The organism is Arthrobacter ginsengisoli (genome assembly GCF_031456935.1).
Taxonomy (GTDB): domain Bacteria; phylum Actinomycetota; class Actinomycetes; order Actinomycetales; family Micrococcaceae; genus Arthrobacter; species Arthrobacter ginsengisoli.
The window spans coordinates 1-51,386 of sequence record NZ_JAVDVQ010000024.1; the positions used below are offsets into that span (position 1 = coordinate 1).

The window sequence follows — 51,386 nt, forward strand, 5'->3', positions numbered from 1 at the left end:
ACTCCCATCTTCATGACCACCGGAGGCTCCATGTCGCCTCCGGACACCCACACGCTGGCCCCGACCACAGGCAGGTCATCTCATTTTCGGACTAGACGGCGGTGTGCAGCTTCGGAAGCGCGTCCACCAGCGGCGCCAGTTCCGGCACTTCCTGCGCCTCGGCCAGCGCCCGCTCCAGCGTGGCGTCGTGGCTGGGACGGGCCTCCTCCAGCAGCTTGATTCCGGCCGGGGTGAGTTCGGTGTAGATTCCGCGGCGGTCATCGGCACATAGGATCCGGGTGAGCAGGCCCCGGTCTTCGAGCCGGTTGACCAGGCGCGTGGTGGCGCTGGCGCTCAATGCGGTGGCGCGGGCCAGCTGCTGCATCCGCATATGCCAGCCGTCCTGGCGGCTCAGTGCATCCAGCACGGTGTACTCGACGACGGACAGCTGCGCCGCCGTCTGCAGCGAGCGCTCCAGCTCAGCCTCGATCAGTGCGTGCAAGGCTGCCAGGGTCCGCCAGCCTTGCGCCCGGACCTCAACTGCGTCGTCCTTGATGCCCATCAGTTCTTCCCTTCGGATCGGCCTGCCCGGCCGGAATTGACCCCGGATTGAGGCGGACCACAATTTAGTTGCTTGCGCGGCATAGTTGCTTGTGCAACAATAAATAACGCGTCTGCAACTACTAGCTTACGCTTCGCATTTCTTTCCGTACAGTTTTGAAGGAGCTCCTCCATGCCTATTGGCCTGATAGCACTCGCCCTCGGCGGGTTCGGGATCGGACTCACCGAGTTCGTCATCATGGGCCTGCTGCCCGAAGTGGCCGCCGACTTCCAGGTCAGCGAGGCCACGGCGGGCTGGCTTATCTCCGGCTACGCGCTCGCCGTTGTTGTCGGGGCGCTGCTCTTGACCGCGGCCGTGACGCGTTTCGAGCGCAGGCCGGTGCTGGCCGTGCTGATGGTGCTGTTCATCGCCGGCAATCTCGTCTCCGCCCTGGCGCCCGACTACTGGCTGATGATGCTCGGCCGCATCATCGCGGCGCTGGCGCACGGTGCCTTCTTCGGCATCGGTGCGGTGGTCGCGGCAAGCATGGTCGCCCCCACCAAAAAAGCCGGTGCGATCGCCATCATGTTTACCGGGCTCACGGCGGCCAATGTGCTGGGTGTGCCCTTTGGCACGATGCTGGGCCAGGCTGCGGGCTGGCGGTCCACTTTTTGGGCGATTACGGGCATAGGCGTCCTGGCGCTCGTAGGGATCCTGGCGCTGGTACCCAGGACGGGTGCGGGCGAGGCGGCCCCGGGAGGCTTGCGTGGGGAACTCCGGGCCTTCCGCTCCCGTCAGGTCTGGCTCTCGATCCTGGTCACCATCCTGGGCTACGGAGGCATGTTCGGCGCCTTTACCTACATCGCCTTTACCCTGACCGAGGTCACGGGGTTCTCTGCCTCCACCGTTCCGTGGCTGCTCATCCTGTTCGGTGTGGGCCTCTTTGTCGGCAACACCGTCGGCGGCAGGGCGGCTGACCGGAACGTGGACCGGACCCTGCTCGTGGCGCTCTCGGCGCTGGTGGTCGTACTCGTGGTCTTCGCCCTCACTGCCGGCAGCCAGCCGATGACCATTGCCTCCATGGTGCTGCTGGGCGGCTTCGGGTTCGCCACGGTCCCCGGGCTGCAGATGCGCGTCATGAAATACGCCACGACTGCCCCCACGCTGGCGTCGGGTGCCAATATCGGCGCCTTCAATGTGGGTAACGCCCTTGGTGCCTGGATGGGCGGCGTGACCATCACCGCCGGGCTCGGCTACACCTCGCCCATCTGGGCCGGCGCCGGAATTACCCTGCTGGGACTGGCGGTGATGGTGTTCGCGTCGGCTGCCGCTGCGAAAAGGCGCGACGGCGGCGCCTCCGCGGCGATTGCCCGCGGCGCGGACAGCGAACAGGAGAACGTGGAACCCCAACGGGCCTAGCCGCCGGCCACCAACCTGGGTCCGGGGCCGGATTTACGTGTTTACATCCTAATGTCAGGACAAACTATTGACATGAGTGAGGTAAATCACCATGATCGAGGTAGGCATTATTCCGGCGGCTGCACCGTAGCAGCCCGGAGCTGAGATCAAAGGAGATTCACGGTGGCTAAATTTTCCTGGCGCAAGGCAACCCTGGTGGCAGCGGTTGTGCCGATGCTGGCGATGAGCGCCTGTTCAAGCACCGGCGGCAGGCCCGCAGACTCAGGCAATGCGGCCGGCGGCGGCCAGGTTGCCACAACGGAACGGATCAAGATCGCCTTGATCACCCACGCTCCCGCCGGCGATACCTTCTGGGACACCGTCCGCAAGGGTGCCGAGGAAGCGGCGGCGAAGGACAATGTGGAACTGCTGTACACCGGCGATCCGGAAGCCGGCCGGCAGGCCCAGCTGATCCAGCAGGCCATCGACCAAAAGGTGGACGGCATCGCCGTGACCCTGGCCACCCCGGACGCCCTCAAGGATTCGCTGCAGAAGGCCACGGCCGCGGGCATCCCGATTGTCAGCCTGAACGCCGGTGAATCGGTCTCCTCCCAGCTCGGAGCATTCACCCACTTCGGATCCAACGAACAGCTCGCCGGACAGGCCGTGGGTACAAAGCTCGCCGACGACGGGTACAAGCACCCGGTCTGTGTGATCCAGGCACAGGGGCACGTGGGACTCGAAGCCCGGTGTGCCGGTGTGAAGGCCAAGGTGCCCGGGACCGAGATCTTGTACGTGAACGGCGCGGACATGACCTCGGTCGAGTCGACGGCGACCGCAAAGCTTCAGGCCTCCAAAGATGCTGATGTCATCATCGGCCTCGGCGCTCCCATCACCCTGACGCTCCTGAAGTCCGTGGCGACCGCCGGAAGTTCGGCGAAGGTTGCCAGCTTCGACCTGAACAAGGAACTGGCCCAGAAGATCGACGACGGCAGCGTGCTGTTTACGGTGGACCAGCAGCCATGGCTGCAGGGCTACGGAGCCGTCGACGCCATCTGGCAGAACAAGCGCGGCGGCTTCAAGATCGGCGGCGGCCAGCCCGTCCTGACCGGACCCGCGATCGTCGACAAATCAAATGCAGCCGATGTCCTGAAGTTCGCCCAGCAGGGCGTCCGCTAACAGCCCGCTGGCCGGGCCGGCTGCGGCCGGCCCGGCAGCAAGGAGAATTATCATGACCACCACCCAGACAAAAACAACCACTCCGTCAGCGGCGGCCGATGAGCGCGTCGCCAAGCGCAGTCCGTTCCAGAAGCTCCTTGGCCGGCCCGAGGTCGGTGCCCTGGTCGGCGCGATCGTCCTCTTCGTCTTCTTCGCGTTAGTGTCACCGACCTTTACCCAGCCCGGTGCCCTGGCGACCATTCTGTACGGCAGCTCCACGATCGGGATCATGGCGGTGGGTGTGTCCTTGCTGATGATCGGCGGGGAGTTCGACCTTTCCACCGGTGTCGCGGTGATCACCTCGGCGCTGACGGCGTCGATGTTCAGCTGGTACTTCACCACGAACGTCTGGGTCGGCGTCGGACTGGCGCTGGTGGTGTCCTTGTCCATCGGCTTCATCAACGGCTGGATCCTGATCAAGACCAAGCTGCCCAGCTTCATCGTCACCCTGGCCACGTTCCTGATGCTGACCGGCCTGAACCTGGGCCTGACCCGCCTGATCGGCGGCTCCGTGTCCTCACCCTCGATCTCCAACATGGACGGCTTCGCCTCCGCCCGGGCCGTGTTCGCTTCCTCGGTCAGCATCGGCGGCGTCGATGTGAAGATCACGGTGTTCATCTGGATCGCGCTTGTCGCCGTAGCCACCTGGGTGCTGATGCGGACCCGGGTGGGCAACTGGATCTTCGCCGTCGGCGGCGACGCGAACGCCGCCCGCGCCGTGGGTGTCCCGGTCAGGGCCACCAAGATCGGCCTGTTCATGGCCGTAGGGTTCTGCGCCTGGATCCTGGGCATGCACAACCTCTTCGCCTTCGACACCGTGCAGTCCGGTGAGGGCGTGGGCAACGAATTCCTCTACATCATCGCCGCGGTCATCGGCGGCTGCCTCCTCACCGGTGGCTACGGTTCGGCGATCGGCGGTGCGATTGGCGCGTTCATCTTCGGCATGGCCAACAAGGGCATCGTCTACGCGCAGTGGAACCCGGACTGGTTCAAGTTCTTCCTGGGCCTGATGCTGCTGCTGGCCACTATCGTCAACCTCATCGTCAAGCGCCGCGCGGAACTCAAGTAAAGGGGCTAAGAGAAATGAATGCCAAAGAGATCGACCAGCAAACGCTGCTCCAGAACGAAACAGACACCCTGACCCACACCCCCGTCCATCTCCTGTCCCTCGAGGGAGTCGGCAAGCACTACGGCAACATCATCGCCCTGAGCGACGTCACGATGGCGGTGGACAACGGCCGCGTCACCTGCGTCCTCGGCGACAACGGCGCCGGCAAGTCCACGCTGATCAAGATCATCGCCGGCCTGCACCAGCATGACGCCGGGGTGTTGAACATCATGGGTGAGGAACGGAAGTTCGATTCGCCCCGGGACGCCCTGGACGCCGGCATCGCCACCGTCTATCAGGACCTCGCCGTGGTGCCCCTGATGCCGATCTGGCGCAACTTCTTCCTCGGCTCGGAGCTGACCAGCGGCTTCGGCCCGTTCAAAAGCATGGACGTCCAGAAAATGAAGGACATCACGCTCAAGGAACTCGCCGCGATGGGCATCGACCTCCGCGACGTCGAGCAGCCCATCGGCCAGCTCTCCGGCGGTGAACGCCAGTGTGTCGCGATTGCCCGTGCCGTGTACTTCGGCGCGAAGGTCCTGATCCTGGACGAGCCCACCGCCGCCCTGGGAGTGAAGCAGTCCGGCGTCGTGCTCCGTTATATCCTGCAGGCCCGCGACCGCGGCCTCGGCGTCATCTTCATCACGCACAACCCGCACCACGCCTTCCCCGTCGGCGACCGGTTCCTGCTGCTCAAACGCGGCAAGTCGATCGGCTACTACGACAAGAAGGACATCACCCTGGACGAGCTCACCGCCCAGATGGCCGGCGGCGCCGAACTCGCCGAACTCGCGCACGAACTCGAACAACTCGGCGGCCACGGCGACGTGGTCAAGGAAGTCCAGAGCGAAGTCGCCGACGTGGCCCAGACGACCGGCAAGACGTACCAGTAACTGCCGTCCCAATTCCGAAAGGACAAGCCTTTGGCTTACCTGACTCACAATCCCTCAGAAGTCTCCCGGCCCGTGCTCATCGGGCTGATCGGCTCCGGCTGGATGGGCGCTTTCCATGCCGAAAGCATCGCCCGCCGCGTCCCGGGCGCCGAGCTCGCGGCCATCGCTGATCCCAATGTGGAGTCCGCCGCGGCGCTGGCATCCGCCCTCGGCGCCCGCAAGGTGACGGCCGACGCCGCCGACATCCTGGCCGACCCGGAGATCGACGCCGTGATCATCGCCAGCCCGGCCCGCTTCCACTCCGCCCTGATCGGCCAGGCGGCCGCCGCCGGCAAGCACGTGTTCTGCGAGAAGCCGGCCGGACTGGGCCTGGCGGAGCTCGACGCCGCGCTGGCCGTTGTGGAGTCAGCCGGAGTGCACTTCCAGGTCGGCTTCAACCGGCGGTATGCGGCGGACTTCCAGGCCGCCAAAAAGGACCTCGCCGCCGGAACCGTCGGGACGCCGCAACTGCTGCGCTCGCTGACCCGGGATCCGGGCACGGGAAGCATTCCACACGCGGCCAGGGTCCCGGCCTGGACCGTCTTCCTGGAAACCCTGATCCACGACTTCGACACGCTGAACTGGTTCAACGAGGGCGCCGAGCCGGTGGAGGTCTACGCGGTCGCCGATGCACTCGTGGAACCCGGACTCCGCGACCAGGGCTTCCTGGACACAGCGGTCGTAACCATCCGCTACGGCAATGGGGCCATCGCGGTGGCCGAAGCGAACTTCAGCGCCCTCTACGGCTACGACGTCCGCGGCGAAGTTTTCGGCTCCCGGGGCATGGTGCAGGCCGGGCGGGCCACGGAAACCGATGCCCGCCGGTACACCGCCGACGGGGTGTCCGCGGACACGCCGCGGCTGAACGTCGAGCTCTTCCGCCAGGCCTACACGGATGAACTGGCCGACTTTGCCGACGCCGTGCGCGCACGGCGGGACGGCACGGCGCCGCCGTCGACCGCCTACTCGCTCCGGCCCGGGGCAGGGGACGCCCGGCGGGCGCTGGCCATGGCGCTGGCCTGCATCGAGTCGGTCAAGCGCGGCACCCCGGTGGCCGTCCACGAGTCGGCAGTTCTCTGATGCGCCTGGCGGTCTGCGCGGAGATGGTCTTCACCGAGCTCCCGTTCACCGAGCGGGTGCGCCGGATCCACGAGGCCGGTTTCGACGTCGAACTCTGGGACTCCCGGTCCAAGGACATCGCTGCGCTGAAAGCCACCGGAGCGGTGTTCTCCTCCATGACGGGATACACCGCCGGCAGCCTGGTGGACCCCGACACGGCGGACGACGTGGTGCGGACGGCGGAGTCGCTGATCCCGACCGCCCTGGAGCTCGGGGTGAGCCGGATGGTGGTGCACCCGGCTGAACTCATCGACGGCCAGGCGGCGCGCCCGGTCTACCGGTCCAGCGGCCGGATGTGGACCACCGGGGCCCGGACCCTGGAACGGCTCGGCAGGCTCGGCGAGAAGTACGGGGTGACGTTCTGCCTCGAGAATCTCAACACCGTCCTCGACCACCCCGGCATTCCTCTCGCCCGCGCCAAGGACACCCTGGCGCTTGTGCAGGCTGCCGGCCACCCGAACGCCCGGCTCATGCTGGACCTGTACCACGCCCAACTGGGCGAGGGAAACCTGATCGAGCTGGTCCGGGCCGCGTTGCCCTATCTCGGTGAGATCCAGGTGGCAGACGTTCCGGGCCGCTGTGAACCCGGGACCGGTGAGATCAACTACGCGGCTGTCGCCAGGGCACTCGCGGCGGCAGGCTATGACGGAACGGTGGGTATGGAAGCCTGGGCCAGCGGCGACAGCCATGCCGCGCTGGAGGGCTTCCGGGCAGCCTTTACCGTGCCCGCACTACAGGCGGGAGTAAACGCATGAAAGACGTAATCCTCGGACTGGTCGGGGTGGGGCGGATCGGCGTTATGCACGCCAACAACATCACGGCGCTCAACGACGTCCTGAATCCGCAGGGCCTGAACGTCCGGCTCCGGCTCACCGACGTCGCGGAGGACCACGCCCGGACCGTCGCCACGGGGCTCGGCGCCGAGTTCCTGCCCTCCGTGGCGGCGCTCCTCGCGTCCGGGCTGGACGGACTCGTCATCGCCACGGGAACCGGGACCCATCCTGAGCTGATCAGGGCCGGAGTGGATGCCGGCATCCCGGTCTTCTGCGAGAAGCCCGTGGCCCTGAACGTGGCCGACGCCCTGCCCGTGCTCGACTACATCCGTTACCGGCACGGGGTGGTCCAGATCGGCCACCAGCGCCGCTTCGACGCCGGCTACCAGGAGGCCCGGCGCGCCTACCAGGCCGGGGAACTGGGCTGGATCCATTCGCTGCGCGCCGTCACCTGCGATATGGCACCGCCGCCGGTCGAGTTCTTGGCCAGCTCCGGCGGGCTGTTCCGGGACTGCTCGGTGCACGATTTCGACATCCTGCGCTGGCTGACCGGCCGCGAAATCGTCGAGGTGTATGCCCGGGGCTCCAACAATGGGGACCCGGCCATCGGCGCGGCCGGCGATGTGGACACTGCCCTTGCGCTGGTGACGTTCGACGACGGCACCGTGGGGACGGTATCTGCCACGCGCTACAACGGGGCGGGCCACGACGTGCGGCTGGAAATCCAGGGCTCCCGCGGTTCGCTGATGGTCGGGCTGGACGACAAGTCGGCGCTGGCCTCGGCCGAAGCCGGGATCCCGTTCCCGGCCGGCGAGCCGCACCGGACCTTCGCCGAGCGGTTCGACCAGGCCTACCGCTCCGAGATGGCGGCCTTCGTCGAGATGATCCTGGGCCGCCGGGACAATCCCTGCACCCCGGAGGATGCCGTGGCTGCCTCCCGGGTCGCGGACGCCGCCCAGGAATCCCTCGCCACCGGCGTGCCGGTCCGGGTGGTCCAGACCGTGGCCCGCTAAACAGACGCTGCACCCCGGTTCCGCCGCCGGGCAGCGCGCAAAGAACCCCCGGGGCCAGTTCAAAGGGGCCCCGGGGGTTCATTTGTGGCTAAATCTCGCCCGGCCAGACCAGGCCCGGGTCCTGGGCCCGGTTCAGGCGCCGAAAGGCAGCCGCGGGTCGAGCTCCTGGCCTTCCCAGGTCTGGCGGATCCAGCCGTGGTGCGGGTCGTCGCTGATGAGCCAATCGCGGACCGGGCCGGGGCCGGCCATCACATTGAGGTAGTACAGGTCGTAGCCGGGGGCTGCCATGGCGGGGCCGTGCCAGCCGTACGGCACCAGGACGACGTCGCCGGTCCGCACCTCCGCGGCGACATCGATGGGCCGTAAGTCCGAGGCATACACCCGCTGGTAGCCAATCGCGTCGTCCGCTCCGGGCCGTGCCGGGGCGCCGGGCGCCACCCGGGTCTCAAAATAGTAGATTTCCTCGAGGCTGGTTTCGCCGTCCTTTTCCTCGTCGTGCTTGTGCGGGGGATAGGAGGACCAGTTACCGGCCGGCGTAAGGACCTCGCAGACGATGAATCGGTCCGCCTCCAGCGCAGCGGGCGTGCCAAAATTGTGGACCTGGCGGGAGCAGTTGCCGGCCCCGCGCAGTTCAACCGGCGTCTCCGCGGCCGTGATCAGGCGGGTCGGGTAGGAGGCCCTGGCCGGGGCAGTGGCGACGGCGACGCGTCCGCCGTCGGGCGAACTGATGGTCACGGCCTTCCCGGTTCCCGTGTAGAGGACGTCGCTGGGCCCGCCGAAGACGCTCTCCCGGCCGGCCAGCCGGTACTCCCCGCCGTCGACAGCCACCGTGAAGGAACCGTTGAGCGGGACCACGATGCGTTCCTCGTCAGCGGCGGGAAGCTCGACGGCGGCCCCGGCTCCCAGCGTGGCGACCTTCAGCCCGGTGTGGGCCCAGCCCTCCACCTCCACGGCGGAATCGGAGGTTCCCAGCGAGACGTCCCAGCTGCCATGGGCGGCGGTGCCGAGCGGATAGACCCAGTTGGCCATGAGTTCTGCCTTTCGTTGGCGCTGACGCTTATCGTTGGACGAGGGTCATTTCGAAGCTGTAGGAATCCGCGCGGTAGACGTGGTGGCCGGTCTCGACCTGGCGCCCGGTATCGTCCACCGCGGTGCGCTCCATGGTGACCAGGGCGGAGCCAGGGGTGGTTTCCAGCATGGTCGCCTGGTAATCGTTGGCGATCATCGCGCCGATCCGCTGTGAGGCGAGCCGGAAGTTCACGCCGCCGTTGCGGAGGATCCCGTAGAGGCCCTGTGAGCCCAGGAGCGCTTCGTCGATGGTGGTGATGTCATCGCGCACCCAGTTCTCCATCAGCGCCAACGGTTTGCCGCCGACCTTCCGGAGCCGGGTGAAGTGGTAGACCTTGGCGCCGGCGGGCAGCTGCAGTGCCGCCCGGGTGGCGGCGTCGGCCTCATCGTGGGAGAAGCTCAGGACCTCGGTGGTGGGCTTGCTGCCGTTGTTGCTGAGATCGTCGAAGAGGCTGGAGAGTTCGAGGGGGCGCCGGACCTGGCTGGAGACCACCTGGGTGCCGACGCCACGCTTTCGCACCAGGAGGCCGGAGCGGACCAGCTCGTCCATGGCCTTGCGCATGGTGGGGCGGGAGAGGTTCAGCTGGGCGGCCAGGTCGATCTCGTTGTCGAGGCGGCTGCCCGGCGGAAGCACGCCGCCATGGATCGCGGCTTCGATGCCCTGGACCACCTGGTGGTAGAGCGGCACCGGGGAGGACCGGTCGATGGTGAGATTGAGGTGATTAGCCACTTTTTGAATAGCCACTGTTGAAGCGCTCCCTTGTGCCCCGGACCGGAACCCCGGTGGGGCCGCCAGTCATCTTTCCCGGCGTATGTTCTCTTGATAGGACATACTGCCTAAGTTGATAGTAGCAGGGGGCGGCCGGGGATGTCAGGACGCGATCGTCCGGTACTCGCGGCAGATTTCAACGAAGGCGCGGAACGGGGCCAGCCGTTCTTCGGCCGGGAGTTCCCGGGCTTCGGGGTGCCACTGCACGGAGGCAACCCAGCGCCCCGGATCCTCCAGCGCCTCCACCGTCCCGTCCGAAGCCACGGCCGTCACCACGAGCCCGTCGGCGACCCGGCCCACGGCCTGGTGGTGGCCGGAGGCAATCTTGACCGTGACACCCGCGGTGCCGGCGCCGTACAGTCCGGCAACCTTGCTTCCGCCCTGCACCTCGACCTCGTGCCAGGCCCAGGGCCCGGCGCCGTTCACCGGCGCGGGTTCCCGGTGGGCGACGGTCCCCGGATCCATGTCCTGGATCAGCGTTCCGCCATAGAGGACATTCAGGAGTTGGTGTCCCCGGCAGACGCCGAGCACGGGCAGGCCGGCATCGATCGACCACCGCGCAACGGCCAGATCAAGTTCATCCTGGGCGGGGCTGACGTCGTAGCAGGCCTCCCCGGGCAGCTCGCCATAGCTTCGGGGGTCCAGGTCGCCGCCGCCCGGCAGGACGACGCCGTCCAGCGCCTCGAGCGGCTCTGCCGGCGCGGCCAGCAGCACCGGTTCGCCGCCGCCGTCGCGCACCAGTTCGACGATGTAGTCAAAGAGTTCGTTGGCCTCCGCCACCCGCGGATCCGGGTCGGTCGAGCTGCTGAGCCGGACGGGAATGCCGATGCGGGGCCGGCTGCTGCGGGGGAGGGGCGGAGTCTGCATGATTTATTCTGCAACAGATCCGCCGGGACTAGGATTGCCGGATGACCAACAGATATCTCGTGTCCCGCAGCCGCTTCATTGCGGCCGCTCCGGAAGCCATCTTCGAGGTGCTCGCCACGCCCGCGCTGCACAGCGTGATCGATGGCTCGGACACCGTGAAGGGTGCCCAGCCGCGCGGCCCCGAACGGCTCGCGCTGGGTGCGAAGTTCGGCATGGACATGAAGCTGTTGCTGGACTACAAGATCCTCAACACGGTGTGCGAGTTCGAGGAGGGCCGGCGGATCGCCTGGCGGCACTTCGGCGGCCACGTCTGGCGGTACCTGCTGGAGCCCGCCAACGACTCCGCGGGTAACCCGGGAACCCTCGTCACCGAACAGTGGGATGCGCGGGACGTGCGCGCCAGGATGCTCCTGCGCCTGGCCGGCTACGTCCGCCGTCACCCGGCCAGCATCGAGCAGACCCTCGCCAAGCTTGACCTTCATGTCACCTCGGACGCCGCGTCCGGCACGGCCGGCACCGCCGCGGACCACCAGCACTAGCGACGCCGGATGAGTGCTGCCCGCAGCCTGCACCCGAGTCCGCGCACGCTGGAGGTCGACAGCCTGGACAGCTTCGACCGGCTGGTGGCGGCCGGGGCCAGGACCATGCAGGGCTGGCACGCCCAGTCGCTGGACCTGCGCGGACGGACGGCGCCGCTTGCGGCCATGAACGCGCAGGGCGCGATCTTCCTCGGCTGCACCTTCGACGCCGGTGTGGAGGACTCGCTGCGCGGCCGCGGTGCCCTCATTTTCCCCCGGCTCGAGGCGGTACCGTTCAACCCCTACCGCGCGCGGCTCTACACCCCGCAGGAGCTCTACCGGGGGATCTCCGATTCACGCTACGAGGAAACGCCGGACGCCAGGGTCTACCAGTGGAGCATCCGGCCGGGACAGCGCCATCGCCTGGACGCGACCCTGGCCGCGGCGCTGCATGACCACTCAATCGGCGATGCCCTCGACGAACTGACCCGCTCGGAACTCTGCGTCGGCCGGACCATGGTGGGTGTGATGGGCGGGCATGCCGCGCACCGCGGTTCCGGCGTCTTCGAGGAGGCCGCGCTGCTCGGGCGGCTGCTGGCCCGGGACGGCCGGGTGGTGGCTACCGGCGGCGGCCCCGGCACCATGGAGGCCGCCAACCTTGGCGCCTACCTCAGCGCCGCCACGGGGCAGGAGTTCCGGCGGGCACTGGACGACCTCGCCGCGGTTCCCGGGTTCCGGCCCTCCGTGTCAGCGTGGGCGCGTTCCGCCGCCGCCGTCGTCGAACGCCATCCGGAGGGCACGCCGTCGCTGGGGATCCCCACCTGGTTCTACGGGCACGAGCCGCCGAACTACTTCGCCACCCACATTGCCAAGTACTTCGCGAACGCAATCCGCGAGGCCGTCCTGCTGGAACTCTGCAACGGCGGCATTGTTTTCCTGCCCGGCTCCGGTGGCACGGTGCAGGAGATTTTCCAGGATGCCTGCGAGAACTACTACGGCACCGCGGAAACCATCATGCCGATGGTGCTGGTGGGGCAGGAACACTGGCTCCGGCGCTACCCGGCCTGGCCGCTGCTGCAGAGCCTCGCCGCGGGACGGCGGATGGAGAGCCGGATTTTCCTGGTCGACACCGTGGAGGAAGCGCTCGCCGTCCTGGACCGCTGAGTGCTCAGAGGTCCTTGCGGCACTGGGCTTTGCCCAGCTCGTACAGGCCGTTCCGGTCGCCGGCGGCCAGCCCGTCCGGCGCGCCGATCTCGGGGTACATCAGCTGCACGGGGTCGTCCACATGCTCCAGCCCCATGACATGGCCGAGTTCGTGCAGGATCACCGCTGTGGCGTACGCGGCGCCGTCCTTCCTGCTCAGGTCCTCGGCGATCTGCGGGGCATCGAGTTCCAGGCTGCCGGTGACGAAGCTCTTGGGTCCGGCGCCGAAGCTGAAGTGGGTGCTGCCCCCGGTGCCGATCACCGGGCCCTTGAGCTGCGGGGCCTGGTCCGGGGTGGTCCACGCGATCAGCAGCGGAGCCCAGCGTTCCCCGTAGACCGCGGGCTGATACGGGATGCGGGACTGGGAGGGCGCCTCGGCGGTTGCCCCGTCGTCGACGAACGTGATGCCGGTCGCCCGCGAAATCGTCCCGATCGCGTCCTCCACCAGGCGGGCGGCGCCCTCCGGGGCAAGCGCCGCATTGACCACGAAGTGCAGCGGCCGGCACGGCGAATAGCCCACCGGGGTGCCGTCGTCATTCATGGCCAGGAACCGGTACGAGCTGCTGGCGGCGGCCGGCTTCTGCGGGCGCCCGAGCGGCTCGTCCTGCTCTTCGAAGCCAGCCGGGGGAGTGTCGGTGCGCACGGCCTGGGCGGATGCCGGACGCCCGGGCTCGCTGGGGACCGCTGTGCCCGCCCCGGCCCCGCGGCTGACTTCGAAGAGACCGGCGAAACGTGGGTCCCCGTAGATGTAACCGGCCGCCAGGAACGCGGCACCGGCAATCACCGCGGCGGCGGCGAGGCCGCGGGTAACCCGCCACGTGGTGCGGGCGCTGCTGTGGCGCGGTGTCCGGTCCCGGAACTCAGGACCGTCCATTACTCGATCACGGCGCCGAAGGCCAGGCCCAGCAGATAGGTCACGCCGGCGGCGCCGATCCCGATCGCCAGTTGGCGGAGGCCACGGCTGGTCGGGGACGTACCGGACAGGAGCCCGACGACGCCGCCGGTCAGCAGCAGCGCCAGGCCCACCAGGACGGCGGACAGCACGAGGGCCGCGACGCCGGTCATGCCCAGGATGAAGGGCAGGATCGGCACCACGGCGCCGGACGCGAAGAAGCAGAAGCTCGACGCCGCCGCGCTCCAGGCGGTGCCGACGGCTTCGTGTGCGTCAGGCGTTTCCGGCAGCTCCGGGTGCAGCGAGAGGCTGGGATCGCAGTCGCAGTCAAGCAGGCCCATCCGTTCCGCGACGCGGTGTTCGGCAGCCTCCCGCGACATCCCGCGGGCCAGGTAGACCAGCAGGAGTTCGTTGTGTTCGATGTCCAGTAGGGGTGCGGCCGCCAGCGTGATCTGGGTGGGGCGGGTCGCGGCCAGGAGTTCGCGCTGGGAGCGCACGGAAATGAACTCGCCTGCCCCCATCGACAGCGCACCGGCGAGCAGCCCGGCGATCCCGCTGAGCAGGACCACGGAACTGCCCACGCCGGAGGCGGCCATGCCCATGACCAGGGAAAGGTTGCTGACCAGCCCGTCATTGGCGCCGAAGACGGCGGCGCGGAAGGTGCCGGCCATCCGGTTGCGCCCGCGGGTGGCGAGGCCCCGAACGACTTCCTCGTGGATCTGTTCGTCGGCGACCATGGCCTGGGTGGCGGAGGGGTCGGTGGAGTACGGTGAACGGCTTTCGGCCCGCTGCGCGAGGGCCAGGACGAACACGGAGCCGAAATGGCGGGCGAGGAAACCCAGGAACTGGCTGCGGAGCGAGGCCTGGCGGGGGCGGCCGGCGTGGCCGCCGAGCAGTTTGAGCCAATGCGCCTCATGGCGGCCTTCGGCTTCAGCCAGTGCGAGCAGGATCTCGCGCTCCTCGCCTTGGCGGTTCTGGGCCAGTTCTCGGTAGACGGCGGCTTCGGCCCGTTCGTCGGCGAGGTACTGCCGCCACCGCTTGATGTCCGCGGCGCTCGGTGGAGCCGGTTCCGGGGCGGCCGGGGTGGGCGCAGCCGGTGATGCGGCCGGTGACGCGGCAGTTGTCCCGGGGGCGGGTTCGCGGTGGGGGTCCGGGTTGAAGGGGTCAGATGTGGCGTGCTGGGACACGGAAGCTCCTGGGCTCGAAAAGGGCATGGTTCGGCCCCATTGCGTATCCAGAGTACCCCGTATTTCCGCGGATTTTCGGCTGGCGATCCTCAGTGCAGAGTTTAGGCCAACCGTAATAAATGCCAGGCCGCGCGGCCGTACCGGGCCGTTGGGTTGCGGCCTGCTGGGAGCTCTTGACCGTCCGGGTTCCCGGTGTTCGAATGAAAGCCAGGGCGGGCTCCCCGGGGACTTCGCCGCCACCCCAGCGACACGGAGGTTGCATCATGGACAATATCGGCTCAGGTCCAAGTCAGCCGGCGCGGGATTCCCTCGAGTCCGACCCCGCCTACGACTATGCCGAGGACGCGCCCGTGAGTGATGCCGCGGAGACTGAGGAAGAAGGGCTGCTGGAGGAGGCGGATCGGCTCGTTCCGCTCGGCGAGGAGGACTTCCTGGGGGACGAGACGCCGGTGGTGCCCCTGGAAGGGGAAGAATTCCTTGAGCCGGAGGAAAATGAGTGATTCTCCCAACCTTCTGAGTTTGTTAAAGGTCGACGGTGGCGCCCCCGGTGAGGGGAGCGCCGCCGTCGACCTTTAGCCCGCGGTCACGACCCTGGGGTCACGAGCCGACCGCGTCGGGAACCTCAGTGGGTCAGGACGGGAACCTGTTCGTCCTCGGCGGCGCCGCCGGCGACCCGCCGGCGCCAGTTGGCCATGACGGCTGGATCGGTCGGTGCGGTCAGCAGCGACACCGCGATGTAGACCACCGCGGAGGCCAGCAAGCCGTAGTAGATCGGTTCGTTGGCGTAGATTCCGTCCAGCGGCACCTCGGCGTTGATCTCCAGGATGATCATGGTGCCGAGCGTGATGACCGAGCCCACGGCCATGGAGGCGGCCGCGGCGGCTCCGGTGCCGCGCTTCCAGATCAGGCCGCCGAGGATGGCGACGAGGAGACCGCCAACGAGGATGTCGTAGGCGATGGTGAGTGCCGCGACAACGTCCTTCGTGACGATGGCGATGACGATCGCCACCACGCCGAGGCCCAGGACCCACATGCGGTTGGCCCTAACGTCGTGCTCCGGGTTGTCCGTGTCGTCCGTGTTGATGTTCTTGCCGAACCAGCTGGCGACGAACGGCAGGACATCGGCGCGGGCCACGGTGGCGGCGGCGATCAGGGCGCCGGAAGCGGTGGACATCATGGCGGCGACGGCCGCGGCGAGCACCAGGCCGCCGATGCCGATCGGCAGCAGGTTGGTGGCGACCTCGGCGTAGACCACGTCCTTGCCGAGGGCCTTGACGTCGATGTCCGGCAGGGCAACACGGGCGCCGAGGCCGATCAGGGCGCCGGCCGCACCGTACAGGATGCAGTAGATGCCGGCGGTCGCGCCGCCCCAGCGGGCGACCGTGGGGGTCTTGGCGGTGAAAACGCGCTGCCAGATGTCCTGGCCGATGAGCAGGCCCAGGGTGTAGACGACAAAGTAGGTGATGATCGTCTGGAGGCCGATCCCGTCGACCTGAAAGAAGCTGGCATCGACGCGGGCACGGATGCCCTCCAGGCCGCCGGCGGCGTTGAGTGTGAACGGCAGCATCAGGACGAAGATACCGACCGTCTTGATAACGAACTGGACCTGGTCGGCCAGGGTGATGGACCACATGCCGCCGATGGTCGAGTAGACCAGGACAATCGCGCCGCCAATGGCGATGGCGAGGGCACGGTCCCAGCCGAAAAGCACCACGAAGATGGTCGCGTAGGCGCCGGTGGATGTGGCGCAGAGCATCAATGTGTAGGCGAGCATCACGATGCCGGAGGTCTGGGTGGCGTGGCTGCCGTAGCGCAGGCTCAGCATCTGGGAAACGGTGTAGATCTTCAGTTTCTGGATGGTGCTGGCAAAGAGCAGGCTGAGCAGCAGCACGCCGGCGCCGATCGCGACCACGAGCCACATGCCGGAGATGCCGAACTTGTAGCCCAGGCCGACGCCGCCGACGGTGGAAGCGCCGCCGAGCACGACGGCGGCCATGGTTCCGGTGTAAAGAAACGGGCCGAGGCGGCGCCCGGCCACCAGGAAGTCGCTGTTGTTCTTGGTGCGGGACTTACCCCACCACCCAAACGCCAGCATGGCGGCCAGGTACACCACCACAATGGCGATGTTGACGAAACTTGCGTCCATTAGGGGCTCCTCGGAGCTGTTCGGAGCAGGGCTGAACCCGCCGGCACGCAACAGAGTGTCGGGGATCAGGTGCTTCTTGACGGGTATGGTGACGCGTATCCGGATGGAGTGGCCCTCAGATCGGGCCACACCCCGGCCGCAGCAATTGCCTAATAGGCAACCTTTGTTGCCAAAGCCTATGATGTGATCCGGGTAACAGTCAAGACGTATTACGCGTCGCGGGTGGATCCGGCCTCCGGGGGATGCGGTCCCGCTAGTATTGCTCCAATGATGGGGCCGAGCGGCCGGCCGTGAAAGGTTCCTAAATGAAGGCTCTACCAGTTGAACCGAGCAACGTTCCGGTTGCTATCGGTTCGCGGATCCGTGCCGCACGGCAGTCGCAGCGGCTCACCATCGAGCAGGTTGCCGACGCCACCGGGCTGACCAAGGGTTTCCTCAGCCGGGTCGAGCGCGACCTCACCTCACCCTCGGTCGCGTCCTTGGTGACCCTGTGCCAGGTGCTCTCCATCTCCATCGGCGACCTCTTCGCCGCCCCGGAAACGCATCTCACGAAAAAGAACGAGGGTCCGCGGATTTCGCTGGGCGGCGAGGGGATCGTGGAGCGGCTGCTGACCGCGCGCTCGGAGCGCCGGGTGCAGATCATCCAGGCCGTGATCGAGCCCCGCGGCCGTGGCGAATCGGAACTTTACGCGGTGGACTGCGATGTCGACGTGCTGCACGTTATCCAGGGCAGCATCCGGCTGATCCTCACGAACGAGGAATTCGAACTGCACTCGGGGGACACCGTGACCTTCCCCGGCCGCGAGCCGCACACCTGGGTGAATCCGACCGACGAGGCCGTCGAGGTCCTCTGGGTGCTGGTCCCCGCCGCGAGCCGCTAGGTTCCCCGCCGCGAGCCGCAACCCCTACCGGCCCGGCCCGGCCCGGCCCGGCGTTCCTGCCCAGTTACTGGGCCCGCGCCGGCTGCCGTCAGATGGCGAACCCCGGAATTCCGTGGGTGCCGCCGGGCGGGCGCCGGAGCAACTGGGAGGGAGCGTCAGTGGACGGCGGCTCCGGCCCGCGGGCGGCGGCCCAGCACGGCACGGACCTCAGCCAGAACGCGCTGCGGCTCAAACCAGATGTGTTCGGGCATATACCGGAGCACGGCAAAACCGCTGAGTGTCGAGGCGTTGTTCCGGCCCAGGTCCCGGCGCAGAGCCTCGCGGTTGGAGTGGAAGGCAAAGCCGTCCACCTCCACAATCAGGAATCCCTCGAGCAGGAAGTCGACCCGGCCAATTCCGGGCAGATGGACCTGGGCGTCGTAGCCAATTCCGTTGGTGCGGAACAGGTGCTGGGCGTCCACCTCCACAATGGACTCGGCCCGCAGATCCAGAAGACGCAGCGCCTTCAATGCCGGCCCGGATCTGTCACCAAGGAGCTGGTCCTTGAGCAATTCCAAGGGCACGCCATGCAGGCGCATCGCCGAGGTAGCGATCGCCGTTGATGCCGGAGGTGCGAGGCAGCTCATGGCATGAAGCACGACGTCCTCGACCGCGGCCAGGGGCAGCGACGGATGGCCGTCAAAGCGAACCGTCCGGTGCCGGACGAAGCCATCTCCATGTCCGTGGGTGCAGGCCAGATGGTGCTGCGCTGGCGCCTCCCGCAGCCACAGCCCGTAGTGTCCGGCCGCGCTGGCGCAGCTGACCCGGGCATTGTGCCGTACTGCGGCCATGAGCTCGGGTCTGCAGTCGGGAAGGGCGAACACCCCCCGCCGCAGGTGCCGCGCACCGGCGTCGGCCAAGTGGGCGATGTCTGTCCGGGAAAAGCCGGCGGCCAGCAATTGCCTGGTCCGGGCGACGCCACCGAGCCGGGCCAAATACTCCAAGGGGTCCATAGAGCCAGTACATGGTGTGGCGAACGGCTGCGGAACCGGGCAGCGGGGCTATCTGGACAACTGGCACCAGGGGAGTCCGCGCTCCTGCCCAGTTACCCGCCGCGGCACCGGACCCTGGCGGCGGTGGAGCCCCGGGTTTCCGCGGTTCCGCGGGGGCGCCGGCCGACAGCGGGGGAAAGCAACTGGGCTGGAACGCAGAGGCCCGCCAGCACTCACGAGCTCAGGTAAACATTTGATGCACAAGAGGCAACTTCGTGTGTATGATGGCTGTCACACCCGTCGGTCAATCCTCGAAGGAGAGGCGTTCTTTTGGAAGAGCTGCGCATCGAGGCCAATGGCAACCTTGGCCCCATCGATTCATCCCGCATTCCGCGCTACGCGGGAGCCGCCACCTACGCGCGCCTGCCGCGGCTGGACCAGGTCGCGAAGGCGGACGTCACCGTTGTCGGCGTGCCCTTCGACTCGGGCGTCTCCTACCGCCCGGGCGCCCGCTTCGGGTCCAACCACATCCGCGAGGCCAGCCGGCTGCTGCGCCCGTACAATCCGGCGTGGGACGTCAGCCCCTTCGAGAACATCCAGGTGGCCGACGCCGGCGATATGGCGGTCAACCCCTTCAACATCCATGAAGCGATCGAGACCATCCAGCAGAATGCGCTGGACCTGACGGCCTCCGGCAGCAAGCTGCTGACGCTCGGCGGTGACCACACCATTGCGCTGCCGCTGCTCCGCGCCGCCGCCGAATGCGCCGGCCAGCCCATCGCCATGCTGCACTTCGATGCGCACCTGGACACCTGGGACACATACTTCGGCGCCGAATACACCCACGGCACCCCGTTCCGCCGCGCCGTCGAGGAAGGCATCCTGGATACCGAGGCCATCAGCCACATCGGCACCCGCGGCCCGCTCTACGGCAAGAAAGACCTCGACGACGACCACCGGTTCGGCTTCGGCATCGTTACCTCCGCCGACGTCTATTACCAGGGTGTGCTGGAAACCGTCGCCAAGGTCCGGGACCGGATCGGGAACCGTCCGCTCTACATCTCCGTGGACATCGACGTGCTGGATCCCGCCCACGCGCCCGGCACGGGAACGCCGGAAGCGGGCGGCATCACCAGCCGCGAGCTGCTGGAAATCATCCGCGGACTCCGCGGGATGAACCTGGTCGGGGCCGACGTGGTCGAGGTCGCACCGGCCTACGACCACGCCGACATCACCGGCGTCGCCGCCAGCCACGTCGCCTATGAACTGGTCACGCTGATGGCGGACCGCGCAATTGACGGCGACCGCTTCGGCGCCGCCACCGGCTACGCCGCCCAGGCCCTCGGGCAGGAATCCCGCCGCCCGGCCGGTTTCGCGGCTCCGACCGCCCCGGCCGCCCAGCGCGTCGAGAGCGGGGTCTCCCAGTGACCGGCGTCCGCAACGGCGGCGACCTCGTCGTCGAGACCCTCGAGGCGCTTGGCGCCAAAACCGTCTTCGGAATCCCGGGCCAGCACGCGCTGGGTCTCTTCGACGCCATGGGCCGCGGAAACCTGCACTTCGTCTCCTCCCGGGTGGAGAACAACTCGGCCTTCGCCGCGGACGGGTACTCCCGCGCCACCGGCGAGGTGGGTGTCCTCTTCCTCTCCACCGGCCCCGGCGCCCTGACCTCGCTGGCCGGGCTGCAGGAGGCCTACGCCACCGGCGTTCCGATGGTGGTCGTCGCCAGCCAGATCCCGCTGGAGGGGCTTGGCGCCCGCCGCAAGGGCATGCTGCACCAGCTCGATGACCAGAAGGCCTCGGCCGCGAACGTCACCAAGAGCCAGCGGCTCATCCAGCATGCCTCCGGCATTCCCTCCGCCATCCAGGACGCCTGGACCGAGGCGATCTCCTCGCCGCAGGGCCCCGTCTGGCTCGAAATCCCGCAGAACGTGCTGCTGGATCCCATCATGGTGCCTCCGGTGGAGGACGCCCTCGCCGAGGCGGCCGACAATCCGCCCCGGGTGGAACTGGTCCGCGAAGCCGTGAAATGGCTCGCGACGGCGGAGCGCCCCGCCATCATCGCCGGCGGTGGCACCCGCCGGGGCCGGGCCGAGAAGTCGCTGCTCTCCATCGCGGAGAAACTGCGGGCCCCGGTCATCTGCACCCCCGGCGGGAACGGCGCGTTCCCGTGGAACCATGAGCTCTCGCTGCAGGCCTGGATTGAGGACCAGTACATGACGGAGCTGCTCGAGGACGCCGACGTGCTGATCGTGGTGGGCTCCTCGCTCGGCGAAGTCACGTCCAACTACTTCACCTTTGCGCCGCGCGGCAGGATCATCCAGATTGACGCCGAACCGCGCGTGCTGGAATCCAACCGCCCCGGCCTTGGGATCCGGGCCGACGCCGGCCAGGCGCTCGCCGCCCTCGACGCGGCCCTGGACGCCGCGCTCACCGACCGGCACGAAGCCCGCGCTGACTGGCACGGCACCCCATCCGAGACCCTGGTCAAGGAAAACCTGGCCAAGGTCAAGGCGCGGCTGGAATCCCAGGACCTCGGCAAGGAGCTGAAGTTCATGGCCGACATCCGCGAGGCCGTGCCCGCCACCATGCAGACGTTCTGGGACATGACCATTTCGGCCTACTGGGCCTGGAGCTGCTGGGATGCCCGCGAAGGCCAGTTCCACTCCGCGCAGGGCGCCGGGGGGCTCGGCTTCGGCTTCCCCGCGGCCATCGGCGGTGCCGTCGGCCTGGAAACCACCGGCAGCCCCGGCGCTTCGGCCCGGGTGCTCGCCGTCTCCGGCGACGGCTCGGCTATGTACTCCATCTCCGAGCTGGCCACGGCCAGGCAGCACAATGTCCCCGTCACCTGGCTGATCGTCGACGACGGCGGCTACGGCATCCTGCGCGAATACATGGTCGGCGCCTTCGGCCAGGCCACGGCCACGGAACTCGCCCGCCCTGACTTCGTTAAGCTGGCCGAGGCCTTCGGCGTTCCGGCCGTCCGGGTCGCGCCGGAGGATGTCGGGGACGCGCTCAAGGCCGGTTTCGCCGCAGACGGGCCGAACGTCGTCGTCGTCGAAACCCTGCTCAAGATGTTCGCCCCCACCCATGTGGGGGCCTGAGCACCCCGCCCAGGCCACGGCGCGGACCGGCAGCACTGCTGCCGGTCCGCGCTTGGCATTTAAGCCCCAAAAAGGGTTAGTTTCCCAAAGTAACTAAATTTCTGATATATTGTTGCCTTAGGCAAACAAAGAGGGGGCCGTTATGGCAGTAGCGCAGGACACCGCAGCCAAACTCGTCCGCCAGATCTTCGATCTGCAGCGCGCCGTCCGTTGTGTCGCCGCGGTCAAGCTCCGCGGGGAAGACACCGGGGTGGCGCTGCAGGGCGTCCTGCGCTTCGTGGGGGAGGGGGAAGCCCGCGCCACCACGCTTGCGGAGCGGCTCGGTGTGAGCGCCCCGGTCCTGAGCCGGCACGTTTGCGAGCTCGAGGAACAGGGCTACGTGGTCCGCCGGCCCGACCCCCTGGACGGGCGGGCACAGCTGATCGCGCTTTCCGCGTCCGGAGCCGCGAAGCTGCGCTCGATCGAGGACCAGCGCGCCGCCACCCTCCTCGGCTTCCTGCAGGACTGGAGCGAGCAGGACGTCGAAGAGACCACGAAGACCTTGCAGAAACTTGCTGAGTCCCTCAGGACCTCAGCCCGGGCAACGACGGCCGGTTCCATTAATACGACCGAAATTGTTTAGGAGACCCGCATGACAGCAAGCACAGAAATGACACCGGCACCAACGGTGGTGATGACCCACCGCCAGATCATGGAAGCCCTGACCGGCCTGCTGGCCGCGTTCTTCACCGCGATCATCAGCAGCACGATCGTCGCGAACGCACTTCCCACGATCATGTCCGAACTCAATGGAACCCAGACGGACTTCGCCTGGGTCATCACCGCGGCCCTGCTGGCCAACGCCGCAACCACCCCGATCTGGGGCAAGCTCGCCGACCTGTTCAACAAGAAGATGCTGGTCCAGCTGAGCATCGTGATCTTCGTGGCCGGCTCCGTCATGGCGGGCCTGTCCGAGACGATCCCGCTGCTGTTGACCGCCCGCGTGATCCAGGGTGTCGCCATGGGCGGGCTCACGGCGCTTGCGATGGCCATCATCGGTTCCATCATCCCGCCGCGGGACCGCGGCAAATACTCCGGCTACATGGGCGCGGTCATGGCGGTGGGCACCGCCGGCGGCCCGCTGCTCGGCGGCTTTATCGTGGACAGCCCGCTGGGCTGGCGCTGGACCTTCTTCGTGTGTGTTCCGCTGGCCATTATTGCGCTCATCCTGCTGCAGATCACCCTGAAGCTGCCGCATGTCCGGCGTCCCGCCAAGATCGACTGGCTCGGTTCCATCCTGCTGACCTCCGGTGTCAGCCTGCTGCTGATCTGGGTGTCGTTCGCCGGCAACCCGGACTACTACGACTGGTGGTCCTGGCAGACCGTGGCCATGGTGGGCGGCGGAATCGCCCTGTTGGCCCTGCTGGTCCTGGTCGAATCCAAGGTGCCGCAGCCGATCATTCCGCTGAAGATCATTTCGCAGCGCACCACCGCCCTCGCCATCCTTGCCTCGGTCGCCGTCGGCGTCGCGATGTTCGGTTCCTCTACGTTCCTGGGCCAGTACTTCCAGGTGGCCCGCGGCGCGTCACCCACCGAAGCGGGGCTCCTGACCCTGCCGATGATCGCCGGCAACCTGATCGGTTCCGTCGTCTCCGGCCAGCTGATCAGCCGGACCGGAAAATGGAAGCGGTACCTGGTCGCGGGTTCGACCCTGCTGATTGGCGGGCTCGGACTGACCGGTACGATCGACCACACCACCGAACTCTGGCTGGCCGGCGTCTACACCGCGATTCTCGGCCTCGGCCTGGGCCTGCTGATGCAGAACCTCGTCCTTGCAGTGCAGAACACCGTGCGGGCCAGGGATATCGGCACTGCCAGCGCCTCGGTCGCGTTTTTCCGGTCGGTCGGCGGCGCCATCGGCGTCTCCGTACTGGGAGCCATCATGGCCAACCGGGTGAAGGAACTCGCCACCGAGGGCCTGGCCGCCGCGGGGATTCCCACCAGCGGCGGGGCCGGCACCAGCATGGACCTCAAGGACATGCCGGAGCCCGTCCGCGAGATCATGCGGGCCGCCTATGGTGACGCAACCGCCCAGATCTTCATGATCTCCGCGATCGTCGGCGTGGTCGCCCTGGTCGCGATCCTCTTCATCAAGGAAGAGCCGCTGCGCCGCACCGTGGACATCGTCGCCCCCTCCGCCAAAGGCGACGACGACGGCGGCGGCCCGGCCGCCCCGGCTGCGTCAACACCGGCTGCGCACACCCCAGTTCTGCCCGCTGCGTCTGCGCCCGCACGGTCATTGCACGCTGCGGCGGCGCACGCACCGTCCGCGCACGCACCGTCCGCGCACGCTGGACCCGCGGCCGGGACCGGAATCGTCGACCTCGACCGGGAGTTTGTCGACGTCCTCAGCCGGCAGCGCGCAAGCCAGCGACGGACCCAATAGGCGGCGCGCCCAGCTGGCGGCGGCGGTATGCGCCGGGGCGGACTTAGGGTCCCGTTGCGGGAGCGGGAGAAGCCACCAGCACAACGTTCTTCCCGAACAGATCCTCCGTGTAGCAACTGATGAGGACCAGCCGGTTGGGAACGACCTGCCAGATTTGATGGTCCTTGAGCGTGGACTTGTCCTCGGTGGAGATCCAGTCCACGCGGTAGCTGATCGTGCCCGCGGTCGTCGTCACCTCGAAGATGTCCCCGGGGGCGGTGGCCGAACTGAGCCGGTTGAACGGTGCATCCCGGTCTTCCCAGCTGTGGCCCATGATGTACGTCGTATTGGTGGATCCCGCACCGGGCGTGCCGAAGGTCGTGACCCAGTAACCATCGAAGGAGACGGGCGGCACGATGGTCTGGGATGCGATGTCGCTTGGGCTGGGATCCAGCGGGTGGACCACGACGTCGATGCCGGCGGCCGGATAAACGATGCGACGGGGTGCCGCCGCCGGTGGCAGCGCGGGCGGCTGTCCGGCTTCCTCTTGTGCGCCGTCCGTGCCGGTAACGACGTTGTCCAGTCCCGCGGCGCCGCCCTCTGGCGCGCTGCGGGTGGGGCTTCCCGCGTCCCCGGGCGCCGTGGCCGCCGGCGGGGCGCCGGCAGGTTCGGATTGGCCGGAGGGTCCCGGGCCGGACAGGAACGTCAGGATGAGGAAGGCGACCAGGCCGCACGCCAGAATCAGCAGATCGCCGCGGTTCCAGGTCCGCGGCTTCGCGCTCGTTGAACCGCGGGCCGGGGAGTGGAGGAAGGGCATGGGAGCTCCTTCGTGAGTTCTGAAAGGAAGGGGCACCGGCCCCTGCGCTCCGGTGCCCTTCCCACGGCAGCCCCTACAGGGTTGTGTCCGCGTCCAGCCCGCGCCCTCGGCGCCGCAGGGCGACCACCGCGCCGGCCGTGAGCAGTGCCGCCAGGCCTCCCACCCATCCCGGAAGTCCGGCATCAGTGCCGCTGGCCACAGCGGTTTGGGCGTTGAATCCCCGGTTGACCGCAACCGCGGCACCGACACCGGACGGAACTACCACCGCTGCGCCGGCAGCGGGCGGAACCGCTTCGCCTTCTCCGGGCGGCTCGACTGCGGGCGGCACGACAGCGGGCGGCACCGTGGTGTCTTCGCCCGGGTTCTCCCCGTGGTGGTCGTCATCGTCGTGGTGGTGATCAGCTTCGTGGCAGCCCTTTGCGGGGACCGGGTAGATGTCGGCGTTGCCGTTGTGCCCGCCCTTGTGGCCGTGGACCCAGGCCTGCTCGGCAATGGTGATGACAACGTACGGGTTCTTCTCGGATCCCGTCGCGTGGCAAATGGTGACCTTCTTCGAATCCGATCCGTGGTCGCCGTCGTCGCCCGCAGGGCAGCCGCTGGCCGGGGCCGGAACAATGTCGCCGTCGTGCGCTCCCCGGGCGTAGTGCCCGTTGAGTCCGTTCTCGCTGATCGTAATTTCGACGTATGGGTTCGACTCGGAGCCGGTCGAATGGCAGATGCTGATTTTATTGTCTGGGTCGGCATTTGCGGGGCCGCTGGCGCCCAGCAGGGCAAGGCCGGCGATGCCGGCCGCTGCGAGGACTTTCTTCATTGTGGTTCTCCATCTGGATCATTGCGGACTGACCAGACTGCGGGAGGTGGCCGCTCGTGGCCGAGCCGACCGCTTATCGCAGGTTCCCAGATAACCTTTGTTTCTCCTGCAGAGTTGTCCAGTAACTGACAGGTCCACGCTAGGCCGAAGGGTACCGGCGGGCACGAGTAATCGCTACCCGGTGGACTACCGGTTCTTTTGGCCCGCACCACTGTGGCCGCAGGTGGCTACTGGGGCCGAAGGTGACTTCGGCCACCCCGGCCTGGGAAATGTACGCCGTATGGATGATTTTCGGCGTCCGATGTTCCGCCCGGGCCGGTCGTTTCGTAGAGTTGGAAGGCTATGGCTGTCGGCCCCCTTTGCTACTAATGGGTACATCCTGTTGATGGACCCCGCCAGATGCTTCTCCAGCCTGATCTATTCATTAATTCCTAAGGACCCGTGGGCATGCTTGTCACTCTCATACGGCGCTATTCGAAGCCGTATCTGCCGTACATTGCGGCAGTCATACTTTTCCAACTGGCCTCCACCATCGCGGCGCTGTATCTTCCCAGCCTGAACGCCCAGATCATTGACGAGGGCGTCTCCCGCGGGGACACGGACTACATCTGGCGCACCGGCGGGGTGATGCTCGGCGTCGCCCTGATCCAGGTCGCCACCGCGATCGCCGGCGTCTACTTTGGGTCCAAGGCCGCCATGGCGTTCGGGCGCGACCTCCGCCGTGGCGTGTTCCGCAAGGTCACGAGCTTCTCCGCAAAGGACGTCAGCGTTTTCGGCGCCCCCACCCTGATCACGCGCGGCACCAATGACGTCCAGCAGGTGCAGATGCTGATGCTGATGGGGCTGAACTTCATGGTGGCCACACCCATCATGTGCATCGGCGGCATTTTCATGGCCGTCCGCGAGGACCTGAACCTGTCCTGGCTGGTCTGGGTGTCCGTTCCGGTGCTCATCGTAGTGGTGGGCTACCTGGTGGTCCGCCTGATGCCGCTTTTCCGCTCCATGCAGAAGAAGATCGACCGGCTCAACGGGATCCTCCGCGAGCAGATCATCGGCATCCGCGTGGTCCGCGCCTTCGTCCGAGAACCGCACGAGGCCGAGCGCTTCGGTGCCGCGAACAAGGAACTCACCGACGTGTCACTGAAGATCGGCGCCCTGTTCGTGCTGATGTTCCCGGCGATCGGCATGATCCTGCACGTCTCCACCGCAGCCGTGCTGTGGTTCGGCGGTCAGCGGGTCGAAGCCGGCGAGATGCAGGTCGGCGCCCTGACGGCGTTCCTGCAGTACCTGCTGCAGATCCTGATGGCGGTCATGATGGGTACCTTCATGGCCATGATGATTCCGCGGGCCTCGGTCTGCGCGGACCGTATCGGCGAGGTGCTCGACGTCGAACCCTCCATCCACGAGGCCCTCGCCCCGGTGACGCCGGTGAAAAAGACCGGCCACGTCGAGTTCCGCAACGTGTCCTTCGCCTACCCCGGCGCCGAAGCGCCGGTACTGAGCGACATCAGCTTCACCGCCGAGCCCGGCCAGACCGTGGCGATCATCGGCTCCACCGGCGCCGGCAAAACCAGCCTCCTGGCCCTGCTGCCCCGTCTCTACGACGCCGCCTCGGGGGAGGTGCTGCTCGACGGTGTTCCCGTCACCAAGCTGGACCGCTCGGAGATCACCCAGCGCGTAGCCATGGTGCCGCAGCGGCCGTACCTGTTCTCCGGGAGCATCGAGCACAACCTGCGCTTCGGCAGGCCCGAGGCCACGGACGAGCAGCTCTGGGACGCCCTGACGGTGGCCCAGGCAGCTGATTTTGTGCGCGAGAAGAAGAACGGACTCGGCTCACGGATTGCCCAGGGCGGCACCAACGTCTCGGGCGGCCAGCGTCAGCGCCTCTGCATCGCCCGTGCCCTCGTCACCGAGCCCAAGGTCTTCCTGTTCGACGACTCCTTCTCCGCCCTCGACGTCGCCACCGACGCACGGCTCCGCCGGGCACTCAAGGCGAAAACCGCCGACGCCACGGTCATCATTGTTGGCCAGCGCGTCTCCACCATCGCCGACGCCGACCAGATCCTGGTGCTCGACAACGGGCGGATCGTGGACCGCGGCACGCATGAGGAACTGCTGGAGACCTCCAGCACCTACCAGGAAATCGTTGAATCCCAGCTGACTGCAGAGGCCGTGGCATGAGCACCAAAGAGAACGTCTCCCCAGAATTCACGAAACGGGGCGCCACGCCGCCGGCCCCACAGTTGGATGCGCAACTCGCGGACCCGCAGCTCGCGACCGTTGACCCGGACGACGATTTCTACGAGGAGGAATATACGCCCGGCGAGGCCGACGGCGGCATGTTCGGCGTGCCCGCGAAGAAAGCCCAGCAATTCTGGCCCTCCGCGAAGCGGCTGATGGGCCTGCTGAAGCCTGAACGGGCCGGCATCATCGCCGTGCTCGCGATGGTGACGGTCGCCGTCGTCCTCAACGTTGTGGCACCCCGGATCCTCGGGCAGGCGATGGACGTGATCTTCGGCGGCGTCGTGGGCAAGCAACTGCCCGCCGGGGGCACGAAGGAACAGTTCATCGAAGGCCTGCGCGCCCAGGGCCAGGACAACTTCGCGGACATGCTCTCCAAGATGGACGTCGTCCCCGGCGTCGGCATCGATTTCCAGCAACTCGCGTTCCTGATCAGCGTGGTGCTGGTGATGTACTTCGTCGCCAACGTCTTCCTCTGGCTGCAGGGTTACGTCCTGAACATCCTGGTCATGCGGGTGGTCCGCCAGTTGCGCGATGACACCGAGAAAAAGCTGAACCGGCTGCCGCTGAACTACTTCGACACCCGCCAGCGCGGCGATATCCTGTCCCGGGTCACGAACGACGTGGACAACATCCAGCAGGCGCTGCAGCAGGCCTTCGCGCAGTTGGTAAACTCGGCGCTGACGGTGATCGGCATCGTCATCATGATGTTCATCGTGTCCTGGCAGCTGGCCCTGATTGCCCTCGTCGCACTGCCGCTCTCGGCCGTGGCCGCCGGCATCATCGGCTCCCGCAGCCAGAAGCTCTTCGCCGCACAGTGGAAGAACACCGGCGAGCTCAACGGCCAGATCGAGGAGTCCTTCTCCGGACACGACCTCGTCCGCGTCTTCGGCCGCGATGCCGACATGCTGGAGCGCTTCGACGAGCGGAACGAGGCCCTCTACAAGGCCAGCTTCGGGGCGCAGTTCGTCTCCGGCATGATCATGCCGGTCATGCAGTTCGTGTCCTACCTCAGCTACGTCGGAATCGCGGTCGTCGGCGGGCTCCGCGTCGCCTCCGGCGGCATGAGCCTGGGCGACGCCACCGCGTTCATCCAGTACTCACGGGAGTTCACCCAGCCGCTGGGCCAGATGGCGGGCATGGCGAACATGCTGCAGTCCGGCGTTGCCTCCGCGGAGCGGGTCTTTGAATTCCTCGACGCCGAGGAACAGGACGCCGAAACCGCCACCGAGAAGCTGCCGGCCAAGACCGACGGACACGTCGAGTTCCGGCACGTCACCTTCAGCTACACCCCGGACAAACCCCTGATCGAGGACCTGTCCTTCACCGCGGAGCCCGGGCACACCGTGGCGATCGTCGGCCCCACCGGCGCCGGCAAGACAACCCTGGTAAACCTCGTGATGCGCTTCTATGAGCTCCAGGACGGCAACATCACGCTGGACGGCGTCGACATCACCCACCTGAGCCGTTCGGAGCTCCGGGCCAAGGTGGGCATGGTGCTGCAGGACGCCTGGCTCTTCGGCGGAACCATCTACGACAACATCCGCTACGGCAAGCTGGACGCCACCGAGGACCAGGTGATGGAGGCGGCGAAGGCCACCTTCGTCGACCGCTTCGTCCGCGCCCTCCCGGAGGGCTACAACACGATCATCGACGAGGAAGGCAACAACGTCAGCGCCGGCGAGAAGCAGCTGATCACCATCGCCCGGGCCTTCGTGGCCAACCCCTCGCTGCTGATCCTGGACGAGGCCACCAGCTCGGTGGACACCCGCACCGAAGTGCTTGTCCAGAAGGCCATGGCCGCCCTGCGGACCGACCGCACGAGCTTCGTGATCGCCCACCGGCTCTCCACCATCCGCGACGCCGACACGATCCTGGTGATGGAGGCCGGCCGGATCGTGGAGCAGGGTGCGCATGCCCAGCTGCTGGACCTCAAGGGCGCGTACTACCGCCTGTACATGTCCCAGTTCGCCGGAGAAGACGCCGAGCAGGTCCTCGAAAACGACCCGACGGCGGTGCACAGCTGAGCGCCGCCAACCGGGCCGACGGCCCCGCCGCTGTCCCGTCCTCCGGCCCGGCCGTCGATTCCCGGCGCATCGAGGTGCAGATCCCGATGCGCTGGGGCGACATGGACGCCTACGGCCACATCAACAACGTCCAAATCGTCCGGATTCTCGAGGAGGCCCGCATTGCAGCCTTCGGGCCGCCGCGCGGTCCCGGGCTGCCCGGCGTCGAGCCCCCGGTGCCGCTCTTCAACGAGGTCCCGGAGGGGACCCTGGCGCTGATCGTGGAGCACAAGATCCGGTACGTCCGGACCCTGGAGTACCGCAACGTCCCGGCCCTGGTGCAGCTGTGGATCGGGGCGGTGAAGGGGGCCAGCTTCGACATCCACTATCTGGTCCAGGACCCCGTCACCGGCGAGGACTGTGTCCGGGCCACCAGCCACCTGGCCTTCGTGGAGGAATCCACCGGGCGGGTGCTCAGGCTCACGCCAGAGCAGAAGGACAAGCTGGATCTCTACACGGCCGTCCGCGCCGCCCCGGCCGCGGATCCGGCCAACCCGGTCCGATAGCCTCTACCTCGGTGCACCGATCGTCCCTAGAATGAACAACCCGCGGGCAGTCAGCCCGGAAGCCAAGGAGCATTCATCATGGTGAACAAACGAGCACAGTTCATGGCAAACAAACGCAGGAGGAACGCCCGGAAGAAGACCTGGAAGGAACTCTCGCCGATGGCGAAGTTCGGAACCATTACCGCCGCCATCGTCCAGCTGTCGCTTCTCTTCGCAGCCCAGCGCGACATCTCACGCCGCCCGGCCGACCAGATCCGCGGCGGCAAAACCTTGTGGCGGCTGGCGACCCTGGTCAATTTCGTCGGTCCCGGCAGCTATTTCACCTTCGGCGTCAAGCGGAGCCTGGCAGCCAAGTAACAGACAGTGAACCACCCGGATTTGTCTACTGTTCAGTAACTTCAGCGGGGGCCGTGATGCGGGCGTCCAGCTTAAGCCTGTAAATTGAAAGCATGACCCCAACCAAAAAGCCTGCCATGCACCGCGCCCTCGGCATCTCCAAGGAGATCGAAGACGCGGCATGGTTTGTCTTGGGGCCAGGGCTGCACGGCAAACCCTCGGCCCTGGACGGGCGCACCAAAACGTGGTCGGTGCAGGCCGCCGCGGAGCTGCTCGATCGGCTCGAACGCGGGGTTCCGGACCCCAAAGCGCCCATGATGACCAACCTGCGGCAAAACCTGCAGGACGCCTCCCGGGGCGCCAAGCAGCTGGCCGTCGAGCTGCTGTTCCTGCAGTCCCTGCCACTGGCACACGAGGTGAAGTCCCTCAAGGTCAAGCGGGCACGCGTGGCCGAAGCCGCGTCCTGGCTGGAACCGCCGCTGCAACTGCCGGACGAGCTGTTCGCGGGAATGACGGACCACGGTGTTATCCGGGACCGCACCGCGGAGTTCAACTGGACCATCTGGGACCACCTGAAATGGCTCTGCCGGTTCGTGCAGCACGTTGCCCAGCGTCCGGCGGGCACCGTCGCTGCCGCCGTCAAGGATCCGCTGGCGTTCCACCGGCTGGTTGCCGGCACGCCCGATGACCAGCCCGCCATCCGCCGCAGCATCGAATTCCTGGTCTGGCCCAGCTACTTCGAACCCGTTGTGGCCGACGTCGAGCGCCAGGAGATCCGCGATGCCTTTGCCTCCCTCGTGGGCGGCGCAAAGGGCGACAGCGACGAGGAGGTTTCCGCCGACATCCACCGCATCCGGCTGCACCTCGACGAACAGGCCGGCCAACGGATCGACTGGTACTCCCGGCAGCTGGTCAGCCAGTGGCGAAAGGTGGGCGACCCCGGGCGGCGGGCCTGGCTGCTGCGCACCCACCACGACCATCCCGAACTGCTCGGCACCTGGCAATCCGAGGAGACGGTGACGCTCGACGTCGAGCACCTCCGCCTGCTGGAGACCGGCGTCACGGCCGGTCTCGTCCAGCATGCAGTGGATGAGGACTACAAGCACCTCGGCTACGTGGAACGCGAAGACACCAAAACCGCGGTCTTCGCCTTCCTGACCGTGATGAAGCCCGGCGACCTGGCCCTCTACCAGAGCTCCGGCACCGTGCGGGTGGGTGTGGTCCTCGGTGAGCCTGAACACCGCGAGGACAACCGCCGGTTGCGCCGGAAGGTGCGTTGGTTCGACGAAACGCACACCATTACCGAGCTACCCCGCCACGTGCAGCGGCAGCTGGCCACCTCCGGCATCGTCGTGGACATCACCCGCGTCATCCAGGCCCTGGAGGCGCTCCTTCCCGCCGAGGCGGAAGCCGAGGAGGGCGACGGCACCGAGCCGGCCGCCGTCGTCGAACCTGCCTGTGAAGGTTTCCGCCCATTGACGCCGGAGTTTGCCGCGTCGCTGCACATGGACCTGGAGCCGCTGCAGGAGATCGCCGAATTGCTGGAGGAGAACCGGCAGTTGGTGCTGTACGGTCCGCCCGGTACCGGCAAGACGTACCTCGCCAAGCATCTGGCCGCTGAGCTCGCCGGCGACACGACGGACGAGCGCGTCAAGCTGGTGCAGTTCCACCCTTCCTACGCCTACGAGGACTTTTTCGAGGGCTTCCGGCCGGACAAGACAGAGGAAGGCCAGGTGTCCTTCAAACTGGTGGCCGGCCCGCTGCGCCGGATCGCCGAAGAGGCTGCCAAACCCGGGAACGAGAGCAAACCGTACTTCCTGATCATCGATGAGATGAACCGCGCGAACCTCGCGAAGGTGTTCGGCGAGCTGTATTTCCTGCTCGAATACCGCGATGACCGGATCTACCTGCAGTACAGCCCCAACGAGCCCTTTACCCTGCCGGACAACCTCTACATCATCGGCACCATGAACACGGCGGACCGGTCGATTGCGATGATGGATGCGGCCATCCGCCGCCGCTTCTCCTTTATCGAGCTCCACCCCAAGACGGAACCGGTGAAGGGATCGCTGCTGCGGTTCCTGCAGGCCCGGGACCTGGACACGACGCCGGCCCTGCTGATGGACGCGCTCAACGACGCCATCGATGAATGGGACCGGGACCTGATGATCGGCCCGTCCTACTTCATGAAGCCGTCGGCTCAGACGCCCAAGGGCCTGCGCCGGATCTGGAAATACGAGCTGATGCCGCTGCTGGAAGAGCACTACCACGGCCAGCTGAACCGCGTGCAGTTGGAGGAGCGGTTCGGACTGGAACAACTGCTTGACCGCCTTGCGCGCGTCTAGCCAGCCGGCCCGCCGGATCGTCCTTGACGAGCTCTCCGGCGGCGTCGTCGACCGGCTCGACGCCGCCAGCGCTGCCTACGTCAACGGCAGCGGCCTGGCCAAAGCCTCGCCCCTGGGCCTGGGTCTGTACCGGATCGAGCCCGTTGGAAAGGTCGGCTCGGTCCGCACCGCGACGCTGCAGCTCGAGGTGCGGCCCAAGGAACGGCTCGGCCTGGGCCGGCTGCTGTTCCTGCTCGGTTACGCCGGCGACCAGGGATTCCGGGAGGATTCCGTCGCCGCGGTCGAGGAAGCGGACCTGTGGAGCGCGCTGGCCGAGTCGCTGGCCCAGCTTGCGGACCGCGCGCTCAGCCGTGGCGTGCTGCAGGGCTACCTCACCGTGGACGAATCGCTCCGGACGGTCAAGGGCCGGATCCGTATTTCGGACCAGATCTCGCGACGGCCCGGCATGCTTGTTCCCCTCGAGGTTTCCTACGACGAGTTCACCGAGGACATTGCCGAGAACCGCATCCTGCGGGCGGCGCTGGAACGGATGTCGCAGGTCCCGGGCGTGCGGCCCGAGGCGCTGAGCCGGCTTCGCCAGCTTAAGGGCAAGCTTGCGGCCGTGACCCGGCTGCAGTCCGGCGCGCCCCTGCCGGCCTGGCGGCCCAGCCGGATGAACACCAGGTACCAGGCCTCGCTGCGGCTCTCCGAGGTGATCCTGCGCCATGCTTCGGCGGAGGCCGGCGACGGTACGCAACAGTCGGCGTCGTTTGTGGTGGACATGTCCGTTGTGTTCGCGGACTTCGTGGGGACGGCGCTGCGTGAGGCCATGGCGGCATACCCGGGGGAGATGCGGCTGCGGTACAACGCGCTCCTCAATGAGGCCGTGCGCGACTCGGACCGGATCGTGGTGCAGCCCGGAGCCGTCCACCTGCTGGGTGGCCGGCCGGTGATGGTCTACGACGCCAAGTACCAGGCCGCGGCCGACGTCGGGGCCTCACTGTCGGGGGACCACTACCGGATGCTGGCGTACTGCACCTCGCTGCGGGTTCCGACGGCCTGGCTGGTGTATCCCGGCGCGGGCGAAATCAAGCTGCGCCGGATCCTCAACACTGACATCGATGTGGTGGAGTTCCCACTGGACCTGTCGCGGCCGCCGGCGGAAATCCTGGCCTCCGTGGCGGACCTCGCGCAGCAGTCCTGGGGCGAAGTGGTGCGTCAGGCGACCATCAGCCGCTGACTCCTCCCCGGCAGCTGCTAACTGGCTTGCTGTTCCGTGGAAACAGCCAGCAGATGGCTCAGGAGCGCTTTTTCCGGCTGGCCGGGGTTGTTGGCGACATGCCGGCGGAGATCTTCGCGCACCTGCGCCTCTTCGGGCTTGGTGTCGGAGAGAATCGCGTCAAGGATCGCGGACACCTGCTGGCGCAGGGCGCCGAGATCGTCGGCGTCGGGTGACCGCCGGTGGTCCTGCGCCAGGGACTCGGGGGATGACTTCGATAGCCGAGTTGTAGTCCTAAACGGCGTGGTGGACCTCAGCAAGTGCGGCATCTGGCGCTCTCCCGTGGAGTAGTGATACGAGTAAGTGCGGACCCGATGGAGTCCTTTTCCCCCCAGCCTCGGATATTACCCGAGACAGACCAGACTGTCGTCCATGCCGCTTAGCTATTTTTGATCTCGCTAAGAATGAATTCCGGGCATTTTCGTTGCCAGGGCCACCAAGGAGCGTCCGACGGCGGGACGCAGGGAAAAGCCTTAAGGGGACGGATCCAGCAGGAAGTCATCCAGTTGCCGCTCCAGCGCAGCGAGATCTTTGAGCTCGCACTCCCAGAGGGTGAGGACCTCCCAGCCTGAGCCCTCGAGCAGCTGTCGCTGTTCGGCGTCGCGGATCCGCGTCCGCGTGCGTTTGGTTTCCCAAAACTCCGCGTTGGCTTTGGGTGCGTGTTGCCCGACCCTGCAGTCATGGAAATGCCAGAAGCAGCCATTGACGAAGATGACTTTGTGGCGGCCGGCGAAGACCAGATCCGGGTTGCCCGGCAGCCTTCCCCCGCGGGCGGTGCCGTGCAGCCGGTAACGGTAGCCCTTGGCGTGGAGCAGCTTTCGGACCAGCAATTCAGGCTTGGTGTTCTTTCCGCGGATGCGGGACATGTTCCAGCTGCGCCGCTCGGGGGTCAGCTTGTCCGCCATGGTTTAAGTCTAGGCGGCCGAGTGGGTCGGGTGTGGCGGTAAGGCTGGGCGGTATGGCTGGGCGGTGGCCGCCGTCGGGGGACTGCTGGATTTTTAGATTTCCCGCTCCGGGTGCTCGCCGAACTGGAAGTGGCGCCCGCTGACGGCGGTGGGCTCGATCTCGACGTAAAAGTCTTTCAGGGTGGGCACCCACGGCTTGAGCCCAAGGGCCTCTGCCGCTGCGATATCGGCGGACTGGTCCAGCACCCGGGCGGTGCCGCGCAGGACGACCGACCAGGCCTCGTCGGAGAGGATGCCGTCTGTTTCGAACAGCACCTTGGCGTTGATGGTCAGTTCCGCGAGTTTGTTGCCGGGCGCCGTGCGGAGGTAGAGCTTCCTGCCGCTTACGGCGTAGTTCACCGGAAAGATATCGGGTTCGCCGCCCACGATGACCACGAGCCTGCCGTGCTTTGTGCCTTCGATCAGCTTCCAGCTCTGATCGTCATCAAGGTTGAGGATGGGGTTTTCGTCTGTGTGTTCGAACATCATGGGTTCATTGTTCTGGGCTGTGTAGAAAAGCGCCAGAGGCTAACGCGGAAAGTTGGTATGTGTTGGTCACACTGGGTTTGACGTGGCCCGATGGCAGGGAGGGATCGTCGAGCGCCCCGGCCCTGTGGATAACCTTGATGCTCAAAATGTGATGTCGGTTACCCTTAAGGCAACGTTTGGCAACAGGGGTCTTGATTTCTATCGGGGGGAATAGCTGACCATGACATCTCGCACTTCATCCTTAGTTCGGCGCAGACGCATCTGCGCCATCCTGATTGCGCTGTCCCTGCTCTCGGTCACAGCCTGCACCGGCGGGGGAACGACGCCGGGGGCAACGGCCGCACCCGAGTCGTCGAGTCCGACGGCGATGCCGACGGCCACCCCAACCCCAACAGCCAGCTACAAACCTGCCGATGCCTCGGGCCGGGCCCAGAACGTGCCGGTTCCTGTGCTGCCGGAGGCTGCGAAGGCCGAGACTAAGGAAGGGTTGGAGGCGTTTGCGCGGTACTGGTTCAGCCAGTTGAATTTCGCCTACGAAACGGGTGATTCTTCAGGATTGGAATCTGTCACAGCCCCCAGCTGTGAGTTTTGTTCCAACATATCCAGCTCATTGACTGCGAACTATGCGAGCGATCGATGGCTGGCCGGCGGGCACATTGAAACCCCGTCTATCAGCATAACTTTTGAAGCTGAGGCCAGCGGCCAGCATCAGGTAATCGTGCAAGTGCAGCAGGCGCGGATTTCGTACTTTGAGCCGGGAGGGGCCGAATTCCGCGAAGCAACGGAGCCATCCGACACGGGAAACATAATGCTCGTGACATACAAGGGCGGCTCATGGCAGCTCGTCGGTCTTCATCCAATTCGATGATCGACCGGGGTTTGCCTGTCGGGCTCGGCGTGCGCCTATTCTTTGCCGTCGTATGCGTACTGGCCGGATTTAGTTTCGTTCCTCACGCTGCGTATGCAGAGGGTGATGGCGGCATCGATGCCGGTTTCGGCAATCAGGGCGTCAATGTCGGCGGCTGGAGGCTGGATCCAGCGACAGGGAAGTTCGTGGCGCTTCAACCGGGTGTTCCTCAAGCTGACCCCTACCAATACAAATACGAGCTTCAGTGCCACCTGGGCGGCGGCGACTTCGACACGGACTGCCTGGCCGTCCTCGTGGACTGTAAGAACGGCCCCGACGGGAACGATGGAATTCCGGTTGTGTGGCTGAAGGCCCCGGCCGGCGTGCCAAACCCAACCTGGAGCTTCCATTCGGGACCCACGTGTCTCTTCGACCCGAGACCGGAGGATTTGCTTCCCAGGATCGCCGCCATGATTCAGACGGAGTTCCAGCGACTACCGGTCGCTGCAGGTTCTGTCACGGCTCAGCCGAGTCCGCACACTCTGAGGGGTGCAGAAACAAACTTCTTCGCTGAAGCCGCCGAGCAGCAATTCGACATCACCCTACTGGCGCAAAAAGTACATGTCATTGCCAAGCCCGTCCAGTACACCTGGAGTTACGGTGACGGAACCTCGCTGGGGCCACTGGCTGCGGCCGGTGGAGCTCTCCCGCAGGACCGCTGGGGCGAAAAGACGGCCACCAGCCACGTCTTCACACAGACCGGCGATTTCTCGGTGGTTCTGACGACCCATTTCCAGGGCACATACTCCGTCAACGGCGGCCCGCCCTTGCCCATCCCTGGCCAGGGGCAATTCAGCGCGCCGCCGCAGACCGTGAGTGTCTGGCGCTCCATCACCCGGAATTACGCTGACGACTGCCTCCGCAACCCGCAAGGTCAAGGGTGCCCCGGCGTCGTACCTCCTGCTCCCTAGAGTGGATCCCCGGCCCTCGGCAGAGGCAGGAATACCAATGGCACAGGACCTACGCCCGCAACTCCCGGTCGAGCCGTTCCATCCGGGCGCTGACCAGCTGGCCACGTGAATCCCGGGGCCCCAACAGTCTGGCCGCAGTGGCTGCGGCCGCGGTGTCCGAGGAGCCCATGTCGCTGGTGCACCACTGGAGCATCAGCCCGGCGTCTCCGCTGGCCCGGACGGAGGCGCCGACGGCTTCATTGAGCTCGTCGCGCATGAACCCGATCGCGAGGTTATTCGAACGGTTGAGGAATTTGGCTCCATACGCCGCAAATGCCTCGGCGACCCGGCCGTCCCGCAAATGGCCGGCCACCAGTGAGGCATCCGTAACCACCCTGAAGGTCGACGAGAAGCGGTAGGGGTTCGCCTCCACGACATTGCCCAGCATGCTGCGTATCCGGTGCATCTCGGTCCGGATCGCCGCAGCGGTGCCCGCGTCTCCGTGGATCTCATAGGCGAGTTCGTCGGCGCTCCAGCCCTGGGTCCGGGAGGCCAGCAGGGCCAGGATCTCGGCACGGCGCAGTGTCAGCGGGCGGTGCGCGCCGCCGTCGAGCACCGCGGACGGTGCGTCCCCCAGCAGCCGCAGCGTCAGCTGCGACCGGACCCCGGCGTCGGCGCGCAGAGCAGACCCGGCAGACTGTCCGCTCCTGGGGCCAGCCCCAACCGGCGGGGCGGCAGATTTCAGCAGTTCCTCAGCCAGCCGCACGCCACAGCGCACTAGGCGCAGGCTGTCCGGCGTGACGGATTCGAACGGGCCGGACACGTCCAGGACTCCGATGACTTCCCCCGTGAGAGGGTCGCGGATCGGGGAGGCCGTGCAGGCCCAGTCGTGATGCGTCCGCACCAGATGCTCGGCCGAGAAGAGTTGCGCGGGGGCGCCCGTCACCAGGGCTTCACTGATGGCGTTGGTGCCAACGCCTGATTCGGACCAGTCGGCCCCCTCCACGAACTCCAGGGAGTCCGCGAGTTTCAATGCCTGTTTGCTGCCAACGCGCCACAGCACTTCGCCCGCGTGATCGGTCACGATCAACAGATGGCGACCGCTCGCGGTCTCATCGGCGAGCAACTGGGACAGTGCAGGCATCACGGCGGCCAGGCGGTGGCCGGCACTGAGCGAACGCGCCTCGGAAACTTCATGCCGGTGGACCGGACGGTGCTGGTCCGGATTGATGCCCAGCGCCAGGGAACGCTGCCAGGACTTGGCGAGGGACGGCGACAAATGCGGGTTCGGAGTGCCGGAAACCGTGGCCTCGTGCGCCTTCCGAAGGGCGCGTGCGTACTCGGCCGGCGCAGAAGACCTTAGGTCCGAGAGTTGCGTGATGGAGCGGCCGCCCTGCCGCGTGCTCATTGTTCCAACTCGCCCTCGAATCGTCGCACCCGGCCAGCCACCGCCCTCCTGGCCAGCAGGGGCGCGGGCCAGGAGCTTGGGAGCTCTGTGTAACCCGATTGTAACCCCCGGCGAACTTTACTTGTGATGCGGGTCACTGCGTGGACTGAACGCCATGCAAGGGATCGGCCCACTGTTAGCAACGGAAAGAGGAAACATGCCTGAGACTCCAAACGGCGTGGTCGAGGCGTGGCTGGCGCAGTTCGATGAGGCGCTGCGCAGCCACGATACGGACGGCGCGCTTGAACTTTTCGACGACGATTCGTACTGGCGCGACTTCGTCTCCTTCACCTGGAACCTCAAGACCCTGGAGGGCAAAGCGGACATCCGGCGGATGCTGGATGCGACCCTGGACGAGGTGCAGCCAAGCAACTGGACGCTGGCCGAGGACGCCACCGGGGACGCGGCCAACGCCGAGGCGTGGGTGAACTTCGAGACCGCCCAGGCCCGGGGCCACGCCCATCTGCGCCTTCGGAACGGCAAATGCTGGACGCTGCTCACCACCATGCAGGAGCTCAAGGGTTTCGAGGAAAAGAAAGGTGTCAACCGGGAGAAGGGCGTCGCCCACGAGATCACCAAGGGCCGCAAGTCGTGGCTGGAGCTGAAGGAAGAGCAGGAAGCCCGGCTCGGCTACGAGGACCAGCCCTACACCGTCATCATCGGCGGCGGCCAGGGCGGGATCGGGCTGGGGGCACGGCTGCGCCGGCTCGGGGTGCCCACCATCATCATCGAGAAGAACGACCGCCCGGGTGACTCCTGGCGCAACCGCTATAAGTCCCTGCACCTCCACGACCCGGTCTGGTACGACCACCTGCCCTACATCAAATTCCCCGACGACTGGCCGGTTTTCGCGGCCAAGGACAAGATCGGCGACTGGCTGGAAAACTACACCCGGATCATGGAACTGAACTACTGGTCCAAGACCGAATGCACCAAGGCACGCTTCGACGAAGCCTCGCAGGAGTGGGTCGTTGAGGTGGTGCGCGACGGCGAACCGGTCACCCTGCGTCCGAAACAGCTTGTCTTCGCCCTGGGCGTCTCCGGGTACCCCAGCGTCCCCACGTTCGACGGCGCCGAATCCTTCCTCGGGGAGCAGTACCACTCGTCCAAGCACCCGGGCGGAGGCGACTGGACCGGGAAGAAGGCCGTGGTCATCGGCTCCAACAATTCGGCCCACGATATCTGCGCCGATCTCTGGGAGCACGGCGCGGACGTCACCATGGTCCAGCGCTCCTCCACGCACATCGCTCGGAGCGAATCCCTGATGGACCTCGCTCTCGGCGGTCTGTACTCGGAGAAGGCCCTGGCCAACGGGGTCACCACCGAGAAGGCCGATCTGCTCTTCGCGTCCCTGCCCTACCGGATTCTGCCCGAGGCCCAGATCCCGGTCTACGCGGAGATGGCCGAGCGGGATGCCGAGTTCTACTCCCAGCTGGAGGCCGCAGGCTTTGACCTGGACTTCGGCGTTGACGGCTCCGGGTTGTTCCTCAAGTACCTGCGGCGCGGCTCCGGCTACTACATCGACGTCGGCGCCTCGCAGCTGATCATCGACGGCCGGGTCAGGCTCGCCAACGGCGAGGTCGGCAAGATCACCGGGAACGCCGTCGTGATGGCCAACGGAACAGAACTGGAAGCGGACGCCATCATTTACGCCACCGGCTACGGCTCAATGAACGGCTGGCTGGCCGATCTGGTCTCGCCCGAGGTGGCCGACGCCGTCGGGAAGTGCTGGGGCTTTGGCTCCGACACTCCCAAGGATCCGGGTCCGTGGGAAGGCGAACTGCGCAATATGTGGAAACCCACCAACGTCGACAACCTGTGGATCCACGGCGGCAACCTGCACCAAAGCCGCCACTACTCCAACTATCTGGCGCTGCAGCTCAAAGCCAGGATGGAAGGGCTGCCGACACCGGTCTTCGAACGTCAGGCCACGCACCACACGCGCTGACCCGGACGGGCCGTGACAATCACAGCCCCGGGAACCACACTGGGGTTTGACGGCCCCCTGTGATAATCCAACGACATGCCGTGGATGCGCCTGACCGGGCGCATCCACGGCCCGTAATGCGAAGGAAAAACACCATGAAAGCAGCACGATTCCACGCCCGTGAGGACCTCCGGATCGAAGACGTTCCGGAGCCGGAGTTGCGCCCCGGAACGGTGAAGATCGCCGTCGCCTGGTGCGGGATCTGCGGGACTGACCTCCATGAGTTCCTCGAAGGACCGATCTTCACGCCGCCGCCCGGCCATCCTCACGGGCTGTCCCACGAGGCCGCCCCGGTCACCCTGGGACACGAGTTTTCCGGCACCGTCGAGGAACTGGGTGAGGGAGTCACCGGGCTCGCCGTCGGCGACAGCGTTGTGGTGGAACCATATATCGTCTGCAATGAATGCGGCCCGTGCCTCAGCGGCCACTACAACCTGTGCACCAAGCTGGGCTTCATCGGCTTGGCGGGCGGCGGCGGGGGCCTGAGCGAGAAGATCGTCGTCGACACCCGGTGGGTCCATCCCGTCGGCGACATCCCGCTCGACGAAGCCGCCCTCATCGAACCCCTCGCGGTGGCCTATCACGCCGTCGGCCGGAGCGACGTCAAAGCCGGGGACGTCGCCGTCGTCGGCGGTGCGGGCCCCATCGGCCTGCTGACTGCGGCCGTCCTCAAAGGCCTCGGCGTCACCACCATCGTCACCGAGCTGTCGGCGGCCCGGAAGGACAAAGCGGTGTCCTCGGGAGTCGCGGACCATGTCCTGGACCCGAGCTCCGACGACGTCAAATCGCGGGTGCTGGAACTGACCGCGGGCGCGGGGGCAGATGCAGCGTTTGAATGTGCGGGCGTGAATGCCGTACTGGACACCATGCTGGATGTCGTGAAACCGGCCGGCGTCGTGGTCAATGTTTCGATCTGGGGACGTCCGGCAACGGTGGACATGCAGAAGGTTGTCTTGAAGGAAATCGATCTCCGCGGCACGATCGCCTACTGCGGCGATCACGCGGCCGCAATCAAGCTCGTCCAGGAGGGGAAAGTCGACCTGAAACCCTTCATCACGGGCAGAATCGCCCTCGATGACCTCGTGGATAAGGGCTTCGACACGCTGATCCACCACAACGACACTGCGGTGAAGATCATCGTCCACCCCTAGTGATCCGAGTCTCACCAGGAATAGTTGCAGACGCCGCGCAGTTGGAGCCAGTAGACCCAATCCCCTGGTGAAAGGAACTGCGCATGCTGTTTTCCCCGATGACTCTCGGCGAGCTGGAACTGCCCAACCGACTTGTGATGGCGCCGCTGACCCGCGTCCGCTCCGGCAGGGAAGGCATTCCCAGCCCGCTGGTTGTCGAGCACTACCGGCAGCGGGCGTCCCTCGGCCTGATCATCAGCGAGGGCACGTACCCCAGCCACGCCGGCCAGGGGTTCCCGGGCCAGCCGGGCCTGGTAACCGAGGAACAACTCAAGGGCTGGGCCGATGTGACCTCGGCCGTGCACGCCGAGGGCGGCCGAATCTTCGCCCAGGTGATGCACGCCGGACGTGTCACCCACGAAGACACGAACGGCGGTCACCAGGTGGTGGCGCCCAGCGCCATCGCGATCGACGGCGAGACCCGCACCTACGAGGGAAAAAAGCGCTTCCCCGTTCCGCACGCCCTGACCGCTGAGGAACTGCCGGGCATTGTCCAGGAGTTCGTCGCGGGATCCCGCAATGCGATCGCTGCCGGGTTCGACGGCGTCGAGCTGCACTCCGCCAATGGCTACCTGCTGCACGAATTCCTGGCACCGTCCGCCAATCAGCGCGACGACATCTACGGCGGCTCGCCTGCGAACCGGGCGCGCTTCGTCATTGAAGTGACCCGGGCCGTGGTGGAAGCGGTTGGCGCCGACCGGGTCGGCATCCGCATCTCCCCCGAGCACAACGTCCAGGGGGCCATCGAGCGTGACGCAGCGGATGTCAACGAGACCTACAAGGTGCTGGTGGATGCCCTGGCGCCGCTGAAACTCGCCTACCTGAGCGTGCTGCACAAGGAGCCCACCAGCAGCGAGTTGGTGCAGGACCTGCGCACGCGTTTCGGCGGAACCTTCCTGCTGAATTCGGGCTTCGGCGTCATCACCACCCGTGAGGAGGCCAAGACGCTGGTCGCGGACGGCCACGCTGACGCCGTCGTCGTCGGACGCCCGGCCATCGCCAACCCGGACCTGGTCCGCCGCTGGCGCGAAGGACTCCCGACCAACGATGCTGACCCGGCCACCTTCTACACCGACGACGCCAAGGGCTACACGGACTACCCGGCGTACCAGAACTGATATGTAAGGTTCCTTGCCGATAGGGCAAGGGTGAGCGGTCCAGGATTGATTTGTCCTGGACCGCTCTTTTTTGTGTCCGCTCCCTGCATGGGCCGGTTGGACCCAGCGGCCAGGGTCCGGCAGCACTCACGCGGCTGGACATGTCCCGCCGCGGCCCCCGTCACCACTGGACATGTCCCGCCGCGGCCTCGGTCACCACTGGACATGTCCGGCCGCGGCCGCGAACAGTGGACAGAATGCCATTCTGCCCACTGTTCGTCACTAAGAATGAGCATGTCCCGCGGGGCCGGCGGTGAAGAGTGGGCATGTCCTACTGGCTGGCGGTGACCGAGCGCTGGCACAGCCCGATGAACCCGCCCAGCTGCTCCAGCCCCTCAGGATGCACGGGGAGGTAATTGGTCAGCTCCGGGGCGCGGACCACGACGGCGCGCCACTGGCCGCGGGACACCGCCACGTTGATCCGGTTGCGCGAGAGCAGGAAGTCCATGCCCCGCGGAGCCTCGGCCACCGCGGAACACGCCATCGACACAATCACGACGGCGGCTTCCTGGCCCTGGAACTTGTCCACGGTTCCCACCCGCACGCCGGGGAGTCCCGCGCTGTCCAGCGCATCGCGGATCACGTTGACCTGGGCGTTGTAGGCGGCCACGACCAGGATGTCGGCGGCGTTGAGGTGCCGGGTGCCCTGCTCGGAGTGCCAGTTCAGTCCCAGATGGCGCCGCACCTGCCGGACGACTTCGCCGGCTTCCTCGGTCGAGGACGTGACGTTGCCGCTGTGCTGCACCATGACGGTTTCGATCCCGGCCGGAACTCCCTCGAGCCGCCGGAAGTCGGCCGCCGGAGCCGAACGCAGCTTGCCCTCATAGGAGAGTTCCGAGACGGCCCGGCACAGCTCGGAGGTCATCCGCCACGAGTCGGCCAGAAAATAGCCAAGCTCCGGCGGCAGCGTGGCATGACCGGCGGAAACCCAGCCCAAGGCTGACTCGTCCACGGGTTCGGGGTGTGCGCCCTGACTGACCTGCGGCAACTGCTGGGGATCACCGAGCAACAGCAGGCGGCTGCTGGCCTGTGCCACGGCGAGCGTGTTGGCCAAGGAGAACTGACCGGCCTCGTCGATCACCAGCAGGTCCAGCGATCCGGCCGGGACGTTGGCTCCTGTCACGGTCCACGCCGTACCGCCGACCAGCGCCCCGCCGGGTGAGCTCAGCAGTCGGGCCACATCCTTCGCCGAGCGCTGCCCCCAGGGGAGCGGCTCCCCGTGTTTCACTTCCTTGGCGACCACGGACGGATCGACGCCCGCCTTCGTTACTGCCGTCGTCAGCAGGTTCTCCACTACCGCATGGGATTGGCCGACGACGCCGACTTTCCAGCCCCGCGCAACCAGCCGGGCGATGACGTGCGATCCCACATGGGTTTTGCCGGTCCCGGGCGGCCCCTGGACAGCCACGTAGGAGTGGTCCAGGACTCCGACCGCCGCCGTGATCGCGTCGATGAAACGGTCCGGGCCTTCCCCTGGTGCGGGCAGTTCCGCCCCGGCCAGCAGCCGCGGCGGAACACGGCGGATGAGATCCAGCGCCGGATGACGCGGGAAAACCGGCGGATTGGACTGCAGTCCCGCGGCGACCGCGGAAGCCAACGCCGCCAGCGCGTCCTCGAGGCTCTTGGTCTGGATGGGTTGGTCCTCGGTCAGCGCAACGGGGACCTGGCTGTAGGGTTCAATGGCCTTGCGGAGCTTGTCCCGGATGACGACGGTGTCCCTGCCATCCTCGTGGCCCAGCTCCAGAACCTCGGTGCCGAACCACCCGTTGCGTCCGGTCCCGTTGAGACCCGTGCCCTCCAGCCCGGCCGGCAGCGGCGGCTCATACATGCGGAACCAGGTGCTGCCCTCGCGGAGATCCGAGCCCGGACTGACCGTGCCGATCAGTTTCACCTTCCGCTCCGGAAGCTTGGCGCCATCTTTCCACCAGTCCTCGAGCACCTCCGCGTCCTCGACCAGGAAAACATTGCGGTCCTGCTGGTGGTGCGTGTCCGGGCCGTGCTCGCAGCGGTCGAAGTGCGCCCACCAGAACGCCTTGCGCTCCCGGCGGTGATAGCTGACGGCCGCCGCCAGCATGGAGACCGCTTTCCGGTCACCCTCGGACAGCCCGACGCAGGCACCCGCCAGACCGGCCAGCGCCACTTCCAGCGGGTCCAGGTCAGCGGCAACCGACGCGGTGTCCGCGCCGCCGTCCACCGGCAGCGACGCAGCGCCGGATGACGCGGGGTTGGACGGCGCGCCGTCGCCGCCCGGCGTGATGCCGCGCTCCCGGGCCAGATTCAGGAGCCAGTTCCGCAGCTCCAGCGTGGAGAGGCAGTCGTATTCGTTGTAATCGGAGATCCCGGCGAGGATCGCGGCCGCTTCCTCGGGCCGCTCATTGTCGCGTGCATCGCAGTAATGGGCGTAGGCAACCACGGAAGCGCCGGCGTCCTTCACATCCCCGGAGCGCAGATGGGTCCCCATGTATAGTGGCTCGAGCTTCTTGATGCTGTAGGAGTTTTCGGAGATGCGGATGCTGTTCCGGACCGTCTGGTAGAGGTCCACCAGGAGCCCCTCCCGCAGCCATTCGTCGACGACGTCTTCGCCGGCCACGTGCAGCACGGAGAGCTTCCGGAGCGCCGTCTTCTCGTAGGCGGCGTAGTGGTAGACGTGCATGTCCGGATGGTCCCGCCGGCGTTTCTCCACATAGTCGAGGAAGTCGAGGAACGCTTGCTTCTCCGCCTCCCGGCTGTGCGCCCAGAACGGCCGGAACACCCCCGGGACGCCGGGCCGTGTGGGCGCTTCGATGACACCGAACAGGTACTCCAGTCCCCAGACGCCGGTGGCGCTTTCCTGCCACAGCGGATCGCCCTCGAAGTCGAAGAAAATGTCGCCCTCGCTCGGCGCGGGGATTTCGGCGAGCGTGTGCTCCGGAATTACGCCAAATCGAATGGTGTGCTCGTCGCCGTCCTTGACGTACCGGACTTCCCCGTCCGCGGGGCCGATGCCACTCTGCATCCGGGCCTGGGCCTGCAGACGCTGCAGCGAGGCATTCTGGTTGACGAGGTTTGCTTCGGCAAACGCTCGAACCGTACGGATGCCGTCCTTGTGGAGTTCCTTGCGCCGTGCCGAATTCATCCGCGCCACCAGGAGCAGATCGTCGGTGGCAACGACCTGCTCGTGGCAGTAATCGCAGCGGCCACAGGCGCTGAGCCCGGGCGCGTCCCACTGGACGGAGCCGGGTTGGGCGAGGTGGGAGGAGGTCAGTGCCAGGAACCGGTCCCTTCGCTCCCGGAAGACGGGAAGAATTTCCGCAAGTTTGTGGTGGCTGCGGACGTAGTCGAAGCCGCCGCCCGGGAGCTGGACCGTGGCGCCGAGGACCAGGGTGACGGCCGGGGAGGGGGTTATCCCGGCCTTCAACAATTGATCGCCGTAGGCCGCAAGCTGGAGCAGCGCCGTCACCTTCGCGTGGCGGGCCAGCTTGGAGTCGAACACGGCGTAGCTGCCGTCAGCCTGCCGAACGAGGAAGTCGGAGCGGCCATGGAACTGGCCGTCGAAGAAGGCCGCCTGGAAGACGACGTCGGCGCCGGAACGCAGGGCGTCGATGGATTCCCGGTGCTTGGCCTGAAGCGTCGCGCGGTCCATGGACTCAGCCGGGACGACGTCGTAGACGCCGCGTCCGGCGGCCGCGTCCCAGTGGCCGAAATCCGCGACGAAACCGGCGAGGACGTTTTGCTCGTGGAGGTCGCCCAACTCGGCGGCGTGTTTGAGCATCTCATCGACGTCGAAGACGGCTTTGGGCGAGCGGCCCAGCTTCTCATCGAGCTTCCTGAGCAGCTGGTACTCGCAACTGGCCGCGATGACGAGGTCGCTGGCGGAGAAGACCAGGTCCGGTGCGGAACCCGGTACCTCCGGTTCAAGAAAAAACACTGTGCCCCCGATGTTGATGCGGTGTTGTTCAGATGCGGTGTTGTTCAGGTGCGGTGTTGTTCAGATGCGGTGACTTGACGGTTCGACCGTCTATTCCTCAAGTTATCAAAGCCCTCTGACAATCCTGCGAGCACGTTGGGTGGAAGGGACTGGTTCCGGTCGGAGTCCCGGCGTAGGGTTCTGAGGACGATGACCGAACAGCAGCCCTTCGAGCTGATCCAGCACTTCCCGGATTTCGAGCTGCGCCGCTATCCCGCACATGTGGTGGCAGAGTTGCAGGTGCAGGCCACGTTCGACCGGGCCGGCAATGCGGCGTTCCGCCAGCTCTTCGACTACATCAGCGGCAACAACGCCGCGCGGCAATCGGTGTCGATGACCGCCCCGGTGGTGCAGGAGCCCGGCCGGTCGCAGAAGCTCGCCATGACCGCCCCGGTGCTCCAGCGCGGATCACTGACCGGTGGCGGGGATACCGCCGAGTTCACCGTGGCTTTTGTCCTGCCGGCCGGAATGGCCGCCGAGACCGCTCCGGTCCCGACGAATCCTGCCGTCAAAATCCGGAGCGTGCCGGACTCCCTGACCGCAGCCCTGGGCTTCTCCGGCGGCGGATCTGAGAGCGCCTTCGGGAAACGGAACCAGGCACTGCAGGCCGCGCTGGCCGCGGCCGGTCTCAGAGCAGTCGGACTCCCGCGGTTCGCCCGCTTTGATCCGCCGTTCAAGCCCTGGTTCCTCCGCCGCAATGAGGTCCTCCAGGACGTCGAGCGGCCCCGTCCCGCCCCCGGCGCCCCCGCGTGAAGACCGCGGTAAGGCAAAATGGCAGGGTGACCCAACTCCCGCAGCGCCCTTCCCCGTCAGACTCCGCAACGCCCCCAACGACTCCGTCTCTGCAGACTCCCTCTCCGAGGACCCGGGCCCCGCACAGCCAGGAGTCGGGCATCGCCGCCCAGATCGCCGCCGAACTTGGTGTGCAGGCCTGGCAGGTGAAAGCGGCCGTGGACCTGCTCGACGCCGGGTCCACCGTGCCCTTCATCGCCCGGTACCGCAAGGAGGCCACCGGGACGCTCGATGACACCCAGCTCCGAGAACTCGAGGAGCGGCTGCGCTACCTGCGCGAGCTCGAGGACCGCCGTCGGACCGTCCTCGAAGCGATCGCAGCGCAGGGATCGCTCACACCGGAACTGCAGGCCGCGATCGTCGGCGCCGACACCAAGTCCCGGCTGGAGGACATCTACCTGCCGTTCAAGACCAAGCGGCGGACCAAAGCGCAGATTGCCCGCGAGGCGGGGCTGGAGCCGCTCGCCGACGCGCTGCTGAAGCGCCCGGAGCTGGATCCGGAGCGTGAAGCCACCAAGTATCTCAACGCCGAACACGCCATCGGGGACACCGCCGCGGCGCTCGCCGGCGCCCGCTCCATCCTGGTGGAGCGGGTCGCCCAGGACGCCGACCTGGCGGCCACGCTGCGGGAGCGGCTCTGGACCCAGGGCCGGATGGTGTCCCGCGTGAAGAAAGGCAAGGACGCCGAGGGACAGAAGTTCAAGGACTACTTCGAGTTCTCCCAGCAGCCGTCCGGGATGCCCTCGCACCGCGTCCTGGCGCTGCTGCGCGGCGAAAAGGACGGGGTTCTGGAGCTGGATCTCGCCGAGGCTGAACCGAACGACGACGCCGCCCTCACCGCCGCGCGCGGCCGGTACGAAGCCGCCGTGGCCCGGTTCCTCGGGGTTGCCGACCGCGGCCGACCCGCCGACGCCTGGCTGCTGCAGACCGCCCAGCTCGCCTGGCGCTCGCGCGTGCTGGCCCGCTTGACCGCAGACCTGCGGAGCCGGATGTTCGCCGCCGCCGAGGACGAGGCCGTGCGGGTCTTCGCCGCCAACCTCCGGGATGTGCTCCTCGCGGCGCCAGCCGGAAACCGCGCCACCTTGGGCCTGGACCCGGGGCTGCGTACGGGGGTGAAAGTCGCGGCCGTGGACGGCACCGGCAAGGTGGTGGCGACCGACACGATCTACCCGCACGCCCCGGCCCGGAAGTGGGACGAGGCGCTGCGGACGCTGGTGAACCTTGCCCGGAAGCACGCCGTCGAACTCGTGGCGATCGGCAACGGCACCGCCTCGCGGGAGACGGACAAGCTCGCCGCCGAACTGTTGAAACAGCTCGCCACCGGGTCAGAAAGCAAAGCGCAGAAAATTGTGGTGTCGGAGGCCGGCGCCTCGGTGTATTCCGCGTCGGCGCTGGCCGCGGCGGAGCTGCCCGGTATGGATGTGTCCCTGCGCGGCGCCGTGTCCATCGCGCGGCGGCTGCAGGACCCGCTCGCGGAGCTGGTGAAGATCGAGCCGAAGTCGATCGGCGTCGGGCAGTACCAGCACGACGTCACGGCTGCGAAGCTGGACCGCAGCCTCGATGCCGTCGTCGAGGACTGCGTGAACGCCGTGGGTGTGGACGTGAACACCGCCTCGCCCGCGCTGCTGAGCCGCGTGGCCGGCGTCGGGCCGCTGCTGAGCGAGAACATCGTGGCCTACCGGAACGAGCACGGCCCGTTCACCAAGCGCAGCGAGCTGAAGAAGGTGCCGCGGCTCGGCGCCAAGGCGTTCGAACAGTGCGCCGGCTTCCTGCGGATCACCGGGGGAGCGGATCCGCTGGACGCCTCCAGCGTGCACCCGGAGGCGTACCCGGTGGCGCGGAAGATCAAAGCCGCCGCCGGGGGGAAGGGGCCGACGGCGGGTAGCTACGCCGCGTTGAATCCGCAGGACTTTGTCGACGGGACCTTCGGCCTGCCCACCGTGCAGGACATCATCGCCGAACTCGAGAAGCCCGGCCGTGACCCGCGTCCCGCCTTCGCGGCGGCGACGTTCTCTGAGGGCATCGAAAAGATCTCTGACCTCAGGCCCGGGATGGTGCTGGAGGGGACTGTCACCAACGTCGCGGCCTTCGGTGCGTTTGTCGACGTCGGGGTGCACCAGGACGGACTGGTGCACGTCTCCGCGTTGGCCAACCGCTTCGTCTCCGACCCGCGGGAGGTGGTTAAATCCGGCCAGGTCGTGCGGGTCAAGGTGCTGGAGGCGGACCCGGAACGGAAACGGATCTCGCTGACACTGCGGCTCGACGACGAACCGGCCCCCGCCGGGGGACGTGCGGACTCCGGCGGGCGCACCGCACCCGCGGGGGGACGTGCGGAATTGCGGCCGGAGCGTTCGCGGCAAGGAACCCCACAGGCCGGGGCGAAGCGGCCGACGCCGCAAGGGTCGCCGGCCAGGGAGCCCCAAGAAGCCAGGCAAACCCAGGCGTCGAGGCCAGCCCCGGCACCTGCCAACACGGCGATGGCCGAGGCGCTGCGGAAAGCCGGGCTCGGAAAGTAGGCTCCTGACCGTTTATCGCGGGATTTCCTACGCGCAGGACTCGGCCGTTCAGCCGACGAACTCGTTGAGCGCGATCACGTTGCCTTCGGAGTCCTCCAGGAACGCGGATTTGGCCGGACCGAAGTCCATCACGTCCCCGACGGCCGTGCCCTCGACTCCGGCGAAGCTGGCCGGGGCAAGCGGGCGGAACGTGGCGCCCCGGGCCTTGAGCGCCTCGACGACTTCCTCGATGCCGGTGACCATGAAGCTGATCATCGGGTAGGGCGGTGGAACGCGGTCAGGCATTTCGCTGACGGCAATGCTTGAGCCGTTGGCCGCACCGAACACCATAGGATCGTCCGTCGGGCCCGTGAGCAGTTCGAGTCCGAGGACGTCACGGTAGAACCTACGGGCGCGGTCACCGTCTTTGGCGGGCAGGATCGGATTGACGTAGAACCGGCTGAGCATGCTGTGCCTCCTCGTTCGCGGTGCGTTTGCGGATGCTTCCATCGTGGCAGAATCCGTGGGGCACTGAGGGGTCTTTGGCAACGCTTGCCGGCCGGCAGGGCCTCGCGCCACGTCAGGCGGCGGTGTTGAGGTCTGTGGGGTGGAAGTAGTAGTTGCGTCTGGGTTGTCGGCGCGGGTCGATGTGGGGTGGCGGGATGAACCAGGGG

General features: G+C 67.0%; 44 protein-coding genes. 29 read left to right on the plus strand and 15 right to left on the minus strand.

Going from position 1 to position 51,386, the window contains the following annotated elements; all coding sequences use genetic code 11:
* Window positions 1-91: 91 nt before the first annotated feature.
* Window positions 92-541, minus strand: coding sequence for a MarR family winged helix-turn-helix transcriptional regulator (locus J2X01_RS18680; protein ID WP_310060949.1), 450 nt, complete (start codon window positions 539-541; stop codon window positions 92-94).
* Window positions 542-712: 171 nt separating this feature from the next.
* On the opposite strand from J2X01_RS18680, the gene J2X01_RS18685 reads away from it, so the two are divergent.
* The 7 genes from J2X01_RS18685 to J2X01_RS18715 all read left to right on the plus strand — a co-directional run bounded on the left by J2X01_RS18685 (window position 713) and on the right by J2X01_RS18715 (window position 8,081).
* Window positions 713-1,939, plus strand: a complete 1,227-nt coding sequence (locus J2X01_RS18685; RefSeq protein WP_310060953.1) for an MFS transporter — start codon at window positions 713-715, stop codon at window positions 1,937-1,939.
* Between the two features lie 162 nt (window positions 1,940-2,101).
* Window positions 2,102-3,097, plus strand: a complete 996-nt coding sequence (locus J2X01_RS18690) for a substrate-binding domain-containing protein (RefSeq protein WP_310060957.1) — start codon at window positions 2,102-2,104, stop codon at window positions 3,095-3,097.
* Between the two features lie 52 nt (window positions 3,098-3,149).
* Complete coding sequence (locus J2X01_RS18695; RefSeq protein ID WP_310060961.1) at window positions 3,150-4,205, plus strand: ABC transporter permease; 1,056 nt, start codon at window positions 3,150-3,152, stop codon at window positions 4,203-4,205.
* A 14-nt stretch (window positions 4,206-4,219) separates the two neighbouring features.
* Window positions 4,220-5,137 carry an ATP-binding cassette domain-containing protein gene (locus J2X01_RS18700; RefSeq protein WP_310060963.1) on the plus strand — a complete coding sequence of 306 codons (918 nt, stop codon included), beginning with the start codon at window positions 4,220-4,222 and terminating at the stop codon, window positions 5,135-5,137.
* 30 nt (window positions 5,138-5,167) lie between these two features.
* On the plus strand, window positions 5,168-6,256 hold the full coding sequence (locus J2X01_RS18705; protein WP_310060966.1) for a Gfo/Idh/MocA family oxidoreductase: 1,089 nt from the start codon (window positions 5,168-5,170) through the stop codon (window positions 6,254-6,256).
* A complete protein-coding gene (locus J2X01_RS18710; protein WP_310060968.1) occupies window positions 6,256-7,050 on the plus strand; it encodes a TIM barrel protein in 795 nt (264 codons plus the stop codon). Before J2X01_RS18705 ends, J2X01_RS18710 begins: the two co-directional genes overlap by 1 nt.
* Entirely contained in the window at window positions 7,047-8,081 is a 1,035-nt protein-coding gene (locus J2X01_RS18715) for a Gfo/Idh/MocA family protein (RefSeq protein ID WP_310060971.1), read from the plus strand. Before J2X01_RS18710 ends, J2X01_RS18715 begins: the two co-directional genes overlap by 4 nt.
* A 132-nt stretch (window positions 8,082-8,213) precedes the next feature.
* Here the strand turns inward: J2X01_RS18715 and iolB are convergent, their stop codons facing one another.
* From iolB to J2X01_RS18730, 3 genes are all read right to left on the minus strand, one after another.
* Window positions 8,214-9,110, minus strand: a complete 897-nt coding sequence (iolB, locus tag J2X01_RS18720) for a 5-deoxy-glucuronate isomerase (RefSeq protein ID WP_310060975.1) — start codon at window positions 9,108-9,110, stop codon at window positions 8,214-8,216.
* A 28-nt stretch (window positions 9,111-9,138) separates the two neighbouring features.
* Window positions 9,139-9,879 (minus strand): GntR family transcriptional regulator, encoded by a 741-nt coding sequence (locus J2X01_RS18725; RefSeq protein ID WP_310060978.1) that lies wholly within the window; start codon window positions 9,877-9,879, stop codon window positions 9,139-9,141.
* A gap of 141 nt (window positions 9,880-10,020) precedes the next feature.
* Window positions 10,021-10,785, minus strand: a complete 765-nt coding sequence (locus tag J2X01_RS18730; RefSeq protein WP_310060981.1) for a gamma-glutamyl-gamma-aminobutyrate hydrolase family protein — start codon at window positions 10,783-10,785, stop codon at window positions 10,021-10,023.
* Window positions 10,786-10,826: 41 nt separating this feature from the next.
* On the opposite strand from J2X01_RS18730, the gene J2X01_RS18735 reads away from it, so the two are divergent.
* Together J2X01_RS18735 and J2X01_RS18740 are read left to right on the plus strand one after the other, a co-directional pair.
* Window positions 10,827-11,324, plus strand: coding sequence for an SRPBCC family protein (locus J2X01_RS18735; protein WP_310060984.1), 498 nt, complete (start codon window positions 10,827-10,829; stop codon window positions 11,322-11,324).
* A gap of 9 nt (window positions 11,325-11,333) precedes the next feature.
* Window positions 11,334-12,467, plus strand: a complete 1,134-nt coding sequence (locus J2X01_RS18740) for an LOG family protein (RefSeq protein WP_310060986.1) — start codon at window positions 11,334-11,336, stop codon at window positions 12,465-12,467.
* 4 nt (window positions 12,468-12,471) lie between these two features.
* On the opposite strand, the gene J2X01_RS18745 is transcribed toward J2X01_RS18740, so the two are convergent.
* Both J2X01_RS18745 and J2X01_RS18750 read right to left on the minus strand, forming a co-directional pair.
* On the minus strand, window positions 12,472-13,380 hold the full coding sequence (locus J2X01_RS18745) for a matrixin family metalloprotease (protein WP_310060989.1): 909 nt from the start codon (window positions 13,378-13,380) through the stop codon (window positions 12,472-12,474).
* Entirely contained in the window at window positions 13,380-14,585 is a 1,206-nt protein-coding gene (locus tag J2X01_RS18750) for a VIT1/CCC1 transporter family protein (protein WP_310060991.1), read from the minus strand. Before J2X01_RS18750 ends, J2X01_RS18745 begins: the two co-directional genes overlap by 1 nt.
* 263 nt (window positions 14,586-14,848) lie before the next feature.
* On the opposite strand from J2X01_RS18750, the gene J2X01_RS18755 reads away from it, so the two are divergent.
* A complete protein-coding gene (locus J2X01_RS18755) occupies window positions 14,849-15,085 on the plus strand; it encodes a hypothetical protein (protein WP_310060994.1) in 237 nt (78 codons plus the stop codon).
* Between the two features lie 122 nt (window positions 15,086-15,207).
* Here the strand turns inward: J2X01_RS18755 and J2X01_RS18760 are convergent, their stop codons facing one another.
* Window positions 15,208-16,731: a sodium:solute symporter family protein gene (locus tag J2X01_RS18760; protein WP_310060996.1), complete on the minus strand. Its 1,524-nt coding sequence runs from the start codon at window positions 16,729-16,731 to the stop codon at window positions 15,208-15,210.
* Window positions 16,732-17,036: 305 nt separating this feature from the next.
* Between J2X01_RS18760 and J2X01_RS18765 the strand changes: the two genes are divergently transcribed.
* Window positions 17,037-17,612: a helix-turn-helix domain-containing protein gene (locus tag J2X01_RS18765; RefSeq protein WP_310060998.1), complete on the plus strand. Its 576-nt coding sequence runs from the start codon at window positions 17,037-17,039 to the stop codon at window positions 17,610-17,612.
* Between the two features lie 155 nt (window positions 17,613-17,767).
* On the opposite strand, the gene J2X01_RS18770 is transcribed toward J2X01_RS18765, so the two are convergent.
* A complete protein-coding gene (locus tag J2X01_RS18770) occupies window positions 17,768-18,604 on the minus strand; it encodes a DUF559 domain-containing protein (RefSeq protein ID WP_310061001.1) in 837 nt (278 codons plus the stop codon).
* 309 nt (window positions 18,605-18,913) lie between these two features.
* Here J2X01_RS18770 and speB point away from each other — a divergent pair, with 309 nt between their 5' ends.
* The 4 genes from speB (at window position 18,914) to J2X01_RS18790 (ending at window position 24,109) form a co-directional block, all read left to right on the plus strand.
* On the plus strand, window positions 18,914-20,011 hold the full coding sequence (gene speB / locus J2X01_RS18775; protein ID WP_310061004.1) for an agmatinase: 1,098 nt from the start codon (window positions 18,914-18,916) through the stop codon (window positions 20,009-20,011).
* Window positions 20,008-21,684, plus strand: coding sequence for a thiamine pyrophosphate-binding protein (locus tag J2X01_RS18780; protein ID WP_310061006.1), 1,677 nt, complete (start codon window positions 20,008-20,010; stop codon window positions 21,682-21,684). Before speB ends, J2X01_RS18780 begins: the two co-directional genes overlap by 4 nt.
* Window positions 21,685-21,826: 142 nt before the next feature.
* Complete coding sequence (locus J2X01_RS18785; protein WP_310061011.1) at window positions 21,827-22,306, plus strand: MarR family winged helix-turn-helix transcriptional regulator; 480 nt, start codon at window positions 21,827-21,829, stop codon at window positions 22,304-22,306.
* 9 nt (window positions 22,307-22,315) lie between these two features.
* Window positions 22,316-24,109 (plus strand): MFS transporter, encoded by a 1,794-nt coding sequence (locus tag J2X01_RS18790; protein ID WP_310061014.1) that lies wholly within the window; start codon window positions 22,316-22,318, stop codon window positions 24,107-24,109.
* Between the two features lie 43 nt (window positions 24,110-24,152).
* On the opposite strand, the gene J2X01_RS18795 is transcribed toward J2X01_RS18790, so the two are convergent.
* A complete protein-coding gene (locus J2X01_RS18795) occupies window positions 24,153-24,905 on the minus strand; it encodes a class F sortase (protein WP_310061017.1) in 753 nt (250 codons plus the stop codon).
* Between the two features lie 73 nt (window positions 24,906-24,978).
* Window positions 24,979-25,716 carry a hypothetical protein gene (locus tag J2X01_RS18800; protein WP_310061021.1) on the minus strand — a complete coding sequence of 246 codons (738 nt, stop codon included), beginning with the start codon at window positions 25,714-25,716 and terminating at the stop codon, window positions 24,979-24,981.
* A 447-nt stretch (window positions 25,717-26,163) separates the two neighbouring features.
* Here J2X01_RS18800 and J2X01_RS18805 point away from each other — a divergent pair, with 447 nt between their 5' ends.
* From J2X01_RS18805 to J2X01_RS18835, 7 genes are all read left to right on the plus strand, one after another.
* Window positions 26,164-27,897, plus strand: coding sequence for an ABC transporter ATP-binding protein (locus J2X01_RS18805; protein ID WP_310061023.1), 1,734 nt, complete (start codon window positions 26,164-26,166; stop codon window positions 27,895-27,897).
* 158 nt (window positions 27,898-28,055) lie between these two features.
* Window positions 28,056-29,984, plus strand: coding sequence for an ABC transporter ATP-binding protein (locus J2X01_RS18810; protein WP_310061071.1), 1,929 nt, complete (start codon window positions 28,056-28,058; stop codon window positions 29,982-29,984).
* An 86-nt stretch (window positions 29,985-30,070) separates the two neighbouring features.
* Window positions 30,071-30,529: an acyl-CoA thioesterase gene (locus J2X01_RS18815; protein WP_310061074.1), complete on the plus strand. Its 459-nt coding sequence runs from the start codon at window positions 30,071-30,073 to the stop codon at window positions 30,527-30,529.
* 78 nt (window positions 30,530-30,607) lie between these two features.
* Complete coding sequence (locus J2X01_RS18820; RefSeq protein ID WP_310061026.1) at window positions 30,608-30,886, plus strand: hypothetical protein; 279 nt, start codon at window positions 30,608-30,610, stop codon at window positions 30,884-30,886.
* A gap of 92 nt (window positions 30,887-30,978) precedes the next feature.
* Window positions 30,979-33,210: an McrB family protein gene (locus J2X01_RS18825; RefSeq protein ID WP_310061029.1), complete on the plus strand. Its 2,232-nt coding sequence runs from the start codon at window positions 30,979-30,981 to the stop codon at window positions 33,208-33,210.
* Window positions 33,188-34,429, plus strand: coding sequence for a 5-methylcytosine restriction system specificity protein McrC (locus J2X01_RS18830; protein WP_310061032.1), 1,242 nt, complete (start codon window positions 33,188-33,190; stop codon window positions 34,427-34,429). The genes J2X01_RS18825 and J2X01_RS18830 overlap by 23 nt, the downstream gene beginning before the upstream one ends.
* Window positions 34,430-34,482: 53 nt before the next feature.
* Window positions 34,483-34,644, plus strand: a complete 162-nt coding sequence (locus J2X01_RS18835; protein WP_310061034.1) for a hypothetical protein — start codon at window positions 34,483-34,485, stop codon at window positions 34,642-34,644.
* Between the two features lie 297 nt (window positions 34,645-34,941).
* Here J2X01_RS18835 and J2X01_RS18840 read toward each other — a convergent pair whose 3' ends face one another.
* Window positions 34,942-35,373, minus strand: a complete 432-nt coding sequence (locus tag J2X01_RS18840) for a very short patch repair endonuclease (protein ID WP_310061037.1) — start codon at window positions 35,371-35,373, stop codon at window positions 34,942-34,944.
* Window positions 35,374-35,466: 93 nt separating this feature from the next.
* Window positions 35,467-35,901 carry a pyridoxamine 5'-phosphate oxidase family protein gene (locus J2X01_RS18845; protein ID WP_310061040.1) on the minus strand — a complete coding sequence of 145 codons (435 nt, stop codon included), beginning with the start codon at window positions 35,899-35,901 and terminating at the stop codon, window positions 35,467-35,469.
* A 220-nt stretch (window positions 35,902-36,121) separates the two neighbouring features.
* On the opposite strand from J2X01_RS18845, the gene J2X01_RS18850 reads away from it, so the two are divergent.
* Both J2X01_RS18850 and J2X01_RS18855 read left to right on the plus strand, forming a co-directional pair.
* Window positions 36,122-36,769 (plus strand): DUF6318 family protein, encoded by a 648-nt coding sequence (locus tag J2X01_RS18850; RefSeq protein WP_310061043.1) that lies wholly within the window; start codon window positions 36,122-36,124, stop codon window positions 36,767-36,769.
* The gene (locus tag J2X01_RS18855) at window positions 36,736-37,719 is read left to right on the plus strand and encodes a hypothetical protein (protein ID WP_310061045.1); all 984 of its coding nucleotides are present in this window, start codon (window positions 36,736-36,738) and stop codon (window positions 37,717-37,719) included. Before J2X01_RS18850 ends, J2X01_RS18855 begins: the two co-directional genes overlap by 34 nt.
* A 49-nt stretch (window positions 37,720-37,768) precedes the next feature.
* Here J2X01_RS18855 and J2X01_RS18860 read toward each other — a convergent pair whose 3' ends face one another.
* Window positions 37,769-39,106: a GAF domain-containing protein gene (locus J2X01_RS18860; RefSeq protein WP_310061047.1), complete on the minus strand. Its 1,338-nt coding sequence runs from the start codon at window positions 39,104-39,106 to the stop codon at window positions 37,769-37,771.
* 196 nt (window positions 39,107-39,302) lie between these two features.
* On the opposite strand from J2X01_RS18860, the gene J2X01_RS18865 reads away from it, so the two are divergent.
* From J2X01_RS18865 to J2X01_RS18875, 3 genes are all read left to right on the plus strand, one after another.
* The gene (locus J2X01_RS18865) at window positions 39,303-41,093 is read left to right on the plus strand and encodes an NAD(P)-binding domain-containing protein (protein WP_310061050.1); all 1,791 of its coding nucleotides are present in this window, start codon (window positions 39,303-39,305) and stop codon (window positions 41,091-41,093) included.
* A 134-nt stretch (window positions 41,094-41,227) separates the two neighbouring features.
* Entirely contained in the window at window positions 41,228-42,283 is a 1,056-nt protein-coding gene (locus J2X01_RS18870; RefSeq protein WP_310061054.1) for a 2,3-butanediol dehydrogenase, read from the plus strand.
* Window positions 42,284-42,366: 83 nt separating this feature from the next.
* The gene (locus J2X01_RS18875; protein WP_310061058.1) at window positions 42,367-43,440 is read left to right on the plus strand and encodes an alkene reductase; all 1,074 of its coding nucleotides are present in this window, start codon (window positions 42,367-42,369) and stop codon (window positions 43,438-43,440) included.
* Between the two features lie 310 nt (window positions 43,441-43,750).
* On the opposite strand, the gene J2X01_RS18880 is transcribed toward J2X01_RS18875, so the two are convergent.
* Window positions 43,751-47,386, minus strand: coding sequence for a TM0106 family RecB-like putative nuclease (locus tag J2X01_RS18880; RefSeq protein WP_310061061.1), 3,636 nt, complete (start codon window positions 47,384-47,386; stop codon window positions 43,751-43,753).
* 189 nt (window positions 47,387-47,575) lie between these two features.
* Here J2X01_RS18880 and J2X01_RS18885 point away from each other — a divergent pair, with 189 nt between their 5' ends.
* Complete coding sequence (locus J2X01_RS18885) at window positions 47,576-48,178, plus strand: SOUL family heme-binding protein (RefSeq protein ID WP_310061064.1); 603 nt, start codon at window positions 47,576-47,578, stop codon at window positions 48,176-48,178.
* A 26-nt stretch (window positions 48,179-48,204) separates the two neighbouring features.
* Window positions 48,205-50,733, plus strand: a complete 2,529-nt coding sequence (locus tag J2X01_RS18890; protein WP_374724997.1) for a Tex family protein — start codon at window positions 48,205-48,207, stop codon at window positions 50,731-50,733.
* 48 nt (window positions 50,734-50,781) lie between these two features.
* Here J2X01_RS18890 and J2X01_RS18895 read toward each other — a convergent pair whose 3' ends face one another.
* Window positions 50,782-51,180 (minus strand): VOC family protein, encoded by a 399-nt coding sequence (locus J2X01_RS18895; protein ID WP_310061067.1) that lies wholly within the window; start codon window positions 51,178-51,180, stop codon window positions 50,782-50,784.
* Window positions 51,181-51,386: the final 206 nt, after the last annotated feature.

What these genes read in the sequence shown, in the direction of transcription:
- J2X01_RS18790 (WP_310061014.1), top strand. Translation starts at nt 22,316, where the DNA reads ATGACAGCAAGCACAGAAATGACACCGGCACCAACGGTGGTGATGACC.
- J2X01_RS18860 (WP_310061047.1), bottom strand. Translation starts at nt 39,106, where the DNA reads ATGAGCACGCGGCAGGGCGGCCGCTCCATCACGCAACTCTCGGACCTA.
- J2X01_RS18875 (WP_310061058.1), top strand. Translation starts at nt 42,367, where the DNA reads ATGCTGTTTTCCCCGATGACTCTCGGCGAGCTGGAACTGCCCAACCGA.
- J2X01_RS18695 (WP_310060961.1), top strand. Translation starts at nt 3,150, where the DNA reads ATGACCACCACCCAGACAAAAACAACCACTCCGTCAGCGGCGGCCGAT.
- iolB (WP_310060975.1), bottom strand. Translation starts at nt 9,110, where the DNA reads ATGGCCAACTGGGTCTATCCGCTCGGCACCGCCGCCCATGGCAGCTGG.
- J2X01_RS18700 (WP_310060963.1), top strand. Translation starts at nt 4,220, where the DNA reads ATGAATGCCAAAGAGATCGACCAGCAAACGCTGCTCCAGAACGAAACA.
- J2X01_RS18895 (WP_310061067.1), bottom strand. Translation starts at nt 51,180, where the DNA reads ATGCTCAGCCGGTTCTACGTCAATCCGATCCTGCCCGCCAAAGACGGT.
- J2X01_RS18745 (WP_310060989.1), bottom strand. Translation starts at nt 13,380, where the DNA reads ATGGACGGTCCTGAGTTCCGGGACCGGACACCGCGCCACAGCAGCGCC.
- J2X01_RS18760 (WP_310060996.1), bottom strand. Translation starts at nt 16,731, where the DNA reads ATGGACGCAAGTTTCGTCAACATCGCCATTGTGGTGGTGTACCTGGCC.
- J2X01_RS18820 (WP_310061026.1), top strand. Translation starts at nt 30,608, where the DNA reads ATGGTGAACAAACGAGCACAGTTCATGGCAAACAAACGCAGGAGGAAC.
- J2X01_RS18715 (WP_310060971.1), top strand. Translation starts at nt 7,047, where the DNA reads ATGAAAGACGTAATCCTCGGACTGGTCGGGGTGGGGCGGATCGGCGTT.
- J2X01_RS18805 (WP_310061023.1), top strand. Translation starts at nt 26,164, where the DNA reads ATGCTTGTCACTCTCATACGGCGCTATTCGAAGCCGTATCTGCCGTAC.
- J2X01_RS18815 (WP_310061074.1), top strand. Translation starts at nt 30,071, where the DNA reads ATGCGCTGGGGCGACATGGACGCCTACGGCCACATCAACAACGTCCAA.
- J2X01_RS18835 (WP_310061034.1), top strand. Translation starts at nt 34,483, where the DNA reads ATGGCTCAGGAGCGCTTTTTCCGGCTGGCCGGGGTTGTTGGCGACATG.
- J2X01_RS18755 (WP_310060994.1), top strand. Translation starts at nt 14,849, where the DNA reads ATGGACAATATCGGCTCAGGTCCAAGTCAGCCGGCGCGGGATTCCCTC.
- J2X01_RS18885 (WP_310061064.1), top strand. Translation starts at nt 47,576, where the DNA reads ATGACCGAACAGCAGCCCTTCGAGCTGATCCAGCACTTCCCGGATTTC.
- J2X01_RS18730 (WP_310060981.1), bottom strand. Translation starts at nt 10,785, where the DNA reads ATGCAGACTCCGCCCCTCCCCCGCAGCAGCCGGCCCCGCATCGGCATT.
- J2X01_RS18680 (WP_310060949.1), bottom strand. Translation starts at nt 541, where the DNA reads ATGGGCATCAAGGACGACGCAGTTGAGGTCCGGGCGCAAGGCTGGCGG.
- J2X01_RS18710 (WP_310060968.1), top strand. Translation starts at nt 6,256, where the DNA reads ATGCGCCTGGCGGTCTGCGCGGAGATGGTCTTCACCGAGCTCCCGTTC.
- J2X01_RS18855 (WP_310061045.1), top strand. Translation starts at nt 36,736, where the DNA reads ATGGCAGCTCGTCGGTCTTCATCCAATTCGATGATCGACCGGGGTTTG.
- J2X01_RS18765 (WP_310060998.1), top strand. Translation starts at nt 17,037, where the DNA reads ATGAAGGCTCTACCAGTTGAACCGAGCAACGTTCCGGTTGCTATCGGT.
- J2X01_RS18870 (WP_310061054.1), top strand. Translation starts at nt 41,228, where the DNA reads ATGAAAGCAGCACGATTCCACGCCCGTGAGGACCTCCGGATCGAAGAC.
- J2X01_RS18810 (WP_310061071.1), top strand. Translation starts at nt 28,056, where the DNA reads ATGTTCGGCGTGCCCGCGAAGAAAGCCCAGCAATTCTGGCCCTCCGCG.
- J2X01_RS18740 (WP_310060986.1), top strand. Translation starts at nt 11,334, where the DNA reads ATGAGTGCTGCCCGCAGCCTGCACCCGAGTCCGCGCACGCTGGAGGTC.
- J2X01_RS18795 (WP_310061017.1), bottom strand. Translation starts at nt 24,905, where the DNA reads ATGCCCTTCCTCCACTCCCCGGCCCGCGGTTCAACGAGCGCGAAGCCG.
- J2X01_RS18840 (WP_310061037.1), bottom strand. Translation starts at nt 35,373, where the DNA reads ATGGCGGACAAGCTGACCCCCGAGCGGCGCAGCTGGAACATGTCCCGC.
- J2X01_RS18865 (WP_310061050.1), top strand. Translation starts at nt 39,303, where the DNA reads ATGCCTGAGACTCCAAACGGCGTGGTCGAGGCGTGGCTGGCGCAGTTC.
- J2X01_RS18850 (WP_310061043.1), top strand. Translation starts at nt 36,122, where the DNA reads ATGACATCTCGCACTTCATCCTTAGTTCGGCGCAGACGCATCTGCGCC.
- J2X01_RS18685 (WP_310060953.1), top strand. Translation starts at nt 713, where the DNA reads ATGCCTATTGGCCTGATAGCACTCGCCCTCGGCGGGTTCGGGATCGGA.
- J2X01_RS18845 (WP_310061040.1), bottom strand. Translation starts at nt 35,901, where the DNA reads ATGATGTTCGAACACACAGACGAAAACCCCATCCTCAACCTTGATGAC.
- J2X01_RS18735 (WP_310060984.1), top strand. Translation starts at nt 10,827, where the DNA reads ATGACCAACAGATATCTCGTGTCCCGCAGCCGCTTCATTGCGGCCGCT.
- J2X01_RS18785 (WP_310061011.1), top strand. Translation starts at nt 21,827, where the DNA reads ATGGCAGTAGCGCAGGACACCGCAGCCAAACTCGTCCGCCAGATCTTC.
- J2X01_RS18825 (WP_310061029.1), top strand. Translation starts at nt 30,979, where the DNA reads ATGACCCCAACCAAAAAGCCTGCCATGCACCGCGCCCTCGGCATCTCC.
- J2X01_RS18770 (WP_310061001.1), bottom strand. Translation starts at nt 18,604, where the DNA reads ATGGACCCCTTGGAGTATTTGGCCCGGCTCGGTGGCGTCGCCCGGACC.
- J2X01_RS18800 (WP_310061021.1), bottom strand. Translation starts at nt 25,716, where the DNA reads ATGAAGAAAGTCCTCGCAGCGGCCGGCATCGCCGGCCTTGCCCTGCTG.